At 51.8% G+C, this 57671-nt stretch carries 47 protein-coding genes and 3 pseudogenes (2 of these 50 only partly in view); 21 read left to right on the top strand and 29 right to left on the bottom strand.

What is annotated here, in order from left to right; genetic code table 11:
• From IPH59_14075 to IPH59_14065, 3 genes and pseudogenes are all read right to left on the bottom strand, one after another.
• Window positions 1–277: pseudogene (locus IPH59_14075) on the bottom strand (thrombospondin type 3 repeat-containing protein); it reaches 1042 nt to the left of the window's first position.
• 1564 nt (window positions 278–1841) lie between these two features.
• Window positions 1842–2540, bottom strand: a complete 699-nt coding sequence (locus tag IPH59_14070; protein ID MBK7092824.1) for a methyltransferase domain-containing protein — start codon at window positions 2538–2540, stop codon at window positions 1842–1844.
• Between the two features lie 520 nt (window positions 2541–3060).
• The gene (locus tag IPH59_14065) at window positions 3061–4491 is read right to left on the bottom strand and encodes a hypothetical protein (GenBank protein MBK7092823.1); all 1431 of its coding nucleotides are present in this window, start codon (window positions 4489–4491) and stop codon (window positions 3061–3063) included.
• 120 nt (window positions 4492–4611) lie between these two features.
• Here IPH59_14065 and IPH59_14060 point away from each other — a divergent pair, with 120 nt between their 5' ends.
• Complete coding sequence (locus IPH59_14060; protein MBK7092822.1) at window positions 4612–4887, top strand: hypothetical protein; 276 nt, start codon at window positions 4612–4614, stop codon at window positions 4885–4887.
• Window positions 4888–4907: 20 nt separating this feature from the next.
• On the opposite strand, the gene IPH59_14055 is transcribed toward IPH59_14060, so the two are convergent.
• The 4 genes from IPH59_14055 to IPH59_14040 form a co-directional block, all read right to left on the bottom strand.
• Entirely contained in the window at window positions 4908–5987 is a 1080-nt protein-coding gene (locus IPH59_14055; protein MBK7092821.1) for a class I fructose-bisphosphate aldolase, read from the bottom strand.
• Window positions 5988–6142: 155 nt separating this feature from the next.
• Window positions 6143–6523 carry a holo-ACP synthase gene (acpS, locus tag IPH59_14050; protein ID MBK7092820.1) on the bottom strand — a complete coding sequence of 127 codons (381 nt, stop codon included), beginning with the start codon at window positions 6521–6523 and terminating at the stop codon, window positions 6143–6145.
• A 416-nt stretch (window positions 6524–6939) separates the two neighbouring features.
• The gene (locus IPH59_14045) at window positions 6940–7683 is read right to left on the bottom strand and encodes a hypothetical protein (GenBank protein ID MBK7092819.1); all 744 of its coding nucleotides are present in this window, start codon (window positions 7681–7683) and stop codon (window positions 6940–6942) included.
• On the bottom strand, window positions 7680–8312 hold the full coding sequence (locus IPH59_14040) for a hypothetical protein (protein ID MBK7092818.1): 633 nt from the start codon (window positions 8310–8312) through the stop codon (window positions 7680–7682). The genes IPH59_14045 and IPH59_14040 overlap by 4 nt, the downstream gene beginning before the upstream one ends.
• A gap of 286 nt (window positions 8313–8598) precedes the next feature.
• On the opposite strand from IPH59_14040, the gene IPH59_14035 reads away from it, so the two are divergent.
• Window positions 8599–9237 carry a LysE family translocator gene (locus tag IPH59_14035; GenBank protein ID MBK7092817.1) on the top strand — a complete coding sequence of 213 codons (639 nt, stop codon included), beginning with the start codon at window positions 8599–8601 and terminating at the stop codon, window positions 9235–9237.
• A 57-nt stretch (window positions 9238–9294) separates the two neighbouring features.
• Entirely contained in the window at window positions 9295–11481 is a 2187-nt protein-coding gene (locus IPH59_14030) for a hypothetical protein (protein MBK7092816.1), read from the top strand.
• Between the two features lie 135 nt (window positions 11482–11616).
• On the opposite strand, the gene IPH59_14025 is transcribed toward IPH59_14030, so the two are convergent.
• The 3 genes and pseudogenes from IPH59_14025 to IPH59_14015 form a co-directional block, all read right to left on the bottom strand.
• Window positions 11617–12654: a hypothetical protein gene (locus IPH59_14025; GenBank protein MBK7092815.1), complete on the bottom strand. Its 1038-nt coding sequence runs from the start codon at window positions 12652–12654 to the stop codon at window positions 11617–11619.
• Window positions 12655–12853: 199 nt separating this feature from the next.
• The gene (locus tag IPH59_14020) at window positions 12854–13795 is read right to left on the bottom strand and encodes a tetratricopeptide repeat protein (protein MBK7092814.1); all 942 of its coding nucleotides are present in this window, start codon (window positions 13793–13795) and stop codon (window positions 12854–12856) included.
• A gap of 371 nt (window positions 13796–14166) precedes the next feature.
• Window positions 14167–16486, bottom strand: a pseudogene (locus IPH59_14015) (vitamin B12-dependent ribonucleotide reductase).
• 497 nt (window positions 16487–16983) lie between these two features.
• Here IPH59_14015 and IPH59_14010 point away from each other — a divergent pair.
• The 7 genes from IPH59_14010 (at window position 16984) to IPH59_13980 (ending at window position 22000) form a co-directional block, all read left to right on the top strand.
• The gene (locus IPH59_14010; GenBank protein ID MBK7092813.1) at window positions 16984–17667 is read left to right on the top strand and encodes a class II aldolase/adducin family protein; all 684 of its coding nucleotides are present in this window, start codon (window positions 16984–16986) and stop codon (window positions 17665–17667) included.
• Window positions 17664–18848 (top strand): aminotransferase class I/II-fold pyridoxal phosphate-dependent enzyme, encoded by a 1185-nt coding sequence (locus IPH59_14005; GenBank protein ID MBK7092812.1) that lies wholly within the window; start codon window positions 17664–17666, stop codon window positions 18846–18848. Before IPH59_14010 ends, IPH59_14005 begins: the two co-directional genes overlap by 4 nt.
• Window positions 18841–19203: a dihydroneopterin aldolase gene (gene folB, locus IPH59_14000; protein ID MBK7092811.1), complete on the top strand. Its 363-nt coding sequence runs from the start codon at window positions 18841–18843 to the stop codon at window positions 19201–19203. Before IPH59_14005 ends, folB begins: the two co-directional genes overlap by 8 nt.
• A gap of 32 nt (window positions 19204–19235) precedes the next feature.
• Entirely contained in the window at window positions 19236–19694 is a 459-nt protein-coding gene (gene folK, locus IPH59_13995) for a 2-amino-4-hydroxy-6-hydroxymethyldihydropteridine diphosphokinase (GenBank protein MBK7092810.1), read from the top strand.
• The gene (locus tag IPH59_13990) at window positions 19687–20349 is read left to right on the top strand and encodes a deoxynucleoside kinase (GenBank protein MBK7092809.1); all 663 of its coding nucleotides are present in this window, start codon (window positions 19687–19689) and stop codon (window positions 20347–20349) included. The genes folK and IPH59_13990 overlap by 8 nt, the downstream gene beginning before the upstream one ends.
• A complete protein-coding gene (gene panB / locus IPH59_13985) occupies window positions 20350–21162 on the top strand; it encodes a 3-methyl-2-oxobutanoate hydroxymethyltransferase (protein MBK7092808.1) in 813 nt (270 codons plus the stop codon).
• Between the two features lie 445 nt (window positions 21163–21607).
• On the top strand, window positions 21608–22000 hold the full coding sequence (locus IPH59_13980) for a DUF559 domain-containing protein (protein MBK7092807.1): 393 nt from the start codon (window positions 21608–21610) through the stop codon (window positions 21998–22000).
• Between the two features lie 229 nt (window positions 22001–22229).
• Here IPH59_13980 and IPH59_13975 read toward each other — a convergent pair whose 3' ends face one another.
• Together IPH59_13975 and IPH59_13970 are read right to left on the bottom strand one after the other, a co-directional pair.
• Window positions 22230–23525: an amidohydrolase family protein gene (locus IPH59_13975; protein ID MBK7092806.1), complete on the bottom strand. Its 1296-nt coding sequence runs from the start codon at window positions 23523–23525 to the stop codon at window positions 22230–22232.
• Window positions 23525–26662 (bottom strand): amidohydrolase family protein, encoded by a 3138-nt coding sequence (locus IPH59_13970; GenBank protein ID MBK7092805.1) that lies wholly within the window; start codon window positions 26660–26662, stop codon window positions 23525–23527. The genes IPH59_13975 and IPH59_13970 overlap by 1 nt, the downstream gene beginning before the upstream one ends.
• Before the next feature lie 407 nt (window positions 26663–27069).
• On the opposite strand from IPH59_13970, the pseudogene IPH59_13965 reads away from it, so the two are divergent.
• Window positions 27070–27174, top strand: a pseudogene (locus tag IPH59_13965) (hypothetical protein).
• A gap of 228 nt (window positions 27175–27402) precedes the next feature.
• Here IPH59_13965 and IPH59_13960 read toward each other — a convergent pair.
• The 5 genes from IPH59_13960 to IPH59_13940 all read right to left on the bottom strand — a co-directional run bounded on the left by IPH59_13960 (window position 27403) and on the right by IPH59_13940 (window position 34305).
• A complete protein-coding gene (locus tag IPH59_13960) occupies window positions 27403–27891 on the bottom strand; it encodes a hypothetical protein (protein MBK7092804.1) in 489 nt (162 codons plus the stop codon).
• A 1774-nt stretch (window positions 27892–29665) separates the two neighbouring features.
• Window positions 29666–30484: a ribosomal RNA small subunit methyltransferase A gene (gene rsmA / locus IPH59_13955; GenBank protein ID MBK7092803.1), complete on the bottom strand. Its 819-nt coding sequence runs from the start codon at window positions 30482–30484 to the stop codon at window positions 29666–29668.
• Complete coding sequence (locus tag IPH59_13950) at window positions 30481–31242, bottom strand: TatD family hydrolase (GenBank protein ID MBK7092802.1); 762 nt, start codon at window positions 31240–31242, stop codon at window positions 30481–30483. The genes rsmA and IPH59_13950 overlap by 4 nt, the downstream gene beginning before the upstream one ends.
• 277 nt (window positions 31243–31519) lie before the next feature.
• On the bottom strand, window positions 31520–33445 hold the full coding sequence (gene metG / locus IPH59_13945) for a methionine--tRNA ligase (protein ID MBK7092801.1): 1926 nt from the start codon (window positions 33443–33445) through the stop codon (window positions 31520–31522).
• The gene (locus tag IPH59_13940; GenBank protein MBK7092800.1) at window positions 33442–34305 is read right to left on the bottom strand and encodes a hypothetical protein; all 864 of its coding nucleotides are present in this window, start codon (window positions 34303–34305) and stop codon (window positions 33442–33444) included. The genes metG and IPH59_13940 overlap by 4 nt, the downstream gene beginning before the upstream one ends.
• A 207-nt stretch (window positions 34306–34512) precedes the next feature.
• Here IPH59_13940 and IPH59_13935 point away from each other — a divergent pair, with 207 nt between their 5' ends.
• Complete coding sequence (locus tag IPH59_13935) at window positions 34513–37503, top strand: protein kinase (GenBank protein ID MBK7092799.1); 2991 nt, start codon at window positions 34513–34515, stop codon at window positions 37501–37503.
• 18 nt (window positions 37504–37521) lie between these two features.
• On the opposite strand, the gene IPH59_13930 is transcribed toward IPH59_13935, so the two are convergent.
• The gene (locus IPH59_13930; GenBank protein MBK7092798.1) at window positions 37522–38562 is read right to left on the bottom strand and encodes a hypothetical protein; all 1041 of its coding nucleotides are present in this window, start codon (window positions 38560–38562) and stop codon (window positions 37522–37524) included.
• A 177-nt stretch (window positions 38563–38739) separates the two neighbouring features.
• Between IPH59_13930 and IPH59_13925 the strand changes: the two genes are divergently transcribed.
• The 3 genes from IPH59_13925 to IPH59_13915 all read left to right on the top strand — a co-directional run bounded on the left by IPH59_13925 (window position 38740) and on the right by IPH59_13915 (window position 40520).
• Window positions 38740–39165 carry a PspC domain-containing protein gene (locus tag IPH59_13925; protein MBK7092797.1) on the top strand — a complete coding sequence of 142 codons (426 nt, stop codon included), beginning with the start codon at window positions 38740–38742 and terminating at the stop codon, window positions 39163–39165.
• On the top strand, window positions 39146–40078 hold the full coding sequence (locus IPH59_13920; protein MBK7092796.1) for a hypothetical protein: 933 nt from the start codon (window positions 39146–39148) through the stop codon (window positions 40076–40078). The genes IPH59_13925 and IPH59_13920 overlap by 20 nt, the downstream gene beginning before the upstream one ends.
• 91 nt (window positions 40079–40169) lie before the next feature.
• Complete coding sequence (locus IPH59_13915; protein MBK7092795.1) at window positions 40170–40520, top strand: hypothetical protein; 351 nt, start codon at window positions 40170–40172, stop codon at window positions 40518–40520.
• Window positions 40521–40607: 87 nt separating this feature from the next.
• Here the strand turns inward: IPH59_13915 and IPH59_13910 are convergent, their stop codons facing one another.
• The 7 genes from IPH59_13910 to IPH59_13880 all read right to left on the bottom strand — a co-directional run bounded on the left by IPH59_13910 (window position 40608) and on the right by IPH59_13880 (window position 49183).
• Window positions 40608–41660, bottom strand: coding sequence for a hypothetical protein (locus IPH59_13910; GenBank protein ID MBK7092794.1), 1053 nt, complete (start codon window positions 41658–41660; stop codon window positions 40608–40610).
• Window positions 41661–41878: 218 nt separating this feature from the next.
• Complete coding sequence (locus IPH59_13905; GenBank protein ID MBK7092793.1) at window positions 41879–42112, bottom strand: hypothetical protein; 234 nt, start codon at window positions 42110–42112, stop codon at window positions 41879–41881.
• Between the two features lie 74 nt (window positions 42113–42186).
• Window positions 42187–42468 (bottom strand): hypothetical protein, encoded by a 282-nt coding sequence (locus IPH59_13900; GenBank protein MBK7092792.1) that lies wholly within the window; start codon window positions 42466–42468, stop codon window positions 42187–42189.
• A gap of 220 nt (window positions 42469–42688) precedes the next feature.
• The gene (locus tag IPH59_13895; protein MBK7092791.1) at window positions 42689–46723 is read right to left on the bottom strand and encodes a tetratricopeptide repeat protein; all 4035 of its coding nucleotides are present in this window, start codon (window positions 46721–46723) and stop codon (window positions 42689–42691) included.
• Window positions 46724–46735: 12 nt separating this feature from the next.
• Complete coding sequence (locus IPH59_13890; protein ID MBK7092790.1) at window positions 46736–47080, bottom strand: DUF3307 domain-containing protein; 345 nt, start codon at window positions 47078–47080, stop codon at window positions 46736–46738.
• A 10-nt stretch (window positions 47081–47090) separates the two neighbouring features.
• On the bottom strand, window positions 47091–48554 hold the full coding sequence (locus IPH59_13885) for a cyclic nucleotide-binding domain-containing protein (protein ID MBK7092789.1): 1464 nt from the start codon (window positions 48552–48554) through the stop codon (window positions 47091–47093).
• A 143-nt stretch (window positions 48555–48697) separates the two neighbouring features.
• Window positions 48698–49183, bottom strand: a complete 486-nt coding sequence (locus tag IPH59_13880; GenBank protein ID MBK7092788.1) for a hypothetical protein — start codon at window positions 49181–49183, stop codon at window positions 48698–48700.
• Between the two features lie 101 nt (window positions 49184–49284).
• Between IPH59_13880 and IPH59_13875 the strand changes: the two genes are divergently transcribed.
• The 6 genes from IPH59_13875 to pyrF are packed head-to-tail and all read left to right on the top strand — an operon-like array spanning window position 49285 to window position 55340.
• A complete protein-coding gene (locus IPH59_13875) occupies window positions 49285–50049 on the top strand; it encodes an NAD-dependent deacylase (GenBank protein ID MBK7092787.1) in 765 nt (254 codons plus the stop codon).
• Window positions 50050–50056: 7 nt separating this feature from the next.
• Complete coding sequence (locus IPH59_13870; protein MBK7092786.1) at window positions 50057–52804, top strand: tetratricopeptide repeat protein; 2748 nt, start codon at window positions 50057–50059, stop codon at window positions 52802–52804.
• Window positions 52805–52833: 29 nt separating this feature from the next.
• On the top strand, window positions 52834–53418 hold the full coding sequence (locus IPH59_13865; GenBank protein MBK7092785.1) for a hypothetical protein: 585 nt from the start codon (window positions 52834–52836) through the stop codon (window positions 53416–53418).
• A 4-nt stretch (window positions 53419–53422) separates the two neighbouring features.
• Window positions 53423–53608, top strand: a complete 186-nt coding sequence (locus tag IPH59_13860; GenBank protein MBK7092784.1) for a hypothetical protein — start codon at window positions 53423–53425, stop codon at window positions 53606–53608.
• Window positions 53605–54525 carry a dihydroorotate dehydrogenase gene (locus IPH59_13855; GenBank protein MBK7092783.1) on the top strand — a complete coding sequence of 307 codons (921 nt, stop codon included), beginning with the start codon at window positions 53605–53607 and terminating at the stop codon, window positions 54523–54525. Before IPH59_13860 ends, IPH59_13855 begins: the two co-directional genes overlap by 4 nt.
• Window positions 54522–55340 carry an orotidine-5'-phosphate decarboxylase gene (pyrF, locus tag IPH59_13850; protein MBK7092782.1) on the top strand — a complete coding sequence of 273 codons (819 nt, stop codon included), beginning with the start codon at window positions 54522–54524 and terminating at the stop codon, window positions 55338–55340. Before IPH59_13855 ends, pyrF begins: the two co-directional genes overlap by 4 nt.
• Before the next feature lie 62 nt (window positions 55341–55402).
• Here the strand turns inward: pyrF and arsM are convergent, their stop codons facing one another.
• The 4 genes from arsM to IPH59_13830 form a co-directional block, all read right to left on the bottom strand.
• Entirely contained in the window at window positions 55403–56167 is a 765-nt protein-coding gene (gene arsM / locus IPH59_13845) for an arsenite methyltransferase (GenBank protein MBK7092781.1), read from the bottom strand.
• 153 nt (window positions 56168–56320) lie between these two features.
• Window positions 56321–57034, bottom strand: a complete 714-nt coding sequence (bshB1, locus tag IPH59_13840; protein ID MBK7092780.1) for a bacillithiol biosynthesis deacetylase BshB1 — start codon at window positions 57032–57034, stop codon at window positions 56321–56323.
• Between the two features lie 52 nt (window positions 57035–57086).
• Window positions 57087–57359 carry a hypothetical protein gene (locus IPH59_13835; protein ID MBK7092779.1) on the bottom strand — a complete coding sequence of 91 codons (273 nt, stop codon included), beginning with the start codon at window positions 57357–57359 and terminating at the stop codon, window positions 57087–57089.
• Window positions 57317–57671, bottom strand: partial view of a hypothetical protein gene (locus IPH59_13830; GenBank protein ID MBK7092778.1) — the 3' portion only. Its footprint extends 596 nt past the window's final position; only the last 355 of its 951 coding nucleotides appear in the window; its start codon lies off the right edge, out of view; its stop codon occupies window positions 57317–57319. The genes IPH59_13835 and IPH59_13830 overlap by 43 nt, the downstream gene beginning before the upstream one ends.

Here is a 57671-nt window from a genome sequence, read left to right as displayed (position 1 = left end):
AGGCAAATCCGGCAAGTTCTCCCGCGAAATTGCCGCCTGAATTGCCGTAGACATCACTGCACTCTATCAAGATTGTATCGGGATTGATGATTTCGACTGTGACAGAGCTATAGTTGAAGGCAACAATACTCCGCCTCAAAAAGAACGAACTGTTATGATTTGCAATGGCTGCGGAATAAAAGCCCTTGTTTCTTGTCACCGTGCAGTTGTTCAGATAGACAACGGCGTCAGCCGCGATCTTGACGGCTCCGCCTGTTGGGCAACTATTGGAGTCCATGAGACAGTAGTTGAGATTCCCAATTGAATTGTCCAGACTAATGGCGCCGCCATAGCGATCCGCTTTGTTTCGCCTAAAACGTGATTGTGCGGCTGTGATCACTGATCCCTCTTCCGCACATATGGCGCCGCCAATCAGCGCTCTATTATCCTCGAGTTTACAGGCGGTTATGTTGCATACAGCGCCGCCACTGGTGAAAATAGCGCCGCCTAACACACCTTCATTGTTAATAAACGTGCAGTTTTGAATTGATACTTCGGAGCTATCAATAGAGATCGCTCCGCCGTAGTAACGGGAACAATCTCTGATTGTGATTCCGCTGATTCTTGTGCCAGAAGCGAGACTGCCGCTGATAGCGATCCAGGGATGATCTTCTGTACTCGTTCCGTTAACGTCAAATACTACATTAGCGCCAACTGCAGACTGGATATACAGCATCTTGCCGGAGAGAACGAGGTTGCGATTGCCGGGACCCGTATATGTTCCGGACGCAATACTAATCACATCATATGACGATGCTGCGGCGATAGCAGCCTCAACGGTGGGCGCCTGGCTTGGTACGTTTATCACTGCTGCTGGTGCCACTCCGTGTGCCAACATGAAAGCAATGAGGGTGCTGAGGACGAGAATTCGCATCGATTCCTCCCAGTTTAAACAAAGTCCGATTTTGCTATGGTCAAATATAGTCAAAAATGGCGATTTTGTCAACGCTGGATATAGGAGCGTGGCAGCAGAAATCTATCTGCGTGTCATTTCCGCGGAAGTTATAGCCTCTGGTTTGTCATTCCCGCCCCGCTAAAACGCGGGGTAGACTTCAGCGGGAATCCAGCTTAGCTTGAGTCTTGTTTCTTTTCTATCTCTTTCTTTCTATCGTTTCCATTCCTTGTGAATTCTCAATAATTCGGCGTAACCCGGGTTAATCGGGACAGCAAAAGCCATTCACCGAAACCGATGCCATGATAGCGATACACATTGCATCAGCAATAAGGGCTACCTATTGCTGACTCGCCCCGGCGAGTGTTGTCGACAAGGTCGTGACTAGTTTAACCGCAACGGCCGTTGCGAACTTGCCGAGTCACACTTACTGGGCGGCAACTGTACGTCGCCAACGCAACATCAGTGCCTCTACTATTAGGCGCTAAAAATAATCTCGACATAGTAGCTACAGATTATTTTATGGTGTGGTAGGGGGGAAATCGCCAGGCCCGCAGAAGATGTGTCTTCAATGCTGACATGGTTCATTTTCTGCGCGCGATAACTATCTGACTGGGTGTCAAACAACACAGTCCCAACGTTGCAGCGTGAATTGATACACTTGCAAGATAGACCACGCGAAGGAGCCTGCTTTTTATTGGATTGGAAGAGTCGGTAAACGGCGATGGGATGAATTTCACAGACTTGAATCCGAGCTCCTTTAGCTTACGCTTCAAGTATGAATGGCTGAAGACGTAAAGATGTTCTGGGTTCATCCCAACGATTCGATCCATCATCTTGGCGCTTGGCATATGCCTACGGAAAAACTGACGCAATTCAATCCACCAAATCTTGTTAGGAATTCGAAGGATCAATTCAGCGTCACTTGATGAGCAGGCAGAATGGACCGCCAAGCGCCGGGCAGATCTTGTACATAATACAGCACATCCACCATCAAAAGTGTATCGTAGCGCCTGCCTTCTTGCCACAAATTCTCAAGGGCACAACAGACAGAGTTGATTTCGAAGAACGAGCTAGCATGCTCGCAGGAGCGTTGTGAGATGTCGCTGAATGTGATCTCACAGTCAGGTCGCCTCGGTCGTATCAATGAAGCAAGATGACCCATGCCCCCGCCAATGTCAATCACTGAAGATCGATCTCTGCAGTTCTCTTCGACAATCTCGACGATGTGGTTGAAGATCGTACGCTGACGCCGCTGGAAATATGCTACGTCCTTGTATGCCGACTCAAAATGGTTTTGGATTACTGTGCTGTCGACCACGACGTCTGAGTAGATTAGTTTGCATTTTCTACATTTTCGCAACCGCGACAATTGGCTGTAGTAAACAAACTGGCCGAGAACTCGCGAACTCCGGCTGCCACACTCAGGGCACTCAAGTAGATGTCGCGCTTTTACAACCTTAAATCCATGCAATCGAGCATAGTCAATCCACTGTTGTGGATTGTCAAATCCCTTATTTGTCGATAAGATCTCTCGAATATCGTCGTCCCGCAAATTCAATGCAGTTGACAGAATCTCTGAAGTCCCCTTACTGACGCTGCCCTTCATGTATATTACTCCATCTATTTTGCAGTAAGATAATGGAAAAGGTAGTCGATTTGTCAAGCGCAATTATTGCGTACCACTTTTGTGTGGTATTGCGGTGATGCCACGGAGGCAATACGCCATTCCAGTTTGCGCCGAACTCTGATTTACTGTTGGGGCACTGTTTCCTCTTTTGGTTCCATTCGTGGCTCCCGAAAGCGATTAGCGCCGGACTACGCCGATTTATTGGAGTAGCAAGAGCTTGAAAGAGAAACGAAAGTGAGTCACAGAAAAGAAACAGAGCAACAACGAAGATTGAACCAAGCGTCGCGCATCACGGAAAAGAAAACCCGCCAGGCGTAGACGACTGGCGGGCACTGATTTCAGCTGAATTTCTGTCCCATTCAGCTTCTGGGGAATGGCATGGCGCTCAGATCGCTCCACTACGACACCAAAATCTCTTTGAATCCACGCTGAGTTGTGGACCCGATCAATGAGCGACAGGACCCGTCGAGTAGAGCACTACATCTCCTGTGGAGATTCGTTACTTTTCCTGCGTCGGTGCAGGCAGTTCCGATTGAGTAGAGCGTTTCTTTGCATTGGCTTTGGAGCGCTCGTCTTCGGCTTTGCGATCATCTTCGGCGGCCTTATTCATTTTATAGTGAAGCTGCTTTTCCGGCGCCTTGCCGAAAGCCACCGGATCGATATAGAGCCCGACCTCTTGCGGTTTCTTGTCGACTTCCACTTCAATCCGATGTGCGTTGGCATATGCGTCCTTCCGGATGCCGGTCAACTGCCATGATACTTCGATATTTGGCTTGTCGGTCTTGATAGAGAAGCGGTTGCCGTTCAACTTTTCAGAGACGATTGCCTGAGCAAACTGACCGATGACAGTCAGCTGGTAGCAAAAATCGCGATTAAGTGCCGAGAACCAATCGGGCATGGTGACGGTCGCGTCGCCGTTGGCATCAGTAACAACATTGCCATCGTAAATATTTTTCATGTCGGGCGACTCAACAAAACTATGTTGGAGAAACTTGTTTTCGGGGTCCAGTGGATGATCGATGCGAAACGACCCCGCGGGCTTGATGAGCGTGCCCATAACTTCGAGAGTGCCATTGCAGGTAGTCCAGCCGTTAAAGTATCCAGCCCAGGCGCCGAAACCATCAAAATAACCGGCACTACCATATACACCATAGGTATTCGCGCCGGGCGTGCCGTTATGATATCCGTAACCTTTGACGCCGTAGCTGAACAAACCACCGCCGGCCGTGCCGCTGACACCGTAATTCGAGTTGCTGCCGGCATAGCCTTCGGCAATGCCACGGACTCCCGTATGGCTCCACTCGCTATAAGAAGGAACGACACCTCGCGCATAGACACCGTACCAACCACCGGTAAATTCTCCGCCGATACCGTAGCCATCGCTGGCAACAGCTTCTCCGCTTACTCCCTTAGCATCATGCGGTCCAATACCGCCATAAAATCCTCGGAGCCCAACCGCATCCGTCGTTGGATCGGCCGCTTGAAAGTGTCCACCCTGAAGTCCGCCATACGCCTGGACCGCCGTCTGTCCACTCACCCAATTGGTGACATATACATTTCCGAGGATTGTACCGCCAGCCGCACGATCAATCGATCCGACGCGCATAGCAGAAAGAGCGCTTGTCAGTCTGCGTCGCGGAAACAACTCCGGGTCAGTCCCGACCGTGATGCCTAAGAATACGCCCGATTCGCCAATAACCCAGTAGGGGAATGCCGACGTTTTTCCCAAATCGACGGTGAAGAGTCCGTCAATGCAAGTCACTTCGTGTGTTTCCTGCCAGCTGGGACTCACGCTGAGTGAATCCACGTATAGGGCAAACGTCACCTGATAGTCCCCGTCTAATGGCATTCCGGCAGCATCAGTCAGCCGTCCCTGGTAAGTCGTGGTAGTTTGACTGGCGGCATAGGATGGTGGATTCAGTGCGGCCAATATTAGCAACGCCAGCAGTACATACCTGAGCAAGTTCCAAGTTCTGTGGAAGGGGCACATGGGTTCTCCTCGCAAGTCTAGTTTCTCGATGATTCAATCGCTAAATCGCAGTAGTCGATTATGGAATATAAACTAAGAGTATCTATATTATACGAATTCTTGCTCTACGAGCAAGCAGGGAATCTCCAGAACTCGCGGATGCTAGCCGGTTCCGGAATGCCGCAAGCCGAAACTGAACGATCTGTGGTTCCTGACAACTATTGGAATTCGGATTGTGGCGGGCAAAGCGCCGATTCACGGGACTTTCTTAGACAAATTGAAGAACCCGCCAAGCGTCTACGTCTGGCGGGCACTGAACTGAACTGGATTCCGGCTGAAGTCTACCCCGCGTTTTAACGGGGCCGGAATGACACGGCTTACGCGACGGTGATGTCCTCGCAGAGGTAGACGTCCTGAATTGCGTTGAGCAATTCGACGCCTTCCTTCATCGGGCGCTGGAACGCCTTGCGACCCGAGATCAATCCCATGCCGCCGGCGCGTTTGTTGACGACGGCTGTCTTGACGGCATCCGCCAAGTCATTCTTGCCCGAAGCGCCGCCGGAGTTGATCAATCCCGCACGACCCATATAGCAATTGGCGACCTGATAACGCACCCAATCAATCGGGTTGTCGGTGGTCAGCGTTTCGTAGACTTTCTTGCTCCACTTGGAGTATGGCTTTCCGGCAGCCTTTTCAACAGCCGGGAAACCGCCGTTGTTTTCCGACATCTTCTGTTTGATGATGTCAGCCTGAATCGTCACACCGAGATGATTTGCCTGCGACGACAAGTCGGCGGAGGTATGGTAATCGGTATCGCCGATCTTGAAAGCAGAATTACGAGTATAACACCACAGCACGGTGGCAAGGCCAAGTTCGTGCGCCATCGTGAATGCTTGGGAGACTTCGATAATTTGGCGGCGCGATTCCGGTGAGCCGAAATAGATGGTTGCGCCAACAGCGGCAGCGCCCATGTTCCAGGCTTCCTTGATTGTGCCGAACATCACCTGATCGAATGCATTGGGATAGGTGAGGAACTCGTTGTGATTGATCTTGACGATGAACGGAATCTTGTGGGCATATTTGCGCGACATGATTCCGAGCACGCCATAGGTTGAAGCGACAGCATTGCAGCCGCCTTCAATGGCGAGTTCGATAATCTTCTCCGGGTCGAAGTAATCCGGGTTCGGTGCAAATGATGCGCCGGCGGAATGTTCGATGCCTTGATCGACCGGGAGAATCGACATAAAGCCGGTACCGGAGAGACGGCCATGCGTGAGCATCGCGCTCAAATTGCGAATGACATTGTTATTGCGATCCGAGAGCGAAAGGACGCGATCGACAAAATCGGGACCGGGCAGATGGACGCGATTTTTGGGGATGCCTTTGCATTTGTGCGTCAGCAGGGTTTTGGCATCCGGGCCAAGCAGCGATTCAATTTGTTTTAGATTCAGCGGCATGAGTTACCTCCATGTATGAAAACAATCAATCTTCATCCGAACAATGTTGCCGTTGCCGGCGACATTAGCTTATACCCTTAATCTATCGGCTAAAGAACAAGCCGGTCAATGGTGAAAATAGTGAAAGCGACAAGGCGCTCCAAGATTAAATCGTATCAGCGATTGCGCTCAATAACGACAATCGCGGTCGCTAAGGTAGTCGTGTGGCTCATCGACAGGTGGTAAGAGTAATCCTCGGCGCCAATGACCGACAAAGCGGGGACGCCGTCGGTTGACTGGGTGACTTCGATATCCTGCCAGCGGACAATGCGGATTCCGACCTGCGAAAGTGCCTTGAAAACGGCCTCTTTGGCGGCAAAGCGGACGGCATAGGAGGGAAAGGGATTGAGCTTAGAGGAACAGAATTCGATCTCCTGCTTGGTGAAAACACGCTGGAAAAAGGCTTCGCCGTGGCGTTGATAGGCGAGTTTCATGCGGTCGATGTCGAGCAAGTCGATACCTACACCGGAAACCGATTGGGGGAGGTTTGGAGTCATGACATACATATATAATGGTTATCGATTAGGGGCAAGGAAATAACGACGCCCACAAGGGGTCAGGCGTCAGTTGATGGAAGGTGTTGATGTGACAACGGGTTGACGGGAATCGGAAAGTGATACAAATTGCATGCCTGCTTGAACAATAATCAGTTTCTAACCAAAAGGTTATTGTGCGAATCAAGAACGAGCGTATATTCTTGCAGGTGTTAGAGAGGGGTTTATTTGAAAAATCTCTAACAACTCAATTATGAAGGTCGCCCCCAATTATGGTTGCGCGTCCTGCCGTGACCTCTCCCCTCAAGGATGAGTAGCGGGAGCAAAAAACTGTGGTGGCTTTAAAAGTCCTTTACCGTAACTGGATGAGGAGTTTTTTCAAATCTAAGGCTGATTTAACCCGGCCGCCCCTCTGACACCTATTTAATCGCATGCCGCCTGGCTGATGCGAAGTAATTGTAGAATCCAATTTCCGACAGTGGTAGCTGTAATCCCAAAGTAATCTTCTCGATGTCGAAGCCGGTGATATTGGCTTTGAAGCTGACCATGTGTATGAACACCGCGATCAACTGCGCGGCTGCAGCAACGGCAGTCGAATCCATATTCTTTTCGGCGCCCTTGATGACGATAATGCCGCCGTTGGCGTCGACCGTGAAGTGCTTGAGCACGGGATAGTGGTCGAGAAGCTGGTCCTTTGCCATACGGAGGACATCAGCGATCTCAAAGCGCGAAATCTGCCCCTGAAAATGCCCCAGCGCCAGATTGATTGCACGCGCAATCGCTCCGACATGCTCGACTGTGAAGTTGATCTGCCGGAGGTTTGGATTGGGCGAAGGCCGGCGCAGACTCGAGTCAAGGGTCGACAGGGAAGATTTGAGCACGAGATTGAGCGTGGTTGTGTTCAGATCTGGTTTGGCGATGATCAGCAGGGCAAAAGAGTCGCCATTGTGCAACCAAAGCCAGCCCTTATTGAACTTGGCTTTGACCTCTTTACCGTGATGGTAGTGCCCGCAGAATTGCACCAAACGGGTACACATGGCGTCGCCCTCAGTGGCGGAGAAACGGGCCGGCAGCAATTTGTGGAAGACGTTGGTTTGCTTCTCCCACAGGATAACGCCGGAGACGCCCATAACGCCGCGGATGGTCTCCATAATCTTGTTCATGCCGCCCTCGCAATTTTCCAGAGTGCATCGAGAACTTCGCGCTTGCGAACCTTGGAGTCGATCAGCGCCGCGAGATAGCCGCCCTTGTACGGAAGCAGCAACAAATCATGAGTGCCGAGATTGAGGATGCAATCTTCGCACTCGCCCATGTTGGTAGTCCGTGCAATGTCGAAGAGCACTTCGGTGAGATTGCCGATCATCTCAGCAATGAGTTCGGCCTCTTTGGTGACTTTTTGCATCGACACGAGTTTGCCTTCAGCAGTGAGAATGAAGGCGGTTTGGATTTCGGTAATACTTTTGATTTTTTCGAGCACTTCAGGTGAGTGCATCTGACTCGACTTCTCAGCGTTGGTACTCGAGTGGGCAACGAGGGTGGCGGCGTGTTCGTGTACCAGCGCAGTAACCTCGTTATGCTGTTTGTTGATTATCTCCTCGACGGTGCGCATTTCCTCGATGGAGTCGATCGACTTACCCCACGATTTTTGAATCTTGTGGATGACCTGACCGGAAATGCTGACCGCAGTTGCTACACGCGGCTCGGGGTATTTTGAGAATTCCGTCTGAATCTCAATTCGCAAGTTGCCATGATTGACAGCCGAGAGTCGGCCATTGGGTATGTAGTTAGCCATAGACTACCCCAATGCGCTCCGGCTGCAATCGGCTACCTATCCGGTATGTACGATGCAGTACCACAGTTAGATATATCGGCAATTGGCGCAGGCTTTGCATAGTTTGCGATCAGTTTTCCGCACAAAATGTTTCATTTTAAAATATGTTAAATTCTGAACCATTTCGATTCGACCCCGTATCTCAAAGTATTCAGTCCATCAGTTTGCTCTAAGTGTCAGAGCGGACAACTAACGCCCCGGCATGACAGGTCGCTGCGGCAGATAGAAGAGCCCAGGAAGGAAGCACATGCTGGATCAACAGCTGGTCGCGTTTACGATCGCATCGGTGATCATGGCGATCACCCCCGGAAACGATACAATCCTGACAATGAAAAACTCGCTGGCTGGGGGTAAGACCGCCGGTTTGGCGACGACTGCGGGCATAATCTGCGGATGCCTGGTGCATGCTTCGTTTTCGGCACTGGGAATCTCGATCATACTGGTGAAGTCAGCAGAGCTGTTTAATGCCGTGAAGATGCTCGGGGCTGCGTATCTGATCTTTCTCGGTGTGAAAGGTCTCTGGTCACTGTGGCGGTCAAGAGGTGAAGTTGAAGACGCGACGACAACAGTTGCTCGCAGCGGCAAGAGTGCACGACGCGCCTTTGTCGAAGGGTTGATGACAAATGTCCTCAATCCCAAAGTGGCAGTGTTCTACCTGTCGTTTCTTCCGCAATTCATCAGCCCCGGTGATGATGTCGTTTCGCGTTCGTTCCTGCTGGCAGGCATTCATCAACTTGTCGGGGCGATTTGGCTCGCCAGCCTCGTGGTATTTGTCACGCGGATGCGAGGAATTGTCACTCGCATGAGCATCAAGAGAAAATTGGAAGCCGCAACGAGCACAGTGTTAATCGCGTTCGGATTGAAACTCGCTTTGGAGAAGCGGTAATCATATCTATCAGGAAAATTCACATAGGAGTAGAGAATGTTCGGGATGAATCGGAAAATGATAACGAGAGTCATCGCGCTGATTGCGGTGATGATCTTGAGTGCGTCAATAGTGAAGGCGCGTGAGCTGCCGCCCATGGATCAACTGATTGCGGACGCACACGCTGCACATGAAGCTTGCCGCGAAGGCAAGAACGCGCATCAACATCAGTCGCAGATCGATGTGGCCAAGTTGCCGCGCGGCGGCACTGTCGATCAGGAGAAGTATGATGTCAAGTACTACGACCTCGACTTCAAGTTTGACCGCGCCAACGCGCTGTTGATCGGCAATGTCGCAATGACGGCGAATGTTACAGCGCCGCTTTCGGTCTGCGAGATCGACTTGTTCGGGATGCTGGTCGTCGACTCGATCATGCTCAACGGCGCCCCGGCGACATACAGTCGCGATTTTCTGACTATTAGAGTCAATTTGGATCGGACGTATCAGGCGGGGGAAAAATTTACGGTAAGAACTTTCTACCGTGCGAACGAAGAGGAAATTAACTTCTGGGGATTGCACTATACGGAATTTGATAACAAACCGATTATCGGAAACCTGTCGGAACCTTTTTATGCTCGTTCGTGGTGGCCCGGCAAGGATCATCCCAATGACAAGGCGGACTCGCTTGATTTCCACATCACTTATCCTTCGGAGTTGTTCTGCGCCTCCAATGGCACGATGATCAGCGATGTCGATAATCTCGACGGCTTCCGCACGACGCATTGGTCGGTGCGCTATCCGATTGCGACCTATCTGGTCAGTGTGGCGATTGCGGAGTTCGATCACTGGCGCGATTGGGCGCTTAAGACGGAAACGGATTCACTGCCGATCGACTACTGGGTGTATCCAGCGGTGACCAATATCGCCCAACAGACTTACCCGTATTCGGTAATTGCGATGGACACCCTGTCGCGCATATTCGGCGAGTATCCTTTCAAGAACGAGAAGTATGCGATGTCGTGTTTCATGTGGGGCGGCGCGATGGAGCACCAGACGAATACCTCGATGTCGCCGGGTACTGTCGGCAATGTGCTGATTATCGTTCACGAACTCGCACACCAATGGTGGGGCGATATGATCACCACGCGCGACTGGCACCACATCTGGCTCAACGAGGGGTTTGCGACCTATACGGAGGGTCTCTTTATCGAATCGCTGTTGGGCAAAGAAGAGTTGACCAACTACATGACCGGAATAGAATTCTTCAACAATGGTTCGGTCTATGTTTATGACACCACGCAATCGGGTAACATTCTCGATCTGATCGTTTATGACAAAGGCGCTTGGGTGCTGCACATGTTGCGAAATATGATCGGCGACGAAGCGTTTTTCGCTGGACTGCGCAACTACGGCGACTCACCGCTCAAATACGGCACAGCGGTGACGGAAGATTTTCAGGGCTATATGGAAGCCGCATCCGGAATGGACTTGGATTGGTTCTTCCAGCAGTGGATTTACGGCCACGGCAATCCCAACTATGTGTACAGCTGGCAATGCGTGCCAAGCGGCGACGGTTATCGACTCGATTTGATTATCGAGCAGATTCAGAACAACGCAGGGACATTCACGATGCCGATTCCAATGCGCTTTGAGACGGCAAACGGAAGTATCGACGATACACTCTGGAATGATAAGAAGTTTACGTTATATCAAATCGAATTGGCCGACTCCGTGACGGCGATCGCGTTCGACCCGGGTAACGTGGTGCTGGAAAATTCGGGCGCTGTGCCGTTCGCTCTGACGATGGTGTCGCGCGATTTGCCGGAAGGCACCGAGAACACGCCATACTACGAGGTGCTGGATGTAATCGGCGGAACGCCGCCATACAACTGGGCGTTTCTTGGCGGTGATTTGCCGTTCGGCACAAACTTCTCAGGCGGTGAGCAGGGAATCATCTCCGGTACGCCGACCTATCCAGCGTCTTACTACTTCACTTTGCGCGTGACAGATTCGGCGGTGCCGCCCGACACTGATCGAGTTTCTTTTGAGTTGATAATCAATGAGAAGATCAACTATGGCGATTGCAACAATGACGGGATACTCAATGTAGTGGATGCCGTGTATCTGGTGAACTATGTGTTTGGCGGTGGTCCGGTACCGATTCCGGCAGTTGCGGGTGACGCCAATTGCAGCGGCGGTGTGACGATTTCGGATGCGGTGTATCTGATACAGTTCTTGTTTAGCGGCGGACCGGCGCCGTGTTGAGCGGCCACATAAGGAAACACTCTCGCGGCTAAATGCCCTCACCCCTTGCCCCTCTCCCTAAAGAGGGAGAGGGGTAGGGCTTCTAATTCGAGTTTGGTTGCGAAAGGCAGACGAGGACGTCTGCCGCGCACGGAATCAATCACCCATGAACTGGACGTCGGCATTCCAGAAAATGATTCTATCGACGATTTCGGTGGCATAACAATTGGAACGGTATCGCTCGCACCATCCTGAGAGCGACGCATCGTATGTCGAGTCACAATCAAAGCGTTGAATTCGATATTGGTCGAGAGGGTACGATCCGTCCCATTCGCTGGTCATAACGGCAGATCCAACAGTGAGAGTTTCAAAGTGATCACGACTGCCATGAACTGCATTGCTGGAACAGTCGATCCAGATGAACTGAAGGGGAGTTGATGTGCATTCCAGAGTCGAGTCGTTGGAGGTGTCAAACGTGACTCGAAACAGCTCTGAGCCGTCCTGCAATAATGCACACTCTGGATGGCTCGACCCATTATTGACATCACTTACGGCAGCAAGCACGATCATCGCTTCACATTGAGAATCACAATGCTCGCCGTTTTCAAAAATCCGATAGGTGAAGTATTCCCAGCCGCATTCAAGTGGCGCAATTCCAAGCGATGCCGATATCGGTGTTAAGACCGCCGGATCGTAAGTGAACATCAATTGTACGCTTCCAAAATCGATTTCGCCACTCACCTTCACAACGGACACGTCAACGCGAGAACCGGGGGACAAGGGCTGGCCTGACTGCAGCAGGCGCAGCACGAATGGTTCGGTTCCAGTCGCCTCCACGGAGAATTCCTGCACGTCCTGTTCTTTGTGGTCAAGAAGTACCCGCACGCGAAAGCCATACGTCAATCCAGAGTCAGCTTCCTCCGGAGTGAACTCAAAAGAACCGTGTTGGTCGATTCCGAATACGCCAGAGGGCAATTGATCAACTGCCCAAACTTGCCAGACGTAGGTGTTGGCGCTGTCAGCATTGACCAACGAAAACTGGTGGCGAAAAGTGTGTGCGGTAGGAACTTGATTGAGCAGCGGCGGCAGAGTGCCGATTTGCAATTGCGGTTGATTGTCTTCAGTTGGATTGTCGTTGCAAGAGCAGGCAAACGCGACAACCAACGCCAGTGCGATTAATGAAAAGTAACGCATGGGCTTTTCCCCCGGGGATTGAAAAGTTGTAATTACATAATACGAAAGAGGACAATTATGTCAAGTATTGAATTGGCCCTCACATCCCTCCCAGAACAGGGAGAGGGGAAGAGCGATTGACGAGAGTCGAGATGTGGTGGTGATATACGAACGAACGGAACAGCGGGACGTCCGAATGAAAGGCGCCGGACCTACTTAGCTAATCTGCAGCAGCATTCTCAGCCTCTTTGCGGACTTTTGCGGCCTCCGACGTTGAATCCAGTCCTTGCGCATGGAGCATCTCTTTGAGTTGCTCATAGAACTTCAGGGCTTGTTCCTTCTTCCCTAAAGCCCTTGATACATAGGCGAGATTTCTCAATATCTCCCTGTACTGTCTTGAAGTCGCGTTTTCACGTGTCCCAAATAGCATTGAGAATTCCCATAAGAGCTGGTCAGCCTCCTCGTACAAACCAAGTGCAACAAGGCAAGTGCTCCGCATACTGACTGCATCCGCGGTTGACAGATGCTGACTTCCGTATTTTCGAACTGACAAGTTCATTAAGCGCGTTGTTAACGGTAGAGCAGCCTCAAAATTGCCCTGCTTCATATAGCAAACGGACAAAAACAGAAGCCCGTTCTCCACTTCCATACTTCTGGGTGGATAGATTCGTTCTCGCAGTTCAAGCGATCTGAGATAGAAATTGCACGCGCTGGAAATACTATCGAGTTCGTCAAGAAGAATCGCCTTCTGGAGATAAACATCCGCCCTGAGTGAATCGGATATGCTCTTGTCCGAAATTAAGAAGAGTGCATCCGAAAATGATGAATCCGCTTCGCCCAAATTACCTCGAGCTTTTAGGATATGGCTGCGACCAAATAACAACTTAATCTTGAAGTAGTTCGACTGCATGCCTGAACTATTCATGAACGCAAGAGCGGAGTCCAGCTGTGCCTCTGCAAGATCAAGATTCCCCTTCTGGAAACTTGATTCTGACTCCATCATTAACACACTTATGCGTGAAAGCTTGTCGTCTTCTGCCGACTTCTGGCAACTTTGGAAGAGAGGAATCAACAGGACGCACATCAACATCAATGTAGTCGATTTTTGCGCCATTGAAATAGTGGTGCTTACTCGGAACTTACCCTGGTAGTGTGATAGCATCGATTCTCCTTCACAACTCTATGGCTCACCTTAAGCGAAGCGCCGAGTGCGATTGCTTATACCAGGTGCATTATCAATTTGAGAGATTCAAAGCTAAGATGCCAGCGCCAAATTAACCCGATCAGGAGATATCGTGCTGCGGACGGGTACACACCCCGTCTCGACCATCCTCATTCTTCGGGTGGTCGAGCCACCGCTCTTCCCGCAAGCGGGATCTTCGACAAGAGGGGAATTGGTGGTGCTGGTTTAAGAGGATCCCACCCTGCGCTTCGCTCCGGGTGGGCTACCGATTCGATCAACAGCTCGTTAAAATCAAAACGGCAGGTGTTTCCACCTGCCGTTGACAAAACAGAATTCTACTGATTAACTCACTAACACTTATTAAAGCCGCAGCTACGGCAGGTGACACAGCCTGAGTCGTGTTCGAGGCGGGTGCCGCAATCGGGACATGATTCATGATACTGCGTAGCTTTGCCTTCATCGACACCGGCGCCAAAGTGCTTCTTGAGCACCATGCTGATGGCATCAGGAATCGACTTGATCAAGCTTGCCGTTCTGGTACAACGGCGACTCGCCGCCGATACCGGCCAACTGCTCGATGATTGCCGAGACCGGAACACCGGACCGCAAAGCGAGCGAGATAACGCGGCAGATGGCTTCCGTGTCGGCCATGGTCGACCAACCCGATTTGCCGATCTGCGCGAAGACCTCGAACGGTCTGCCGTTGTGGGTATTGATCGTGATGTAGAGATTGCCGTAACCGGTGCGGATACGCTCGGTGATGCCAACGAGCACATCGGGGCGATCCTGAATTTCCTTGGCATCTGCCATCGGAACGGACGGAGTCGGCACAGTCATCAAGACCGGCTGGGCGATTTCGATTTTCGGTTCATCCTTCTTCGCAGTCGGGTCCTGCGTCTTGCCGGTGGAGAGCACCTGCTGAGGACGGGAACCGTCGCGATAGATGGTGACGCCCTTACAGCCGAGTTCGTAGGCGTACCAGTAGGCGTCGAAGACATCCTGCTGAGTAGCGGAGTGATCCATGTTGATGGTCTTGGAGACGGAAGAGTCACAGCTCTTCTGGAAGACCGCCTGCATACGAATGTGATGATTCGGGGAGACGTCAGCAGAGGTGATAAACAATTCGCGAACATCGGCAGGGATCTCATCGAAATTCTGCAGCGAATTGTCGTTGGCGATTTTCTCCATCAGCTCTTGCGAATAGAAGCCGCGCTTGCGGGCGATTTCTTCAAAGAGTGGATTGACATCGACAAGCTTGGTGTTGTCCATGACATTGCGGACGAAAGAAATGGCGTAGTAGGGTTCGATACCTGACGAACAGCCGGCGATGATGGAAATCGTGCCGGTCGGTGCGATGGTCGTGACCGTGGCATTGCGCATGATGACGCCGTCTTTTTCAAAACGCGAATGCTCCCAATTCGGGAATTTGCCGCGAACGCGCGCCAATTCGGAGGAGTAGAAGTGGCCTTCAGAATTGATGAAGTCCATGACTTGCTCGCCGAGTTCGAAAGCCTTTTCGCTGTTGTACGGTACGCGCAGTTTGACCAGCATATCCGCCCAACCCATGACGCCGAGACCGATGCGGCGATTGCGTTTGGTCTGTTCTTCGATTTCCGGAATCGGATATTTGTTGGCGTCGATGATGTTGTCGAGGAAGTGGACGCAGTCGCGAACGAGTTTTCTGAGGCGTTCCCAATCGACTCCGCGAGCCGGGTCTACCTTGGCATTGTAGTCGCGCGGGAGATCATCAAAGACCATCGTGCCGAGATTGATCGAGCCGAGATTGCAGGAATCGTACGGCGGCAACGGCTGTTCACCGCAGGGGTTGGTGGCTTCAATGACTTCGTAGCCGGGATTCGGCGAGAGGTCGTTCATACGATCGATATAGACAATTCCCGGTTCACCGGTTTGCCAGGCGTGTTCGATGATGGTACTGAATACTTTGGTCGCAGACTTTGTAACGATTTGGCCGTTGATGGTGTACGGTTCGCCGGTACGCGGATTAAGCAACGCGTAGTCGCGGTTCTCTTTGACGGCGCGCATAAACTCATCAGTGATGGCGACGGAGATATTGAAGTTGGTGATTTGGGAGAGATCATCCTTGCAAGAGACAAATTCCTCGATATCAGGATGGTCGACACGCAAGATGCCCATATTGGCGCCACGGCGAGTTCCGCCCTGCTTCACCGCTTCAGTAGCGGCATTGAAGACTTTCATGAACGAAACCGGCCCTGAAGCCACACCGGAAGTCGAGGCAACCATCGAATTGCGGGGTCTAAGTCGCGAGAAGGAGAAACCGGTACCACCTCCGGATTTGTGAATCAGGGCAGCGTGCTTGATAGTCTCGAAGATTTCTTCCATCGAGTCGCCAACAGGGAGAACGAAACATGCCGATAGCTGTCCGAGCGGACGGCCGGCATTCATCAGGGTGGGAGAGTTCGGCACATATTCGAGATTGGCGATCATCTGGTAAAAAACTTCGGCAGTCTCCAGGACCTGTTCGTCGGTAGCTCCATAGTTTTTGTCCGGAAGCGCAACGGCATTGGCGACACGCCGGAACAACTGGTCGGGCGATTCGATGATGATTCCGTTGTCATCCTTGGCGAGATAGCGGCGTTCGAGTACGCGAAGAGCGTTCTCGGTTAGCGCTTTCTTCTGAAATCCTTGCATAGTTCTTCTCCCTCGTAGAACATTTTAGACCCATTCGAATGGTGAGAACGCCACCCGAAGCATTTACATGTTTAAGCTCCAACCTGTCAGTTGGAAATCACTTTTGACTTAACCTCGCACCCGGAGAGTCCGTCGAAACGGTTTCGTGCACGGGATGAACAGGTTATCGCCGAGGGCAAAAAGTGTCAAATATAAAAATTAAAAAAACACAACAGGTAGTGGTATCAATGAGTTATGCTACACAATATATACGTATTTGGGAATTTGTTAGCTAAGCGGAAATTGTCGATATTTCTAACCGATTGCTAAGAAATATCTTACAAAATCAAAATGGACTTCCTAGTCAGTGCAATCTGATTTTTCCTTTGGGAATTATGACTATTTTGCTGATGATATCGATTTTGACACCGTAAATATTGAACGAAACCGCACAGAGGAAATTGCCTTGACAATTCGACGGTGTGAGGACTAACTTGTATTTTGCGAGGAACAAGAGCTTGAGCCAAGACGAAAAAGAGCAACGCGAGGCCATCTGCGAAATCGGTAAATTGCTGTATAGCAAGGGGTTAATTGCTGGGATGGAAGGCAACATCTCTTGTCGGCTATCTTCCGGCGAGATTTTGATAACACCGGCCGGGGTCTGCAAGGGATACCTGAAACCGCAGCAGATCGCTTTAATCAGATCCGACAACAAGAACGGCAATGGCTCACCTGCGCCATCTTCGGAGTATCGCATCCACTTGACAGCATACAAACTCAGAAAAGACATCAATGCCGTCGTGCATGCGCATCCGAGTTACGCAACCGCGTTTGCAATTGCAGGAATGGATATCGAGGGCGAGGTGCTGCCGGAGTTTGTGGCGACATTTGGCGAGATTCCGCTGGTGCCCTATGCAGAACCGGGTTCGGTGGAGCTGGCGGAGACATTTGGATCGTATCTCAGCTCGAATCACACCTATCTGCTTGAAAGACACGGTTTGGTTTCGCTCGCGGATGATTTGTGGAAAGCGTTTTATCGTCTTGAGATGGCGGAGCATTGCGCGAAGTCACTGTATCTTGCCGAGCAGTTGTGGACATTGCGTGATTTGAACGATCAGCGTGATGATGAAGATTTCGACGAACTCGATGCGGAGATTCAGAATATGCCGTTCCCACGCGAACGCCGACGGAGAGAAAATTGAGAATTTCGGGACGAGTCGTTTTGTCCTCGGCAGAACGAGTACAGCGACTGCCAGCGCCTTTCTTAAGCGAGTTGCGCGACTTGCAGGCGGCGCTCGGGCGACGCGGTCGCGATGTGGTCGATCTGGGGCGTTACTCAATCAAGGTGCCTCTTGCCGGTGAAGCGACCGCTTCCAAGACAACTACGGCACAAATCAAAGACGTTTTCTCAGAGTATCTTCAGAAAGAACACGGCGTCGATATTGATCCGACGCGCGAGATGCTGATTCTACCCGGAGCGCGGGTGGCGCTGTTAATCTTGGCGGCGTACCTCGCGGACCAGGATACTGTATTCTATCTTCCCGATCCCGGCTACGAAGCCTACCGGGTACCGGCGCTGTTGTTCGGCGCCAAGATAGCGACCTATCCGCTGTATCATCGATCGGACTATCTTCCCAATCTTGAATCACTGAAAGAGCGTCCCGGCAAAATTTCGCGGGTGATGGTAGTCAATTCTCCGCACAATCCGACCGGCGCCGTGTGCGACACGGCATTCTATGAGCGGCTGCGCAAGATGGCTGCGACTGAGAATCTGCTGATTGTAGCGGATTCTTCGTATGCTCTTTCCTCGGCTGGAAAACTGCGCCCGGAGTTGTTTTGCGAGAACACCAGACGCCTTCGGGTAGGACTGGAGTTACTTAGTTTCTCTACCGGGCTCTGTGCGCCGCATATCAAGTTGACGGCTCTCGTCGGGAAGAAGACGCTGATTCAGCCGCTGGCGACGTTATCAAAGCAACTGAGTCTGGAACCGTCGGAAGCGACGGTCAACTCGGTGGCAGGGTATTTTGCATCTGCCAAAGTCTTGGAAGACCATATCAACGTGTGTCGCGAGGAAATCGGCAAACGGACCGCTGTAATTGTTGAACGTTTGAAGAGCGAGGGAATCGAGTTCTATCCCGTGTGTCATGCTGGATTCGTTTGGATTAAGCTCCGGCATCGGAGAGTATCGCTGAGTTTCGCGCGTTCGCTATTGCGTTTGCGCGGGATCATGGTTGCGCCAGGGTCGGCGTTTGGCGAGCAGGGCGAGGGCTGGATTCGCATCAGCGCGAATGTCGACAGCAGTACGCTTGGCAAGTCGATGGACGCGATTGTCAGGCATTATCAACCGATCCGTTCGCAGATCAAGAGGATTCGCCATGAATGATGTAATTCGACTTCAGAACATGATATTCTACGGCTATCACGGCGTCAGCGCTGCCGAGAAGGAAACGGGCCGGCGCTACGAAGTCGACTGCGAGCTGTTCTTGGATTTGACGGTACCGGGCAAAAGCGACAGACTCTCTGATACTGTCAACTATGCGGCTGTATATCAGGCGGTCGAAGATATCATGAACAACAAGCGATATTCGCTGATTGAGGCTATCGCCGAGGATATCGCGCAACAGATCTTGACCGATGCGCGTATCGAACAAGTAGTCGTGCGCGTGAGGAAGATGATTCCGCCGATTCCGGGAAATCTGGATCACATCGAAGTCGAATTGGAAAGAACGCGAGGCTGAGCATTTCGATATTTCTTTCCTGCGGCTCGAATTTGGGAGACCGCGCGGCAAACATCGATGAAGCACTGGCTTCGCTGACGCAGGATGGCGCAATCGAACTGCTTGGCCGCTCGGCGCTCTACTCGACGTCGCCGGTAGATTTGACCGATCAGCCGGAGTTTCTGAATAATGTCGTCGAGATTCGAACTCTGCTCACCGCCGAGGAATTGTTGGAAAAAACCCGTGCGGTTGAGACAAGACTTAATACAATGAAGAAAATTCCGAAGGGTCCACGAGTGATTGATATCGACATTCTCACGTATCACCTTCAGACAAGCAAGTCGGAGAATCTGCGGTTGCCGCATCCGTCGATTTGTCAACGGCGATTTGTCTTGGTGCCGCTTCTGGACGTAGCGCCGGATGCATTCTGTATTGTCGATCACAAGCCCTATCGCGAGTGTCTCAAAGCCATAACCGACAAAACCCAGTTGGTGGAACTGTATCATGGATGATCGTTTTTCGCACCTGCACTATGTAGCCGTAGATGGACCGATCGGTGTCGGCAAGACCACGTTCTGCAAGATACTCGCTGATCGAATCGGCGGGCATCTTGTGCTGGAAGAAGCGACGGAGAATCCGTTTTTGAAGGATTTCTACAAGGATCGCAAACGTTATGCGCTGCAGACGCAATTCTATTTCCTGCTGTCGCGATATCAGCAGCAGCGGGAGTTGGTCGAGTTTGATTTGTTCAAAAAGCGAATAGTCGCGGACTATACTTTCGAGAAAGATCTGATGTTTGCTTCGGTGAATCTGACGGAAGAAGAACTTGCGCTATACAAGCAGGTTGCGGACCTCTTGAAGAAAACGCTTCCGAAACCTGATCTGGTGGTGTTCTTGACGGCATCGATTGAGGTGCTGATTCAGCGGATCAAGCGGCGCAACATTACTTACGAACGCAACTTTGATTTGGAATATCTGACACAGGTGAGCGAGGCTTACAACTATCATTTTTTCCACTACAATCGGACACCGCTATTGGTGATCAAGACTGATCAATTGGATTTCGTGGAGAATTCACATCATCTCGAAGAGATTTTCAACCAGATCGCGGAGATGCGGCAAGGCACGCGTTATTTCACCCGCGGGGACCAATCGTTAGGAATCTAAATGACAAGTGTTCGTTCAAAAATTACAGCCACATCGTTTGGCGCCATGAAGAAGAAGGGCGAGAAGATCGTCTGGCTAACGTCTTATGACTATTATACCGCACGTGCGCTTGACCATGCCGGTGTCGATGGGCTACTGGTTGGCGACTCGGTCAATATGGTGCTATACGGGAAAAGCGATACCTTGTCGGCGACGATGGATATGATGTTGCGTCACACCGATGCCGTGGCACGCGGCGCACAGCACGCTCTGGTGATCGGGGATATGCCGTTCGGCGCCTACCAAAGTTCGGACGCTGATGCTGTCGCCAATGCTTGCAGGTTTCTATCTGAGGCTGGTGCAGGCGGTGTGAAGCTCGAGGGCGGAATTGAGATGGCGGTGCGGATCAAGAAGATTACCGAGTGCGGAATTCCGGTGTTTGGACATATCGGATTGACGCCGCAGTCGATCAACAAATTCGGCGGCTACAAGGTGCAAGGGAAGACCGATGCCGGGAAGAACTACCTGCTCGAATCGGCGCAGGCGCTCGAAGAAGCGGGGTGTTTCAGTATTGTGCTCGAAGCGATGAAGAGCGACATCGCGCAGGAGATCAGCAAGACGTTGACGATTCCGACGATCGGTATCGGTGCGGGGATCAACTGCGACGGACAGATCATGGTAGTCAATGATATTCTGGGAATGAATGATGATTTTGTGCCGAAGTTTGTCCGGCAATATATGAAACAAGGGGAATTGATTCAGGGAGCGGCGGCGAAGTTTGTGGCTGAGGTGCGCGGGGGCAAGTATCCTTCGGAGTCGGAGAGTTACGGGTAGGGGGGACACACCCCGTCTCGACCGCCTTCTCCGCCGCGGCGGATCAGTCGTTCGAGCCACCCCTATTCCCGCAAGCGGGATCTTCGACAAGAGGGGAATCAACTGGGCCATTGGTGCCGATTTTGTATACACTCCAGGACGATTGCTGCGGGTAACGGCGAAAACACACCGTCTCGATGGGGGAGTGCAGTCGCGCGGTCGACTTCAAAGAATAAGATATCACGAATCAGCTAAACACGCAAAAAGGGATTGACGGATAAATCACAGATTCACTATGGTTCAAAACGTAGAGTTAAAATTCCCCTCTTGAGAGGGGTGGATCGAGCCCGTGCTGGGTACAGGTAGTGACACTATGCACGATTTCAGACGAAGATTCCTGAACTCCTGTTGTTAGAAAACGGGCTCGAGACGGGGTGTGTTGAACGCAAACCGCCGACGGTTGACAGTGCGAAACAAGTTTATACCATACAATCCTCATCTCAAGGCAAGAGCGAGACGCTTACGAAGTGCCGGAAACTTGGCCGAAGCGCTGCTGTGGTTACAGTTGAAGGGCCGTCAAATGAAGGGGTACGACTTTCATCGCCAGAAACCGCTGGGCAAACACATTGTCGATTTCTACTGTCCTAAGTTGCTGCTCGCGATTGAGATTGACGGAGTCACGCACAGTGGTGTTGAAGCAGAATCAGCGGATCGAGAGCGACAAGCAGAGTTGGAATCTTTGGGCGTACATGTCGTACGATTTCTTGATAGTGACGTGCGCGAAAACATGACCGGAGTGATAGCTGCGATTAGTGATTGGATAGAGCGATACGGTTTGCAACGCGGCGGGTCTCGATAATGAAATCAGGCGAGCTCGTCGCAGAAGTGATTACGCACCGGTGGCACCCCCCCCCCGTTCCCGGGCGAGCCACCCCTCTCAAGAGGGGAATTGACATTGCTGATGCAGGCGATATTGTAGTGGTCTTAGTATCACTTCAGAGGGGAGAGGGTAATCGCACCACATTCAAGAGCGGGAAGTTGAATGCAGGTCTCGGAGTGAGACCTGCATTCTCATTTGGTGAGCGAAACTATTGTTCCGGGTAGGCCTTGGCGCGATACTTTTCGTGGAGCTGTTTGTGTTTGTTGTTCAAGTCGACTTTGCGGCCGCCGATGAAGGCGTGGACAACATTCTGCGTGATCGGGTCGAAGATGTCGCCATCAGAGACGACAATCGTGGCCTTCTTGCCGACCTCAAGCGAGCCAAGGTCCTTCTCGACGCCAAGAATTTCCGCTGACGACAGAGTGAGCGAACGCAGTGCAGTTTCGCGGTCGAGTCCGAATGCAACTGCTTGTGCTGCCTGGAACGGCAGCGAGCGGCTCGCCCAGGTTGAATAGTTGTGTGACAGGCAGAAGCGGACGCCGGCTTCCTTGAGAAGTCTCGGAAGTTTGAATGCGAGATCGTAGTCGTCATCCTCGCGCGTAGGCTGAGCCTGAGTGCGGCCAAGAATGACGGGGATATTGTGTTGTTTGAGCAGCGGCGCAATGCGATATGCCTCGGCGCCGCCAACAATAACGATACGGATATCCTGCTCCAGTGCAAACTTGACGGCTTCCTGAATCTGGCGCATATCGTTGGCATTGATGAAGACAGTTAGCTGTTTGTCAAAGACCGGAGCCATGGCTTCCCAACGCAAATCGGTCTGTGTCAACGTGCCGGCTTTCTTTGCTTTGGCGTAGGCTCGGGCGCTCTCGAAGGCATCGCGGAGCTTGAGACGGTTTTCCACCATGTCCTTTTTCTGATCTTCTGCGCTTTTGTCATACCACCAAGCCGTGATGATCGCGGCACTGGGCCAGTTGACGTGAAGGCCGACATTCATCCTCTCCATAGCGTCTTCTTTGGTCCAACCATCGAGATTAATCAGCGACGAGCGACCGCTAATGGTGCCGCCTTCGGGAGCGATGAGCGCGGTTAGAATACCGTTGGAGCGAACTGTAGGAGTTAGTTCGGAATCGGGGTTATACGCAATGTGGCTCTGAACCTCAGGTGTTATGTTGCCAACCTCGTTCTTGTCTAGTGTAGCACGGGCTTGATCAATTTCGGCGAGGCCGAGTGTTGAGGCGGCATCAATCAGGCCGGGGTAAACGCGTTTGCCGCTAACGTCAATGACTTCCGTATTCGCCGGAGCGGGGATGTTCTTGGCGACTTGGGTAATACGTCCATTTTCGAAAAGCAGGTCGGTTTGTGTCAATACACCGCCTGAGACAGTGTAGAGGTCGCCGCCTTTGAGGAGAATCGGGTGATCTTGCTTCTTGCCGGGAACGTAGAAGTTTGCCAATGCCATCGAGGAGACAAACAGCGCTAGTAGAATTGTGAGCTTTTTCATTATTCGTTCCTCCAGACATCGTGGACATCTTCGCAGTGCCATTCTCGTTCAGGTTTCTTGAATCCACCGCCGTCGCCGCGGTCTTTTTCACCACCACCACTCTTGAGAACTTTTTGGGTAAGAGCGCTCTTCTCGGCGAGGATGGCGGCGCGCATAAGTGAGTCTTGCGCAAGGCTGAAGTAGTTGCATCCTTCGATCCAAGTTTGCTCGACCATGGAATAGGTCGAAAGGGGGTTGCCGTTCCAGATTACGAAGTCGGCGTCTTTACCGGCTTTGATACTACCGACAAAAGCATCGACCTTGAGTTGGATTGCCGGATTGATTGTGACAAGCTTGATAGCTTCCTCGGGGCTAAGTCCACCGTAAAGGATGGTTTTGCCTGCTTCTTGATTCAGGCGACGCGCCATTTCGCCGTCGTCGGAATTGATGCCGGTGACAACGCCCTTCTCGACCATGAGTGCAGCGTTGAAGGGGATGGCATCATAGACTTCGAACTTATATGCCCACCAGTCGGAAAAGCAGCCGGCGGTAGCGCCGTGTTCGCGCATTTCGTCAGCGACCTTGAACCCTTCGAGGATATGAGTGAAAGTCTGCACGCGAAAACCGAGTTCTTCGGCGAGGCGCATCAGCATTAGGATTTCCGTCTGATGATACGAATGACAGTGGATGAACATTTTGGAGTTCATGATGTCTGACAGCGCATCGAGTTGGATATCGCGACGCGGCGAGATTGTCTTGAGTTTGTCAGCGCCGCTAAGAGCGTTGTATTTTTTCCAGGCGTCGTCATATTCGCGAGCGGTAATGAAGGCGTCCTTCATGATTGTCTCGACGCCCATGCGAGTTTGCGGATAGCGGATAACTTGGCGGTCGCCCCAGTTGGACTGCTTGACGTTTTCGCCGAGTGCGAATTTGATCGATGGCGGTGCAGGTGTGTATTTCAGCCCGTCGGCATCGCTGCCCCAACGATGTTTGATGACCTGTGCCTGGCCGCCAATGGCATTGGCGGAACCGTGCAGGAGCTGGGACATTGTCACACCGCCGGCAAGGGTGCGGTAGATGCTGATATCTTCGGGGTTGAGGACATCGCCGATGCGAACCTCGGACGTGACAGAGTGACTGCCTTCGTTAACACCGCGGGCGATGGCGATATGCGAGTGCTCGTCGATTATTCCGGCGGTTACGTGTTTGCCGGTGCCGTCAATTACCAATGCGCCTGCTGGAGCAGTGAGGTTCTTGCCGACTGCAGAAAACTTGCCGTCGACTATCAACACATCGGTTGCTTCGAGGATTCCCGAATCTTCGGAAGTCCAGACGGTAGCATTGCGAATCAGCACATTTTGACGCGCCGGACGCTCGGACAAGCCATAAGAGCGATTCGGATAAGTGAGCTTCGATACGATAACAGTGTCGGGTTCGTCGGATTCTTTCTTGTCGCGTTTGCCTTTGCCGTTTTCGTCGGACTTGGCAGAGTCGGCTTCTTCGGAATACTCAGACTGAAACGATGCCGACCAAGATATGGTACGACCATCGGGCAAAGCGCAGTTTCCGGAGAAGCTGCGATCTGCGCGGAGTCCGGAGAAGCGCAATACGCCTTCGTATCCGGCAGTATCGAGTTCGACGGTGAATTGGAGTTGATCGCCGTCGGTGTCGAGATCGCCGAGTTTCTTCTTGGCACCGCCGATTACCAACGTTCCAGTTGGACTGGCGAGTTTTCCTGCGAGGCGCATTTCCCAGGAGTTGTTCTGCAATGATAGCTTGTAGTTGCCGCGAACATCGGATTTCGGCGGCGATTTGAGGCGGTTTTCCTTACCGGCAATCCAGACCGAGTAGATGGCGGCGTCCTCATCGAAGAGATCGTGACTGAGGATGATGAAGTTGGCAAGTTTGCCGGTTTCGAGCGTGCCGGTCTTGTCGGCCACGCCGCAAAGCTTCGCAGGAACTGTGGTCAATGCAGCAAGCGCGGTCTGTTTCGTCAGGCCATACTTGATTGCGGTGCGGAGATTCTTGAGCAGTTGACTGCGGTCTTTGAGCTTGGTGGTGGTAAAAGCGAATTCAATCTTGCCTTGTTCAAGAACTGCCGGATTGCGCGGTGCGCGCTCCCAATGGCGCAGATCGGCAAGGGAGACGTCGAGAGCGTCCTCGGCGGTTTTGACATAGGGTGCTTTCGGGAAGTTCAGCGGAAGGATGATTGATGCGCCGGTAGCTTTTACCTGCGGGAGAATTTGATACTCGAATCCGCTGCCGAGATAGATCTGATTGATGCCAAACTCTTTGGCGATTTTGTCGGCGCGCAGAAGCGAAAGTTCATCCTCGGGATCGAAGATTACGCCATCAGTTTTGATACCGGTCAATGCAGCAAGCGAGAGATTGGTTTCGATCGCAGTTTGCGTTGGATTGCGACGCAATGACTCCTGTGCCTTGGCGTACCAGTCGGCATCATAAAGGGTCTGACGAATCAGGGCGATACTGCCCATTTGCGAACTTGGATATTCCTGCCGCGAAGAACCCTTGTTAAATGACACGAACTGACGTGCGTATGGGACGAGCACTTGATCATTGGGGAGTCCGTCGTTGAGCAGTGCTACGTAGCCGCGACCGCGGAAGACACCATCAAGACGGCAAGCTTGAGCGACAGCGTAACCGGCTTCCATGAAGTCCTTGGCGTCGCCGGCGTTTGGCTGGAAGTCAGTAATCCAATTGAACTCAGAGAGAATAGCATCATTCCAGGAGTCGACACCGACGCGACGACCTTCATATTGAGGAGCGCCACCACGATCGGGGCGCGAAGGAGGAGCTTTTTCGAGTCCGTATTCGCTGTATGGTTCAATGAATGCCGGGTAGATGAAGTTGCCGTCGAGATCGACAATCTCTGCATCAGCGGGAATAGTCACATTGATGCCGACAGCCGCGACTTTGCCGTCGCGAATCAGAAGCGTTGCCTTTTCGTAGGTCAAGGTGGGCGAGACGACAATGGTAGCGTTTGTGAAGGCGACGAGAGCGGTGCCTTTGTCGCGAATGCCGTATTCGGGTGTTGATTTCTTGAATTGTGGCGCGCTGATCACTTGACTGAATGCGGCGATTGATAGGAAAGTGATTAGTGTAAGCGTCGCTCGTGCGGCGCGCTTAAGACGGTACATAAGGCAAAGCTCCTATGGTCACATGTGCGGCGCCCCGGCTATTAATTGAGTAATAAGTAACCTTTTAATAATCAAAAAGTTCGCTTCGGGCAATCATATTTTGGCCGGCTATTGGTTGAGACGGTCGTCCCAGACGACGATGCGGTAGAGGCTGTCAGCGGCAGAACGACGGAATTTGAATTCAGCGAGCCCTACGGCCTCGAAGAACTGATAGCCGAAGTCGCCGTCGAGGTCTTTGACGGAGAGGTTGAAATAGACGCGATAGACCTCCCAGACCTCGTCATTGGGGAACTCCTGTCGTTCAAAGACCGGTACCCACGTCTCGAGCTTGATTTCGTCGAAGAGCCGGAATAGTCGCTCGGTGCGAGCCAGGTCCCCTGAGGGACCATTGAGGGGGATTTCGACCTGTTCAATTTGGCCGGTGCGATCCTGATCGATGTAGCGGAAAACGAACTGCTCATCGAGACAGTTTTCATAGACATCAATGTCGCGGTGCTCGTAGGCATACTTGAGGTTGTGCAGTACCGAGTCAGGCGCGGTTTGGCGCACGATCGGAACCAGCCGCGAAGGTCCAACAACAGCCGGAGCAAAGGGGTTTTCGCAGGCGGCGATGAAGAGCATCACAATGAGAATTGCGGCAATTCTAACGATAGGCATTTTTGAACTCCGCCCACGAATTAGATTGAGCATCGGCGTGGAGGTCCTGCCAGCGCCGCAACGACCAGAAGTTGAAAGTGCTTTCAACGATATCGAAATCGGGCGATGCCGTGGAAGTTGTCTTTGACGGTGCCGAGAGTATCGGTGACGCTGAGAGTATAACTGCGGATGATGGTAGCTGTCGTATCGAGTAGAATGTCGGGTTGGTCCAATAGCAATCCGAATTGAATCGTGATGCGCTGGTTCGCCTTGTTGGCATTGAACTCGCTGAACATTTTCTGCGTCAAGGTGACTTCGCGGGAGAAGTCCCAGACGGTGTCACCGGGGGTGACTTCAATGAAATCAAAGGTGAAGACAAACGCTGAGTCGAGACATTGGATGAAATTACCAATGACCAATTCGGAGTAGGATAGGCGCAAGTTTTCAAGAACGATCTGTGGCGCAGTCGGAGGAATTAACGTGCCCGGTTTGGTGGTTGGAAGTTCATTGTCGCGAGTAGAGAAGGGATCCTTGGCGCATGAACCGATAGCGACAATTGCGAATAGCAAAATCAACACGTTGCGTAATTTCACAATTGCCTCTTGACGCTAATGGTGAACAAGTCGTAGTCCTGACTGCGTTGTTGGGTATAGTCCTGAACGCGGCGTTCAAGCTTGCATTCGACATACGAGTTGGAAGACAGCGTCCATTGTAGTTCAAAACCGATCAGCTTGCGGCTCAGCTCATCGCGTTTTTCACGTTGACCAAGAACGTCTTCGTCATCGAAAAGATGATCATAAGACGACTGAATCTCATAGGAAGCGTAGGGATAGAATCGGAAGAACTGCCAGGGACGGTACTCGACGCCGAAGCGAGGGCGATGGGTGCGACGATCCCAACTCACCTGCTGTTTCCATTGGTCTTCCCACAGAAGGCGGCCAAAGTCTTCGTAGCGATAGCTGTACTCGAAGATGAGGTCGGTGCGCGGAGAGATGCTGACCGTGACATTGTTAATGAAATTGGCGCGGCGATAGAGAGTATTGCGCTGGCTGATAGCGTCTTTTTCGTATTCGTAGTAAGAATAGTTGGCGTGCATTTGATAGTTCTGTTGAATTCGAATCGCTGGGTACGGCTGCCAGATGAGCGTCGGGTTGATGATGTAGACATTGTTGATATTGTTGTTCGCCGAAAGCTCGCCGGAAATGTAGATCGTGTGAAAGCCGCGATAGCTGCCGTCGATTGAGCCAGTGAAGAAGTCGTTGAACTTGTGGACGACTCGGGCTGAAGCGACCTTGGTTGAGCGGTCGCGGTCGGAAAAGAAGGATGAGGTCGAGGGCGCATAATAGGACGTGACGCCGATCTGACCGGAGATTTCAATCGTATCGGGGTCGAGATAGACAAGTTGGGCGCGTGCGTTGAGCTGGCCGGTTTCGGCAAGCTGGTTGGTCTGGCTTGAGCCGAAGTCCTCATCGGTGCGATTGAAGAGGTAGCCGGTCTCGAACATCAAGCGCCTGCTCAGTGGTTTGCTGAGAAGTAGTTTGTACTCGAAGACTGAAGTCAGGTTGTCGTTCTGGCGCAGCAGATCGTTGCCAGAACCTTCGTAGTCGTACTCGTAACGATTGTAGCGATAGGCGGCTGTGAACCTGAGACGACTTTGAAGGGGGAGTTGCTGAATGGCGTCCAGGTCCCAAAGTCGCTGTTGTGATGTTTGGCGTGCCGTCGTCTCGAAGTTACCGGAGGATGGGAAATAGTCGCGGCGAGAAAATGACTGCGACCCGATTATCGAAAGCGTGTCGTGGTGGTAGACGAGTTGCGGCAATTCGTAGCTGAGGGCGATTGAACGTCGGGGAGTGCTTTCGACGTTGGCGAGTTCGCCGGAGATTTTGCCCTCACCCCATCGACGTGAAGAACGCGGCAAGAGCCGGAGTTCGGCCTCATAAGCCAGGCCGTTTTCGCTGTTGGATGTTGGTTCGAATCGACGTTCTTCCCAGATGACGCCGGCGCCTTGTTTCCAGCGCAAATTCGGCAACTCCCAGTTTGATGTAATAAGAGCGCGCGTGCCGATGAAGCGTTTTTCTTCGAGGCGGTCGAAGTCCTGCGAAAGTGAAATGCCGGTTTTGAGACGCGGATGGAGTTGATACTCAAGAGCGCCTTTGGTTGACGCGGTCTTCTGCCAACGGTCACCGCCCTGTCCAAAGATCGATTCCTGGAAGAGGGTAGCAGTCGAACGATTGTGAAGGGCGAAAGTAGTCTTCTTGCCGATGGAGTGAGTCGTTGATAGGGAGTCGGCCCAATTGTATGTCTGGCGGTCAACCGAGAAATCGAGATTAAAATAAAGCGAATACGCCGAGGTAAGCGGCAGCAGTATCAGGAAAGCAAGTGCTCGGATTGCTGCAGTAGAGAAGAGAGACGACGAGCAAGAGTCACGAAACTCTCGACCGGCAATTGTTCCGGACGGATGGTCGGATCGATTTGCAGTTCTGTTAGGCACGATTCGAGTGACGATTGCTTGATAGGGTATTCATCCCGCAAAATACGAATTAACTGCTTGCGACGCCACCGGAAACAGGCGGAGGTCAGGCGGCGCAAACTGGGAAATTCGCCATCTTCGACCAGCGACTTGGTCCGGCGAGTGAGAATCAGCACCGAAGATGAGACCTTGGGGGGCGGCAGGAATGAGCCGGGTTTGACATCGAAGATCTTCTCGACTTGATAGAAGAGCTGAATAAAGATCGTTAATGAACCGAAATCCTTGTTTCCATGAGAGGCCGCGAGCCGTTCGGCGACTTCGCGCTGAATCATTATTGCGGCTTGCGGAAAGCGGTCGCGATTGTCAACGAGCCACTCCAGGATCGGCGAAGTGATATTATAGGGGAGATTACCGACGAGTTTGATTTCGCCGACAGGGAAGTGGTCATCAACCTTGAGTTCGAGAATGTCGGATTTGATGACGTGTAAGTTGGCAGCATCGGCAAAACGCTCTTGCAGGACAGCGACCATGTCGGGATCAAATTCGATGCAGGTGATGTCTGCACCGGTTGAAACGAGATGAACGGTGAGATCGCCGCGGCCGCCGCCGATTTCGAGAACACGGTCTCCCGGCTGGGGATTAAGCAAAGAAGCTATTCGTTTGGCGGCGTGAATATTGATGAGAAAGTGCTGGCCGAGACGTTTTTTCGGTCTCATTCGAACTCGAAGAATCTTTGCGCGTTCGCGTCGATGATGGTTTCGATCTCTTTTATGTCGCGATTCGACACGTCGGCGAGTTTGCGATACACCAGCGCCACCATGGCGGGCTGATTGCGAGTGCCGCGATGCGGGTGCGGTGTCAGGAAGGGTGCGTCGGTTTCGAGCAAAATTTGGTCGAGTGGAACATCACGGACGAGTTCTGGCAAGCGCGAATTGCTAAAGGTCAACACTCCACCAAAGCTTAAAAACATACCATAATCAAGCGCACGACGGGCTTCTTTGGGAGTGCCGGAGAAGCAGTGAAGGACGACGTTGTTCTCGTAGGCTTTTTCGGCGATCAGCATGTCGAGGGCTTCTTCGTAGGCATCGCGAATGTGAATAATCAATGGCAGTCCCAGTTCGCGGGCGAGATTCATCTGGCGGACAAAGACAGTCCGCTGAACATCCCGAGGCGAGCGGTCGCGATAGAAATCGAGGCCGACCTCGCCGATGGCGACGACTTTGAAGTTGTTTGCCATCTCGCGCAACTGCTGTTCCATGCGGTCGTCATAGTTTTTCGCATCGTGCGGATGAAAGCCGATAGCGGCATAGATTTCCGGATGCCGATTGGCAAGATCGACGGAGGCTTGGGACGATTTCAAGTCGCAGCCGATGTTGACCATCTTGGTGATACCGGCTTCGCGCGCGGCAGTAAGAACGGCGGCGCGGTCGTCGTTATAATCGGGAAAGTCGAGGTGGCAATGGGTGTCGATCATGGGGATGGCATTCCGAGTTCGAAAGAGGAATACAACCCCCTAACCCCCTTTGCTAAGAGGGAATAGCAAAGGGCGAATGCGACACTGTGACTCCCTTGAGGGAATGTTGAAAAACCACGCACGCCCGCCGCGCCCCCGCTGACGCGCGCACAATCTAATTGTTCAACAACTTAAGCAGATCCTTCGCTGCGCTCAGGATGACAGTATTGGGGGCTTTTTCGACAGTCTCTGCCAAGGGGGAATTTGAGACAGTCGAATGGTGATTCGGCATTGTTGTTTAGCCTACGGTAGCGCCGGAGGGGATATCGCCGTCGACGGTGACCAGTTTGAGCTCTTTGCCTTTCTTGGCGGCAAGGAGCATGCCGTTGGAGTCGATGCCGCGAATCTTCGTCGGCTTGAGATTAGCGACGACGACGATTTTCTTACCGACCATTTCTTCGGGCTTGTAGAATTCAGCAACGCCGGCGACAATCTGGCGTTTGTCTTCGCCGATAGCGATCTGCAGTTTTAGCAGCTTCGAAGTCTCGGGGACATTTTCGCAAGCGATGACTTCGGCAACAACAAGTTTGGTCTTGAAGAAGTCGTCGATAGTGACGATGCCTTCGGGAAGTTCGGTATCGGCAGGTTTGGCGGTTTCCACTTTTTCCTCTTTGGGCGCTTGCAGGCGCGGGAAGATGTTATCGAGCGGATTGAGTTTGGTGCCGGCTTTGAGCACATCCTGACGACCGGCGAGATCGATTGACGGCTGGTAGCCGGGCGCAAAGCCGAGCATGTTGAACACGACTTCAGATTTCTGCGGCATAATCGGCCAGGTGAGCGTCGCGGCAATGCGAATAGCCTCCAGCGACCGATGCAGGACATTAGCAAGTTTGGCGGTGTTGCCTTGCTTGGCGAGTTCCCACGGCTTGTTGTAATCGAAGTATCGATTGGCGGCGCGAATAAGCAACCAGATCGACTCGACGGCGCTAAGCACATCGATGTTGCGAATCTGTTCATTTACCTTTTGCGGCGTTGTTGCGATCAAGCCCGCGAGTTCGTCGCTGTGGTCATCGGCGGCGCCATCACTTGAGGGAATCTTGCCGTCGAAGTTGGCGATGGTCAATTTCACGACGCGACTGACGAGGTTGCCGTAATCATTGGCAAGGTCGGAGTTGTATTTTTCGTACAGACGCGGATAGCTGATGTCGCCGTCGAGATGGAACGGAAACTGCGATACAAGCAGATAGCGGGCGGCATCGCGGCCAAACTGTTCGGCGAGATGTTCATTGGAAATCACATTGCCGAGCGACTTGCTGATTTTCTGGCCGTTCAAGCTCAGATAGCCATGGATGAACATTATGTCGGGCAGGCGCAGTTCAGCTGCCATCAGAAGCGCGGGCCAGAAGATTGCATGAAATTTGAGGATGTCGCGGCCCATGAGATGGACGACCTGCGACTTGTTCCACCACTTATCGAACATTTCCGGATCATCGCCATAACCAATGGCAGTGATGTAGTTGGGTAATGCATCGACCCAGACATAAGTTTTCTGCGACGGGTCGAAGGGGATGTCGATGCCCCAATTCAAGCGTTCGCGTGAGATCGAAAAGTCGTTGAGTCCCTGCTTGAGCAAGCCGAGAACTTCGTTGCGGCGGCCCTCGGGCATGATGCGAATGCGACCGCTGCGGATGTGTTCTTCGACCTTGTCGAGATAGGATGTCAACCGGAAGAACCAGTTGTTCTCAGAGACAAGCTTGGGTTTGCTCAAGTGATTCGGACAGAGGCCTTCGGGAGTGAGCTCTTTTTCCGTGATGAACTTCTCACAGCCGATGCAATAGAGGCCCTCATACTTGCCCTGATAGATGGCGCTTTGGCCGTCGGGTGTTTTGGTGTTCCAGAGAGTTGTCAGTAGTTTCTGGACGCCTTTCTTGTGCCGATCGGATGTGGTGCGAATGAAATGGTTGTACGAAATGCCGAGCGTTTCGAGCGACTTGACAAATTTCTGATAATTGTCGTCACAATGCTGCTGGGGAGTCTTGCCTAGGGCAAGTGCGGCTTCTTCAACCTTGGCGCCGTGTTCGTCCATGCCGGTGAGGAAGAATGATTCCTCGCCGAAGAGAGAATGAAAGCGCTTGAGAACATCGGCAATGACAGAGGTGTAGCCGTGGCCAATATGCAATTCAGCATTGGCATAGTAAATCGGGGTCGTGATATAGAAGTTCATTTTTCGGGATTATTACGCGCCTTCAACGCGGCGACAAATTGCTTCTTTTTTAGGATTTGGTTGTAATCTTTCCAGCTAAGTTTTTCGGTCAGGCCGTCCTGATAGCGAACGGTCATGTATTGATGGAAAACGTTGACGCCTTCGACAACGGCGCGACCTTGTTTGCCGTCTATCTCAGAGCCAATGTCAGGGAATTTCCGCATGCTGTCGGTATAGTGATTCTGCTCGTATTGCAGGCAGCAGAGCAAACGACCGCAATTGCCGGAAATCTTGGCCGGATTCAGCGAGAGCCCCTGGTCGCGTGCAAGCTGTGTCGAGATTGGTTCGAATTCGCGAATGAATGTATTGCAGCACTGCTGGAGTCCGCAGATTCCGAAACCACCGATACGGCGAGCCTCGTCACGGACGCCAATTTGGCGCAGTTCGATTCGGGTGCGATAGCTCGAAGCGAGATCTTTCACCAGCGAGCGGAAATCGACCCGTTCGTCGGCGGTGAAATAGTAGGTCATTTTATTGAGATCAAACTGGTATTCGACATCGACCAATTTCATGCGCAGGCGGTGCTGTTCGATCAGATCCTTGCAGCGATCCAGCGATTCGGCCTCCATCTCACGATTCTTGGCAAGCTTGTCGCGGTCGTCATAGTTGGCTTGCCGCAAGATCGGGAACGCCTTGGATGGCCGCCCCTTGATGTTGGTGCTTTCGTCGATCTCCATATGAATGAAGCCCATATCCTCGCCGCGCTCAGCTTCGACAATCACCCACTCCTTTTCCGGCAGGACAAGTCCGAAGGGATTGGAGTAAAACTCGCGACGGTGGGCCTTAAATTCGACTTCGTATAGTAAATTCTGTGGTTCCAAACATATCTCCCAAAATGGTTTACCAAACCAATACGTTAAGAGTCCAATAAATTCGATGACAAGTTGACTGTCAAGATGTCTTCGTTGGCAACGGCCCGATAGTTTTGTAGGTAAACGGGCGCAAATAATCGATTTATGACTCAAATCTTGTTGAATTAAAGCGAATAAAAGGTGATACTTCCCTCAAATTTAGGAGAGTTCAATTCGATGTTATCCGGCGATGTTTTAGCTCAATTTAAGATTGTCAAGAAACTGGGCGAGGGTGGAATGGGCGAGGTATACCTTGCCGAAGACACCAAATTGAACCGCCAAGTGGCGTTGAAAACGCTGCGAGATGACTACTTCTCCGACCAGGACCGACGCGACCGGTTTGAGCGTGAAGCCAAGACGGCGGCGCAAATCCAGCAGGCGAACGTCATGGCGATTTATGACATCGGCGTGGCACAGCCATCGGGCGGCAAGAGCGAGATTCACTACATTGTAATGGAATATGTGAAGGGGCAATCGCTGGGCGATTTTTTGACCGTGCATTCCAATGATGTCGGAAAGCTGATTCGGGTATCGGAAAAAATAGCAACCGGCCTGGCAGCGGCGCATAAACTGAATATCGTCCATCGCGATATCAAGCCGGAAAACATTATCGTCGATGAGCAAGAAGAACCGAAGATCCTTGATTTCGGTCTTGCCAAGCCAATGGCACCACTGCAGACGCCAGAGCAGGCAGTCAGCGGCGAGACGGTCAAAGCTAACCTGACTAAGATCGGGACGGTTATCGGGACCGTGGCTTACATGTCACCAGAGCAGGCTCGCGGCGAGACAGTCGATACGCGGTCAGATATATTCTCCTTTGGTGTGCTCCTCTACAAGATGTTCACCGGCCAGATGCCGTTTACGGGGCAGTCGCAGGTTTCGATACTGGCGAAAATTCTTGAGACGAAGCAACCACCGCCGCGCGAACATCGCAGCGACATCGACCCGGAAATCGAGCGTATCATCGACAAGTGTCTGCAAAAGGACGCCAACGAACGATATCAGGACACGCGCGACCTGGTGATTGACCTGCGAAATCTGCGGAGGCAATACGACAGCGGTGTGTCATCAACGGTATCCGGGGTGAAGCATCAGGAGCAATTCCGCAAAGAGGTACAAAAAGAAGTCAGCCGCTCACGACGCAAACGCATCATGATAGCTTTGCCGATTGTTGTCATTCTGCTGGCATTAAACTGGTTGCTGTTCCACGACAAGGGACCGCTAGCAACAGCTACTGCGGACGCAAAAGAATACAGTCTTGCGATATTGGGATTTGAGAACAAGACGGGCGATCCGCAATTTGATTGGCTGGAAACGGGTCTGCCGGAAATCCTGATGACCGATCTGGCACAAGGACAGATGATGAACATCATCAGCCAGAGACGCTTGCTGGAAGCGATGGGCAGTTCCGAAAATTCGGCGAGCAGTGTCAGCTACGAGGATCAGGTCAATGCGGCAAAGAAGCTGGGCGCCGTAAACGTCATGTCGGGCACGATTTACAAACTTGGCGACAAGTTCCGCATCGACGCCAGACTTGAGGACGTCAAGACTGGTCGCGTGATTATGGGCGAGAAAGTTATCGGCGACGATGCATTTGCCATTGTCGACTCACTGACCTCGAAGATTGCGGCATCGCTGAATATGGAAGAGGTTCTGAGGATGGATCGCAACGTCTCGCAACTGACGACTTCAAATCCGGAAGCCTATCGTTATTACCACACCGGACTGAACGCGTTGTTGTCGTCGATTTGGGATGAGGCGACGGAGAACTTCGAAAAGGCAATTGCGGTAGATTCGACCTTTGCGCTGGCCTATATGCGACTGGGAATGGTCAAGATATTCCAAGGGCGGATGCCGGACGCAGCGCCATACTTCGCGCAAGCAAAGCAGCTTGAAGCGAATATGCCGATTCGCGACCGTAATTTGCTGGACGTATATTCAGACTTGTGGCTGAGGCAGCAGTTTGATGATGCGTTTGTCAAGATCAAGACGTTGGTAGATAATTATCCGGAAGATATTGAAGCGCGGTCGATCTATGCGCTTCTGGTTTGGTCTTTCGCCAAAGACACTACCGGTGCGTTTCAGCAACTTGAAGAGGTCTACAAGATTGATCCGAAGTTCCAACTCGCCCTTGGTTTCAGCGCTTACATTCATCTTGATCTAAAGGAATATGACAAAGCGATAGAGGTCTTTAATCGAATCAAGGAGTATCATCCCGATTCACCGACGCCAGACTTGAGCATAGCGAATATCTATACCAGAATGGGTCAACATGACAAGGCGAAGACTGCATACGAAGAATACTACAAGCGATTCCCGGATGATGCAGCGGCACTGACTAATCTCTGCAATAATGCCATTCGCAGGCGAGACTTCGCAAAAGCGGACTTCTATGCGGAAGAGTTGGCACGCAAGCACGGTCAAGATCCTTATGACATGAATGACTATTTCGAGATCAAAGCAAATCTCGCTAACTGGCAGGGCAAGTTCCGATCCGCAATGGGCTACAGGATTTCTGCTGCCAAGCAGATGGCGATGACCAATGACAGCAGTCAATTCTACAATTCCTGGGAAACAATTGCAGTGCACTATGAGTATCTGGGATTTCCTGACAGCGCCATACATTATCTGGCGGATAAGTACGAATTTGCAGGATCGACATTTCGAGTCAATCATTGGCTGGTCTTGATCGCGATTGACCCCACTATGGCTGATTCTCTCAGGCCTATGATGCAAGTCGACTTGAATAACATGCGCACTCGGTTGCCGGCGCAGCTCCAGCCGCTGGGTGATAAGGTTGGCGAGTTGTACGATGCACTCGGCGCCTCTGACACAGCAAAGATGATCAGTGTCTATGATGAGTTGGACAAGACCAGGCACTGCCGGGGGGATGCCGCAAGGACGATTGCGACACTGGCGGCGTTTTCCGGACAATACCAGAAGGCGTATGATCTCCTGACTAAGTACCTTGCTGAAGGTGGTGCAGTGACCTCTGGTCTGTTCTATCCCTACACTCTTTACATCTTTGGCATTGCCAACGAAGGACTGGGTAAAACAACCGAAGCAGTGAAGCTGTATCAGGAGGCGCTCAGCTATTGGAAGGCACCGGAGATAGAAATTCCCGCAATTAAGGATATGAAAAAGCGGCTGGCAAGACTTGGCGCGTAGGGCTGCACGCAAGCAGATCTAATAACCGAAAACCGTGATCTCGCGCGTCTCGAGTTCAGTGACGAAAATGTGGCGGCTGGCCGGTTCAATCGCCATTCCGGTCGGGCGATGAAGATTGCGTTCACGCGGATATACAAGCCGCAATTTTCCTTCCAAATCGTAGACCAACACCTTCCCGGCAACTTTGTCCAGAACGTGAATGCGAGCGTTAGCGGAATCTGTGATTGAGGGCTGAATCGCCATATCGCAAGGCATAGCGATGCGGTTGATTACCGGCTTCTCAGCGGCGATTTCGTAGCTAAGTTCTGATGTGCAGAGATAGACACCGCCCGGTTGGCCGTCGCCGATCCAGAGTTTACCATCGGGTGCGACTGTCGCGCAAAGTGGAAGAGTAACGGCGCTGGAAAGTTGTGAAGGGTAAATAGCAATCAACTCCAGAAAATCAAAAAAGGGCTCATCCTTGAAGAGCGATATCTTGGCGACGCGGTGGCGCGCCATGTCGGTGGCGTAGAGAAAACGGTCATGCACGACGAGATGCACCGGTTTGAGCCGGGTGTGTCGGTCGGGATACCACGAGGCGGAACTGCGATAGTAACCATCGCGGTCGAAAACTGCAATGGTACCAAGGACCGTATCGGAAACGATGAGGAGCGAATCAGTCAGTGCCATTGCCGTCGGTTGAAGTGCTGCCGGGTTGTCGAGGCGAATAGTGTTGAGAAGATGAAGCTTGGATGAGTAGACTTCGATGAACGACTTATCCGCGTACGACACGAAGAGCGAATCCCCCGACACTGCCAAGCGCAGTGGTGTCAAGTCTTCGCCGGCGGTGCGAATCTCGAAACTGGTCAGCTCGACAGGCGGAGTGTCAAGCGGAAGCGCTGTGTGTTCAGGGATTTCTTTCGCCAAAGCCGGGCGGATCAAGTAGAAGTAGAGACCGGAAAGAACAAAGAGAATCACCACGCCTAAGATGACGTAGCCGAGCCATTGTGATGGCTTCTGTTCAGCAAGCGCCACCGGCTGAAGATAGAAGTTAGTGTTTGAGACTTCCGGTTCAGTCATTGTTTGCTCGCCCGAACGGTGTCCTGAGATTGTCGAAGTTGTGTGCTCACTTTGATTTGTATCGGATTTCAGAACGAAACGCCCACCCAAAAAAGGCAGTAATCTTGAAACATTTTTGAGATTCGACGCGTCCAAGTAGGCAGAGCAAGGTCCCCCACCACTTGAAGGAGGTGTAAAATGGCCAAGCGAATGTATTTATCCAACCAGAACAAGGTGATTGCCGGAGTCGGCGGTGGTCTGGGAGAGTATTTCGATATTGATCCGGTGTTGATTCGGATTGGTTTCGTCGTGCTGGTATTCCTGCACGGATTCGGGCTGTTGGCCTATATCGCAGCGTGGATTGCTATGCCACGGGTGCCTGCCGATCATGTGGTAGTTGAGCCGGTTTCCAAACCGGAACCGTCGCCTACACGGAAATATCTCCCGGGGATTACATTGGTACTTATCGGATTGGTGTTTCTGCTCGAGCGGACATTTTACTGGTTCGAGTGGCACTATCTCTGGCCGGTTCTGATCATCGTTGCAGGTTTGGCGCTAATCTTGAGCGCGATTTTGAATCGCCCGAATCATTCAGGAGGTGTAAATGAATCCGTCGAGAGTTAGATGGGGATTGACGCTGATTGTCATCGGCGGTATATGCCTCGCAATAAATCTGAATCAGCTAAGCTGGTGGGTGTTTCTCGATTTCCTTTATCTGTGGCCGGTGATAATTATCGCCATCGGTTTGGAGATGATTCTCAAGAAGACGCGATTCGAGAGTTTTGCGTACTTATCAAGTTTGTTGCTGCTGGGCGCCTTCGGTTGGGCGATTTGGGCCGACGGCGGACTTTCCGATCGCAGTGCCTCGTATGATTCCCGCTATGACAACGAATCGAAATTGCCTTTCCAGAATGAGCAGGCAGTAAATGTGAAGGCGGATTTCAGCAACGGTCGATTCTATGTCAACTCGGGCGACAATGATCTGGTGCGCGTCACTGATGGGAGTTCAAAGACTCGCATAGAGATGAACAGCAATTGTTCAGGCGCCCGCTGTGAAATTGATTTGCACAGCAAGGAACGCGGGTTGTTTCGCCGGTCGAATTTTACTTCGAGCGACAATTATTGGAAGTGCTATGTCAATTCGGCGGTGGATGGTAGCTATGAACTGAAGCTTGATGAAGCGGACTTGCGTTTGTTTGCCGATGATCTGCGAATCAGCTCCTTGAACATCGATGCGATCCAGTCGAATCTGCTTCTTAAGCTCGGCGCAATTTTGCCGCGTATCGAGGTCGAGTTGACGGGGCGCAGCACTGACGTTGATCTGGTTCTGCCGGATTCGGTAGGGATTAGAATTGAAGGCGCTGACTTGCGCGAGTCGACAGTAGAAATCTTCAACCTCATCGACAGAGGCGGTTACTACACGAATGCACTGTATGAAACCGCACCGGTGAATATCAATGTCGTTTCGAAAATTGACAATGGACGGATCAGTTTGAGCACATACGAGCGGGAGAAACCGGTAACCGATTCGATATAGATTAAGCAATAATTTTTCGCGACGCATTATCCTCTTTGGACAATTTCTCCGTATCAATTGGACGATAGAAATTGACCACGGAGGATTTTTTTTGAAAGTTCACTATCTCATCATGGCGCTGGGCGCCTACATGCTGGCAATGGGGATACTCGGGTATGTGCGTACGGGTTCGCCGACAGCGCTGTACATCAACGGCAGTTTTGCGTTGGTGACAATTGCGTTGGGCTACTTCAACGGCGGCGGCAACGCAATGCTGTACAAAGTGACTCTGGGCTGGGTAGTTGTGTTGACTGTCATGCTCAGCTACCTTACGATCAAGCGCATAGCCGCGCATGCAGAAGCGCGAGCCGGATCGGAACTGATATTCGGTTCGATGGCGCTGTTTGCGTTGATAGTCGCGATTACGATGTTCATGAAGATGAATCGGGTGAGTTCGACGTAACGACTTAGATTCGGCCCACAGAAAAGCAACGGCGGACAATTCGCAATGAACTGTCCGCCGATTTCATTGATGGTGCTGTGGTGGTGGCTATTTCATCCAGGTCACGGTCATGTAGTCGGTGTTACCGCAGAATTTTCGCCAATAACCGCTGAGGGGAAGATGTAATTCCGCCGCGTCGAGCGACATATTGCCCATCTGGCCTTTGACCATGCCCAGGAGTTTGTTGTTCATATCGGAATAGAATCCAATAAACTGGCCGCGTCGTGAGCCGCACAATGGGCACATTGTCGGGTCATCATAGTACCACGTGCCATAGACGTGATAAACGACTCGGGCAGTGAGGCCCTCAGAAACCCAGCCCTCAAAGATTCTCTCGCCGTCAGGTTCGGTCCAGAAATTTCCGGCAAGCTGGCCGTATGGTTCGCTGTTTTGTTCCCACCAATCGGTGTGGAATGTCCCAGTTTGGCCACTGTTGTCGGACTTGATCCACTCGCCGGAGAGTATGCCGGTCGGGCAGGACGTCGAATAGATTCTGCGCGCGTGGATCGCCAGCGATGCAGTATTCGACACGAGATAAAAGGCGTTGAGATTGGCCAGCTCTTCGATGTAATAAGTTTTGGTGATCTGCGCCGTTGCAAGTGTGAAGACCGGCGCGGTGATGTAGGCGATGTCGCGGTCGACATAGATCAGCATGTTGATGCCGTCGAAATCATTGTTCGTGCTGGAAGCCCAGGCTACCGTCGAAGGGACATCGTACAAGATGATCGAGTCCTGACCGGGTTCAAAGTCGATAGTATGCGTGACGTCGATGGTGGCCACGCCGTTGATGCCGGCTGTTCCGCTCCAGTCGAGAGTCGGTCCCGGCGTTGGAGTTGTATTGGTGAGACTTCCCCAAAGCAAGGTAACGGCGTAAACGTCGTAGTTTGCGTACGGTGGCTCGGCAGGCGCGACGCCGGGCTGGGCAAGGTCAGTTTCGGATGTCGGAATCGCCAACGGGACGGCGTGTTTTGTCAGTAGATCCTGCACGGCGCCGGGGACTTGGTTTGAGTCTTTATCCGCGACACCGGTGGAGGTATCTTTGCTGCAGCCGGACAAGACCGCAAGAAGGAGCAATGAGAGGATAGTGATTGTTGTTTTCATAGCTTCCTCGATTGTTTGGATGCCCAAGTTAGAAGCAAATCAATATCGTCCACATCAAGACGAACGTTGTGGGAATTGTAACTAAAACAAATACGCTGGAACTATGAAAAAAGTCAAGGGTCGTAATATCACACAAAGGTAACGAACAAAAAAACGCCCCGAGCCGATTTCGGCCCGGGGCGCAACCCTGTGAGTAGCTACCTCCTGTTGAAGGCTAACTAGCTTATGCCGTACTTGGAGAAATGCTTGATTTTGAAGGTCGCAACGCCTTTGAGACCTTGACCTGTCTCTTGGAATTCCCATTCGCCCTTGGCTTCGTTGAAGTAATAGAGGAAGGCGTCAACGGTTGACCAGCCGGCATTGGCTGGGACAATTTGGCGGTGATCGCGAACGTGGTACCGTCTGGACCGCAATCGTATATGAAGATTGATCCGAGCTTGGGGTCGACTCATTAACGACCTCAAGAGAGATCTTGGTCGCGGGCTTCAGCGCACCTGCAGACCGGACTGGCAAACCGGTTGCGAGTTCAATCGCCAAAGATCCGCCCTTGCTCGTCGATCAGCTTCCGACTTCTTTCGAGCCTGGTAGCCCGGGTCAGAGCAGCTCGAAGGCATTTTCCCGGACCAGCAAAATTCTTGTCGGCTTCACCAGTCTCATAGAGGTAATTAACTTTTTCATCAACAGGATTCTGGTCTTCCGGCGTGACAGAGTTGCTGGAACAGCCGGTGAACATGAAAACTGAAAAACAGAAGGCAAGTAAAAGTCCCACTATCGAGACGTACCGCTTGGACTTACTTGAACGCTTCACTCTCTCCTCCTTACCGACACTGTTGCTGGTGCCGTCGTTGAGTTCACTTCTCTTCATCGGCATGGGTTAATGCAAAGGGGTTGCCATCCTGTTTCGCAGGCGAACAAATTCGCCCGAAAAAGTTAATGTATTATTTAGCAAGCAGTTTACGGTGCTTAATGAGTGTTTCATTATTGGACACTTTTTTGAACAGTGAAAATTCCGGGAAAAAGAGGGGGAATCAACCAATAGAGCGTTGGGTGGATTCGATAGAAATTGTGGCTTGCGCCTTCACCAAAGTGGACTGAAAATATCGATAATATCTGGAGCCGAGCAGATCCTTATATAAGGAAGGATCATTCCAAACGGCGAAATTGTTGAGCAACAACGCCAATTCCCTAAGATGAGATTCGGCGTTCACAGTGTCGGTCTCGGATAATCTTACCAGCGATTTCAAGAGCAGTTCGAATTGTTCCTGCGTACGGGCATAGTCACAGCAACGACGATATGACGCAACTGCCAGATCGATTGAACCGGCGATTCGATCGACTTCTCCCTGTAAGAATTCAGACTCATTCTGAGTACGCAATGACTTGGATTCGTCAGCGAAGGCGCGCAATTCGCCAATATGCGCTCGGGCTGAGTCAGCATCGCGAACACCAATAAGGTAGCGGCAGAGACCAACCGTCGCGCGCGTTTGATACTCAAGCGAACCGGCTTCCTGTGCCATCGTTATTGCTGAGCGATAGAGATTCTCGATCCCAACACTCTCTCCGCCGTAGAATGCGCATTCGGTCAGACGGACAGCAGTTTCGGCTTCGAGCTCTTTGTCGCCAGCGCTCCGGGCGAATTCGAGAACCGACTGAAACTTGGCTTTGGCTTCATCGAGCCGGCCGAGGATGAGATCGATATCGCCGAGATTGCCTATGGTATAGAAGTGGGGATGATTTTCGCCGAGATGGACAAAGATGCGATCAGCAGTCGTAAAAAGCTCGATGGCTTGGCGAATACGACCGGCGTGAACAAGCAAGTTGGCGAGATTGCCGGACGCATACGACTGGTTGCGGCGATCGCCATACTCGGCAAAAACTTCAAGTGCGCGATTGGCGAGTTGACGTGCGCGAACGTAGTTGCCGCGTTCTTCTGAGATGATTGCCAGGTTGTTGGCGATTCGCGCGCCGAGATAGCGAGAGTTCTTGGCTTCGTGCAGACTTAGGCATTTTTCGAAACATCTGGAGGCTTCATCGAGATTTCCGCCGGTCCAATATGCAAGCCCGAGATTGTTAAGCGAGTGCGCTTGCCTTTGAATGTCGCCAACAGACTCGGATAAGGTGACGGCTTGTTTACACGATTCTTGAGCTTCTTTGATCTTGCCGGTGCGCCGTTGGAGTTCACCGCGCAATGCGTAGGTGTCAATCAGCAATGATTTGTCCGTAGAAGGGAATTCACGTTCGACGTAATCCAATGCAATTCGGCAAAGGTGATAACGCGATTGTTTCCAGAGTAGTTGTGCAAGTCGGTTGATAGCCCCGTGTTGCTCTGTTTGAAGACCGGCCAGCTTTGCATGATGACGCCAGAGTTGCGCGATAGCGCGGACTTGCCGGTAGTTGCCTTCCGCGATGTAGAAATCAGCCGCCCGGTGGCAGAACTCGAAAAGCATTGTGGAGTCGATGGAATCTGAACCGGCATTCTTCAGGCATGATTCACATTGACGGAAATAGTTGTCAGCAGGTAATGACAAGTTGGCATCGATAGCGTAGACGGCTGCTTTAAGGCTGTAATGGAACGCCTCGGCGGGGCGGTTTGCCCGTGCGAGGTGGTATGCCAAGTCTTGAATTCGAGAGTCGCCCGGTTCACGCAGCAGCTTAGTGCTGATGGAAGAATGCCAATTCTGTAGTTGGAGTACGGGCGTACGATTATAAATGGTCTCGCGCAGAATGTTCCGGTAGAAGCGATATTGCGGCGTTGTTGATGCATACTGAAAATCAGCTGTTAATAAATCGGATTGACAGAGCAATCGAATCGTCGATTCGATTTGTTCCTTGGTCCAATTGCTCTTGAGAGAAGAGAGGTCCTCGGAGCAAAACGACTGTGGAAAGACCGATGCAGCTTTGAGTAGGTTGCGGTGCTCTTCGGGAAGTTGATCGAACCTCGCCAGTTGGAGTTCCTCGAGCCGACCACTCAGTGCGATCTCGCCGACGCCGGCAACGACATCATAGAGCTTCAAATCGGAGACGTTGGCAATTGCACGTGACTTGATTAAGTACTGCAGTGTCTCTTCGATAATCAACGGATTGCCGCTTGAAACGTTGATAAGGTGATTCTCAAGGTCAAGCTCGCGTTTGCCGCGAACAAAGACTGTACTGAGCCACTCGCGCTGTTCGGATTCGGAGAGTCCTGCCAGTGGAAGGGCAACGACGGCGGGGCTGGCGTCATCCCAGCGTGTTTCGTTATCAATCAATATCGCCAAGAATTGAGTCGTATTAGGCCGAGCGATCAAAAACCTGAGAATCGAAACAGACAGTGAATCGAGTGACTCGAGATTGTCGAGAACCAGCAATTTATCTCTAAGGGATTGTCCGATGATATCGGCGACGAGTTCGGCAGTCTTGCTGATGCGAAGTTCCGGAGTCAGGTCGGACAGGCTGTTGTCAACTTTTCGCGGCTGACCGGTCAAAACCGAAATCAAGGGCAGCCATTGCGGATCGAGCCGAGTTGATACTAGAGCCAGAAGCTCTTCGGAAGTTTCCAAGTTCAGCGAACGCCGCATGATTTCATAGATCAGCCAACCGCCGTAACGGAGGTGGCTGTCTGCGGCATCGAAATAGAGAATCTTGTCGGCAGAGACATCTTCGATGGCAACTGCGACAAGTGATGATTTTCCAATTCCCGCCGGACCTGAAAGTGATAGCCAGATTGGTCCGGAGGATACGGCGTGATCATGCGCACTACGAAGTTGCTCGAGTTCGGTGCTGCGTCCAAAGAGTTGGCGCGGACGCCGCAATTGCGATTGCTGTTCCTGAAGTGATTCAAAGGCATAGACCGTGACTGGAACATCGAATCCCTTCAAGTTCATTTGAAGGGGATGCGCTCTGCAAAAACCGGCGACAGCTTGATAGAACTGTTCATCGAGCAGAAGTCCGGCAGGATCAGCTTTCGTCATTAGGCGGGCAGCCATATTGACCGCATTGCCCATGACGGTGAATTCGCATCGGTGTTGCGAACCGACCTCGCCGCATAGCAATGGACCAGATGTCAAACCAACGCGCGTTTCGAAATGCTCAGATTCGATTTTGGATATCTCGACTGCGGCCTTAAGAGCACGCAACGAGTCATTGCCGGTAGCTACGATAGCGCCGAACAGCGCCAACACTTTGTGGCCGGAGCCGAAAGGGTCGATACGAGCAACTGTGCCGGAGGAGTCGTGGATCGCGTTCATGATTTTTGCAAGGTGCTGTTGAAGATGCTCCGGTTGGGCATCTCTGGAAACTGGCTGCACATTGACGAAGGCAACATGGACATTGCGATGTTCACTTTCGATGGTCGACTGGTTGGATGTCCCCATGATGCGATTTAGCAAAGAATCAGGGACATACTTGAGAAGTGAGTCGTCGCTGTAGCCAAGTTCGATCTGCTGCAACTCAAGTGTGTTGCGATTCACTGCGGGAGCAGGCGACGGTGTTACGATGACGAAGTCCTGCTCACGACGCGTGATTTCTGTCGTCGGCAATGAGTTAGCCAGTTCTGTCGAAAGGCATAGTTCGCCTGATTTCGCAAGATCGCAAGCTCGATATGCAGCGAGAATGGCTTCACCCGAGATTTCAAACTCGGCGCGACCATTGTCTGAGGATACGGTAAGCAAGTCGATGGTCCCTCTGGCAGCGCCGGCATGAAGCGACAGCGGGAACTGACGACATACGACCTGTTCACGATTGATCGTCTCGATAGTCGTCAACATCTCTGCGTAAACCTTGAGAATGTTAGTATTTTCGGGGAAACAGCACCAAACGGCATCGCCGGAGAACTTCAAGATATCGCCATTGTGGCGCGCAACATCAGCGGCGAGCGATGCAAAGAGGTTATTGAGCAGGTCAGTGAGATGTTCGAATCCAACGCGACCTTGCAATGATAAGTTCCTGGTTAGGACAGTGAAGCCGCTGGCATCGGCGAAGAGCAGGATGCGCGAATGTTGAGTGACGTTGTGGTTCGTTTCCCGATTATTGGATTTCCATTCGCGAAGAAGTCTGGGCAGGTAGCGAACGACCGCGGATTTCAAGTTCTTCGGCTCCTAATAGATGATGCGGATTATATAAAGCACGGCGAGATGAGCCGCTTGGTCGACAAAGAAAGCGTGTTTTCCACCATTGGTCTTGTTGGACTTGATATGATCCTGTAGCCAGTGCTGAACATATAGTGTGGCCAGAATTCCTCCAGCAAACAGCGTCGGGAATGGTCTTTGATCGAGCAGATACTCGCCGATCCACCAGAATGCTCCGATGGTGACAACGTAGACCAAAACGTGCAGTGACAGGATAGCCTTGTTTGAGCCTTTGTACTTTGCCATATGGTCGGTCTGTAAGGCGAAGTCGCCGAAGATGTGGCCAAGAATCAAAAAGAATAGGGTATCCGGCATTTCATTCACCTCAAGCAGGGATTGTTATCAGGAATGTGGTGCCTTGACCGGCGCCTGAGGTGACAGTGATTGTGCCGTTATGCAGGTCGATGATTTTCTTGATTGTTATCAGTCCGATGCCGTGTCCTTTTGCCTTGGTAGTGAACCTCCGGACAAACAGTTCGGGTAGGCGTTCCGGAGCAAGTCCGGGTCCGTTGTCGGAGACGCTGAGCAGTACGGATGCCGTTTTTGGATCGTAACGCAGCGTGATTACTATGCGCGGGGCGTCGTTTCCTTCCTGGCTGTTCAGCGCGTCAGCGGCGTTGATCAGAAGGTTGAGCAGGACTTGCTGCATTTGAATTTCGCAGAAGTTGACCAGTTTCGGGAAATCGAGCGCAACATTGGTGGCGACATCGATATTGTGGAAGCGCTTCTGCGGACGCAATACCCGCACCATCACACGTACAGTCTCTGCAAGGTTTTTGCGCGTGAAGACTGCCGAGTCATTACGCGTGCCCATGAGACCTTCGACATAGTTGGATATCGAGTCGACGCTGGAGCGCATAGTCTCCAAATGACGCATGCTCTTGTCGTCGCTGCCAGCACCGAGACGAAGTTGCAGAAGTTCGAGATTTCCACTGATAACAGTCAGATAGTTGTTGATGCTGTGGGCGAATTCGGATGCCATTTCTGATTCAGTTGCGAAACGATCAAGCTTGACGATCTGTTCGTTGAGCTCGATCAGCTCGGAAATGTCCTCGAAGTTGATCAGATATCGGTCATGACTGGAGGTTGCGCGTGTGTGCGAAATCGACATGAAGAACGTTCTGGCAACAGAACCAAGCTTGACAGTGTATTGTCCTGACCAGGTCGAAACCTTGCTGGTCCGGAGATCTTGGAGCGGATTGCTTTCGACGAAGAAGTTGAGCAACGGAACGGGCAGCGTGGCGTTTTCCAGTCCCAGCATCCGTCGACCGGCGGGATTGAGCAGTTCAACCTGTCCATCCTGATCGATGATCGCGATGCCTGCCGGCGAGCGGTCGATGACCTTCTCGAGGAAATCGTTGACGCGTGCCAGCTCTGAATTCTTGGATTGGAGTTGCTCGTTGTTTTCTTCGAGTTCAGCTACGCGAGTCGAATCGGAGTCGCGCAATTTGCGGCTGAGATTGCGCATTACAGCGATGGCAAACTCCGGCTCACTGCGGGCGAGTTTGGAAAATTCTTCGAGATTGTATTCGATGGCATCGCACTCGTCTTCAGCAATCACTGAAGCGAATCTGGGGGAGTTCTCCAAAAGGGACATTTCGCCGAAGAACTCTCCGCGGCCGCCAAGAGAGATATCGATGTCGTCCTTGACGATTCTGACGGTACCTGACAAGACAAAGAGCAGTGTGCAACCGGCGTCGCCTTGCCGGAAAATCACTTCACCGGCTGCAAAATGCCGTCGCACGCCGGCTACTGCCGGTACTGATAAGTTCGCCGTTTCTTTAGTCATTAATAATATGGGCGCCCCACCCCACTCCCTTTATATCGGCACCAGTCAACAGATTCCGCACGGGTTCAATGCGGGCACAAGTCGAAAAAGGTGGGGTCGAGATTGTACCAGGATGAAACAAACGAAGATGTGAAGCTTAGTGCTTAGAATGTGTAAGTGATTTTGAGTTGAGCGCCTGATTTGTCGCCTTCGAAATCGGGAGTAAGGTCGACATCAAAACCGGACAAGTGAGCATCAACATAGGCGTCGAACATGCTGATAAACACCGAGAGTCCAGTCAGCCAAAGATAGTCGTTGCGGCGATCGCGGTAGTTGAGATAAGTGGTAAAGTCACGCCCTGATTCAGTTTGCGTGACCAGATCATATTGGTCCTCAGTCTTCTTCCACCATTGAATCGACTTGACGATAAAGAATGACTCGGCGCCGAAGACAATCGCGCTCTTGACGTATTTGCGGTTATAGAATTGCCCCCAGCCTGGAACGGCGACCGAACGCAATAGTGCTCCCATCGGGGATCGGCGCGGTTTTTCGGGCTTAAGGACTGGTTTTGACTCGGTGATGATTAAACTGTCTGATTGCGCAGATACCGGAGCGGCACAGAACGCAAATGCAAGGAATAGTGGGAGCAAGAGGTATCGCATTGATGTATAATAATCGTGCCTTCAGCCATCAGCAACAGCTATTACCAGCGTTATCTTGACAGTCATCGGCGAATGGGTATATTTCTGCGATGATGCCTTCCGATAAACTGGTCAAGATTCTACGCGGCCGACCGCGTACGGTAGTTTTGACGGGTGCTGGTGTGTCGGCTGAATCAGGAGTGCCGACCTTTCGCGGCGGCAGTGATAGTCTGTGGTCGAAGTTCAACCCCGAGGAATTGGCGTCGATAGATGGCTTCATGGCGAACCCGAAACTGGTTTGGGAGTGGTATTCGTGGCGCCGAAAGCTGATCGGCGAATCAAAGCCAAATCCGGGGCATGAGGTTCTCGCGAAATTGGAAAAACACCTGCCGGAGTTTACTCTTATCACGCAGAATGTCGATAATTTACATCAACGCGCCGGTTCGGAACAAGTGATAGAGCTGCACGGTAACATACTTAGGGACAAGTGCATCCGATGTGAGCGACCGGCTCCGAATGCTGTTTTTTCGGAAGACAAGCTTCCGCTGTGTTCCTGCGGCGGAATGATCCGTCCCGACGTCGTCTGGTTCGGGGAGATGTTGCCGGAGGAGGCGATTTCTACGGCGATATCAGAGTCACGGGCGGCGGAGTTGTTTCTCAGTATCGGAACGTCGGCAGAGGTGTTTCCTGCGGCGGATCTACCGATCGTCGCCAAACGAAGCGGAGCATACCTGGTGGAGATAAACTTGGAAGAAACGAGAATAAGTCCTCACGCTGATGAAGTGTATCGCACGCCATCAGGAGTTATACTTTCCGCGCTCTGGGAGAAAATCGGAGCCTGTGGCGAATCGCGTACGAATACAGTAGCTCATTAGGACGGTTATGAAGATTACGATGCCATCTGGAAGATTCTTGATTTATATCGGCCTGCTATTGGCCTTGGCAGGGACGGTAAATAGTTGTGTTTATTACAACACCTTCTATCTGGCGCGCAAGAATTTCAATAGCGCAGAGTCGTCACGCAGGCAGGCCAATCGCGACGAGGCCTCGGGTGCGGAAATCAAGGGTTATGAAACCGCCATCAAGAAGGCATCAAAGGTATTGAGCGAACACCCCACTTCAAAATGGGTTGATGATGCGTTGTTCGTAATCGGCAAGTCTTTCTATTATCTTGGCGAGTTCGCCAAGGGCGAGCGCAAATTCCGCGAGCTGCTCTCAAATTTCCCGGATTCCAAGTACGCGGACGAGTCGCGGTTTTTCCTTGGCAAGTCGCGTTATCAGCTCGAAAACTATGTTCCAGCGCAGGAAGTCTTCGTTGAGTTTATCGAATCGAGCAAGAACGACGCGTGGCGTGCCGAGGCAATATTCCTGATGGCTGAAATGAATGCCAAGCAGGAATTGGACGCTGAAGCGATAGAATTCTACAAGCAGTTCGTGGATAAGTACTCATCCAATTTCCGAACCGCTGATGTCTACTTCAAGATGGGCGAACTGCAATTCAAACTTGAGCGTTATGAAGACGCGGCGGAGTCATTTGCCAAAGCGTCAACGACAACACAAGTCGACAAGACCAAGTTTGATGCGCGCTACCGGCAGGGGACCGCACTGTTTGAGATTGACAGCGTTCAAGCCGGTTTGGCTTTGTTTGAGAAATTGCGTGATGAACAACAGGACTCAGTACAACTCGGAAACATCCTTCTGCGCATAGCGGATGGCAACAAGCTGCTCGGAAATGAACGCGAGGCGATCCTGATGTATGATGACATCGGAGTCTATTTCGAAAAACGAGTCGAGTCCGCGGAAGCATACTATAGATTGGGTGAACTCGCCCAAGATGACTGGGGCGATCTGGCAGTCGCCAAGGACATGTATTCTCTTGCCGGCAAGGAACAACGCGGTGGCGAGTGGCGGGTCAAGGCGCAAGAAAAGGTCGCTGATATTCAACTAGTGGAAACGTATCTGGCCGCGGTCGGTTCGGATTCGCTTGAAACTGCATTGCAGAGCAGATACCTGTTAGCGGAGATGTATCGCACGGAACTCAATCGTCCCGACTCGGCAATGCAGGAGTATCGCAAGATTATAGAACTTGGTCCGGATAGCCCATTGGCGCCACGTTCGTTGTTGGCAATCGGTTGGATTCTCGAAAATCATTATTCTGACACCGTCGCCTCGCACGCGCAGTATCAGAAGGTTATTGACCAGTACCCTCAATCAGATGCGCTTCAGAAGGCGGTTGAATTGTTGGACTTGTCGGGAGCGGAACCGTACGACGTTTATCCTGACAAATTGTATGGAATGGCAGAGAATCAGTTGTTTGATGCCGAGAATCTCGATTCGGCCAAGTCGCTTTTCCAGCGGTTGATTGATGAATTCCCATCATCGCGATTGGTTCCGAAATCGGAGTTTGCATTGGCGAAGATACAGTTAATGCAGTTCGTGCCTTCAACGACGCCAATCATCCGGCCAAAGGAGACTCCCGTTGCTGTTGCTGCAGACAGCACCTCAAAGTTAGGTGATTCTACGATAGTGCTCGATTCTTCCAAATTGCCAATCGTACTCGATTCGCTGATGACTTCAGATAGTGACAGCACCGTGACTATCAAGGTCGGCGATTCGACAAAGGTTTCCAGCGGCGCAGATTCGGTGAAAAATCCGATGGTTATTGATAGCGCCAAAGGGTTGGTGACGGATAGCCTTGCCAAGCCAGCGGCGAAGGATAGCACTTCTCAGCCCAAAGCAGATTCGGCTAAGGGCGCTGTGTCTTCGAAGGACAGTGTTAAGGCTTCTGCGGGCGATAGCATTGTCAGGCTTGCGGATATGATTGGCCGAACCGACATCCCAATCGATACAATGGCTGCAGCAGCGAAGCGAGATTCGATTTTGGCAGCAAGAGCGCCAAGGCCTGATACGACCAAGGGCAAATTGGTGAATGATACGACGCAAATTGCTCAGGGTAAGGATTCGACCAGAACCTCTCTCGTCGGAAACGACTCTACCAAAGTTTCGTCCTCGGGATCGGACTCAACGGCAGTCAAAGCCAAGCCGGCTGAACCAGAGTACATTGACTCGACGATGATATTCGTTTTCAAGAAGTTGGCGGAAAAGTATGCGGGAACTGAGATTGGTGACGAAGCGCTGCGATTGGCGAGCGGCTCGGGAAAGACCAACAATCGACTCGCTCAGCAGCAGCAAGCGCTGCTTCAGCAACAGCAACAACAGCAGCGATTGGCTGCACAAGCGGATTCAGTCAAGAAAACCGACACAACAAAGACCGAAGTTATCGATACCCTGACGCAAGGGCAATTGGATGAAGAGATGTTACGGCAGGAAATTGACGCCTGGCCGCTAATTGATGACATTCCATCAGTTACTGGCGAGTTCGTCTATCCGGTCGAAGCCTCAACCAGCAAGTTTGAGGGTCGCGTTGTTCTGAAGATTAAGATCGAGTTTGACGGTAAAGTTAGTGAAGTAATCTTCCTGAAGGGTTCCAAAATAGTGGCCATCGACCGCGAGGTTGAAAAGGCATTATTGGATACTTATTTTGATACGCTGAAGATTGAGCCCTTGAAACTTAGCGGAAAGTACTTTATATATAACTACGAAATTAAGCTGCCAGAGGTGTATCGATAGATAAGCGTGACATAATTCGTAGTTGTGAGGTGGTGGAGAATCGGGCATTGGGGGCCGGCGCGTACCTTCTTTCCATTAAGCTAAAACTGAAATCATTTCCCCATCCGGGCGAGTTTCTTCATATCAAACCGACATCGGAAGGCAACGATCCGTTGCTCCGCCGGGCGTTTTCCATTTTTGATTACGACGAGCAAAGCGGCACGGTCGACGTGCTGTACAAGGTCTTCGGGCGTGGTTCGGCAATTCTGTCCAAAGTTGCGCCGGGACACGTTCTTGATCTATTGGGACCGCTTGGAAATGGATTTCCGATTCCGGATAAGTCGAAACAGCTGCTCCTCGTGGGCGGTGGCGTAGGAATCCCCCCAATTTATCTTCTCGCCAAGACGTGTCTGCGAAACGGGCATGATCCCAAGCTGATCAAGTTTTACATGGGATTTGGCAAAGCGGAAGACTGCGTGATGGGCGAAAGAGTCGAAGGCTTGTCGATTGACAAAGCGGTCTCGACCGACGACGGTTCGCGAGGACACAAGGGATTTGTCAGCGATTTGCTCAGAGCGGATCTTGCCGGTGGAATGGCAGGAGAAAAAAAGCGTTATCTGTGCTTGTGGGCCTGAAGGGATGCTCAAATCGATTCAGAGTCTGGCGAAGGAGTTTGCCACGCCATGCTATTTGTCGTTAGAGTCGATTATGCCGTGCGGTTTGGGGACGTGCCTCGGATGTGTAGTGAAGCAGGACGGCGAGGACAAGTACTTGCGGGTATGTCGCGAAGGACCGGTGTTTGAAGCGAACGAGGTGGAGCTGTGAGCACACCCAGTCTCAAAGTCAACATCGGCGGAGTCGAGTTTGCCAATCCGGTAATGACAGCTTCCGGCACATTTGGCTACGGCGAAGAATTCAATGAATACATCGACCTTTCGCGTTTGGGCGGGATCGTTACCAAATCAATAACCCGACACGAGCGTAAGGGGCACAAGCCGCCTCGGACTGCCGAAACGGCATCGGGAATGCTCAATGCCATTGGATTGGCCAATGTCGGCGTGGATGCATATGTGCGCGACAAATTGCAGTTCCTGCGAGGGCTCGGGACCAAGATCGTTGTCAATGTCGCTGGGTTTGATATTGAAGAGTTCATCTACGTGGTAGATAAGCTCAATGGGCACGACGAAATCGACATGGTTGAGTTAAATATTTCCTGTCCGAATGTCAAAGGCGACGGGATGGAGTTTTCCTCGAAGCCGGAAATCGCATATGAAGTGGTCAGCAAGGTTCGCAAGATCTGCGATTTTCCGTTAATGCCTAAATTGTCCCCCAATGTTGCGGATATCAAGCCAATCGCCAAAGCCTGCGAAGAGGCAGGTGCAGACGCCCTGGCATTGATTAATACCCTGTACGGGATGGCAATTGATCCGTATACTTGGAAGATAAAGCTGACCAATGTTACCGGCGGATTGTCTGGTCCGGCAATCAAACCGGTTGCAATTCAAGCCGTATGGAAGGTATATAATACCGTCAAGATCCCGATCGTGGGAATCGGCGGGATCATGGATTATCGTGATGTTGTGGAGTTTATGTTGGCAGGCGCCAAGGGTGTGCAATTTGGTACGGCGAATTTCATTCAGCCAGATTGCACGATCAAAGCCATCGACGGGCTAACAGAGTACCTGCGGCAGCGGAATATAGCGGATGTGAACGATCTAATTGGAAAGGCAGTGAAGATATGAACGCATTTATAGAGAAAGTAACCAACGCACAGGCAAAGAATGACTCTTTGGTGTGCGTCGGGCTGGATTCGGATTTTGAGAAGATGCCAAAGCACCTGATGAGCAGCGCTGATCCGGTATTCGAATTCAACAAAGCAATCATAGACGCTACCAAGGACAAGTGCTGTTGTTACAAGCCGAATCTGGCGTTTTACGAAGCGATGGGTCCGCGCGGTATGGAAACTCTCAAGCGGACGCTGATGTACATCCCGGAAGAGATGCCGGTTATTCTCGATGCCAAGCGCGGCGATATTGACAACACTGCCAAAAAGTACGCTGAAGCGATCTTTGACGATCTTGAAGGCGATGCCGTCACATTGTCGCCTTACATGGGCTGGGACTCGATTGCGCCGTTCCTTGAGTACGAAAATGCGTTCGCATTCATCCTCTGCCTGACTTCGAACGAAAGCGCCAAGGATTTCCAGTATCTGGAAAGCGGCGGCAAACCGCTGTATATGCACGTCGTTGACAAGGTCAACACGTGGAACCGGAACGAGAATCTCGGGTTGGTTGTCGGCGCATCAAAGCCGGAGCAGATCATGGAAATCAGAATGAAGGCGCCAAAACTGCCGTTCTTGATTCCCGGAGTCGGCGCCCAAGGCGGCGATCTTCACAAAGCAGTCGAATACGGTACACTTGGCGACGGCCTGGTGATCATCAATATCTCACGCGGCGTGATCTTTGCGTCCAAGGAGCAGGATTTTGCCTCACGCGCGGCAAGTGAACTTGATCGCTTCAATACCCGCATCAATCAGGTGCGCGCCGGAGCCGTTTAGGTTTTACTCGATAGCAAAAGAAGCAAGGGCGACCGGAAACGGTCGCCCTTTTCTATTGGGGGTTAGATTTTGGTGCCGACCAAACCGACAGAGAGCAGGGCAAACTCGTCACTGCGAGCAAAGTCGTACTCGTTGACGAACTTGGTAGAGACATCGGAGAAACCAACTTCGCGGATGGTTCTAAGATATCCCTCCAGGTCAAGCGCGCCGGCAACGCAACCAGCCCACGCTTCGGCAGACTTGCGCACGTCAGTGGGCATATCACCACGCGTGGCCATATCGGCGATGGCAAAATGGCCGCCGGGTTTGAGGACGCGGCGAATCTCGCGATAAGCCTGTGCCTTGTCGGGAACGAGATTGATGACGCAGTTTGAGATGACGAGATCGAAAGTGTTATCCTCGAACGGCATCGATTCAATTTCGCCTTTGACGAAGGAGACGTTCTTGAAGCCGCCGGTTTCGGCATTGGCGTTTGCACGAGCGAGCATCTCATCGGTCATGTCGAGACCGGTGACATGGCCGGTTTCACCGACGCGCTTGGCTGCCATGAAGACGTCGATACCAGCTCCGGAGCCGAGATCAAGGACTTTCCAGCCCTTCTGAAACTGGATCAATGAAAGCGGATTGCCGCAACCCAGGCCAAGATCGGCGCCTTCGGGAAGGGCGGCAAGTTCCTTGAGGTCGTAACCGTGCGCGAGATTGGTGACATCCCCGCAGTCGGGACCGCAGCAGGATGTTTCGCCGGTTGAGCAGCAGGAAGCGCCGGAGCGGGCGATATCGCCGTAGTGCTGTTTAACCGTTTCCTTGATTTGCTTGCTGGTATCCATATAGACTCCTTATTAGAGTTTTGATTCTTATTTCGTCATTTCGTCATTTAACGAAATGATTGTTTAGTATAGTTTACCGCAAGATTAAGTCAAGGGTTTCATTTTTTTCTGAAAAAAAATTCTGAAGGTCCAGAAGTACTAAGTTCGGTCGGTTCAGGGTATCAGATTGAAGATGTTATTGATTCTGAGCGGTTCGCCAATCTTGAAGCCCTGACCGTATTTGACACCAATCATGTTGCCGTAAGCGCGTGCCATGCTTTCGAGTGTCCAGATATAGTCGCGGGTTCGGGGTTTTTCGGGGTTAAGGAATTGCGACTCATGGGCTTTGAGGGCGGCGATGAAGCCGTCGAATTGATCGGTGATGTCTACCACGAATGTGGGGTGTTCCTCGACCGGTAGGAAGTAGTGGAACAGAGCCGGGACAGCGTAGGGTTCGCCGTTTATGGGGAGTTTCTTGAAAGTCGCGTAGTAGCAGGCGTTCATTACGATGTTGCCGGCTGCAAGGTGATCCGGATGGGAGCCGCGTTTGCCGTGACCGCCACGATTCCATGGGGCAAGGAGAACTCGAGGGCGATACTTGCGGATCAACTCTGCGACGATATTGCGATTCTCAGGGGTATCCATGACCTTGGTGTCGCCGAAGTCGAGTGTCTCGAGCAGATCGGCGCCGAGAATTTGGGCTGCCTTAAGGGCCTCGTCGGCGCGGATTGCCGGCGTTCCGCCGGTTCCCATTTCGCCTCTGGTCAGATAGATGATGCCGACCTTATTGCCCGCCTGCGACATTTTGAGCAGGACACCGCCGGTGCCGACTTCGACGTCGTCCGGATGAGCGCCAATAGAAATGAGATCGTAGATATGGTCGTTCATTTTTTGGCCTTAAACGACAATGCCGAGCCTGAAGCCCGGCATTGTGATTGCCTTAGAAGTTGCCGTTTTGGTCTTTCAAGTATCGATTATGAAACTTGAGAATATTGGCAAGGCGGTCATACAAGAAGGTGCGCGACTGGGCATCGTCACCAGGATACTTCGTGAATGAAGCATCTTGATGGTTGATGTTCAGGTCGTGAAGCTTCTCGACGAACGCTTCTGTCTGCAAGTTAAAGAAATTCTGGTCGTGGTCGGACGTTTCAAAGTAGAGGTTGTGTCCGCTCAGGTTTGCGCGATAGGTGGCGTTGTCGAGCCAGCTATACACGTCGTTTGCCAACCACTGATTCCATACCGGTTGATCGATATTGCCCTGATAATCGAAGGGAGGGCAATCTGCAAACGTCCAAATAGAGTGGTGTTATCGTAAGCCGCCGGCGAGAATGAAGCAGCCATGGAATAGACCAACATCTTGTACTGCTGGTTATCGCCCCGGAAACCGGTAGTGTCAGCATCGAAGAATTGGGCTTCCGTAGTGATGTTTGATTCCTGCAAGTAGCTTTGGAATAACTCGGTCATGTTTCCTTCGGAAAATGCCAGCGGGGCGTCAATTGCCGAGACTGAGTTGTAGACGTCGGGA

The organism is bacterium (genome assembly GCA_016708315.1).
In the GTDB taxonomy this organism is placed as follows: domain Bacteria; phylum Zixibacteria; class MSB-5A5; order CAIYYT01; family CAIYYT01; genus JADJGC01.
Note: the sequence above shows the minus strand (reverse complement) of the source record. Positions and strands in the feature narration are given on the sequence as shown.

Bases quoted from the DNA above. Each gene is read 5' to 3' on its own strand.
- IPH59_14070 (MBK7092824.1), bottom strand. From the start codon at position 2,540: ATGAAGGGCAGCGTCAGTAAGGGGACTTCAGAGATTCTGTCAACTGCA.
- IPH59_14060 (MBK7092822.1), top strand. From the start codon at position 4,612: ATGGAATATAAACTAAGAGTATCTATATTATACGAATTCTTGCTCTAC.
- IPH59_14055 (MBK7092821.1), bottom strand. From the start codon at position 5,987: ATGCCGCTGAATCTAAAACAAATTGAATCGCTGCTTGGCCCGGATGCC.
- acpS (MBK7092820.1), bottom strand. From the start codon at position 6,523: ATGACTCCAAACCTCCCCCAATCGGTTTCCGGTGTAGGTATCGACTTG.
- IPH59_14045 (MBK7092819.1), bottom strand. From the start codon at position 7,683: ATGAACAAGATTATGGAGACCATCCGCGGCGTTATGGGCGTCTCCGGC.
- IPH59_14040 (MBK7092818.1), bottom strand. From the start codon at position 8,312: ATGGCTAACTACATACCCAATGGCCGACTCTCGGCTGTCAATCATGGC.
- IPH59_14035 (MBK7092817.1), top strand. From the start codon at position 8,599: ATGCTGGATCAACAGCTGGTCGCGTTTACGATCGCATCGGTGATCATG.
- IPH59_14030 (MBK7092816.1), top strand. From the start codon at position 9,295: ATGATAACGAGAGTCATCGCGCTGATTGCGGTGATGATCTTGAGTGCG.
- IPH59_14025 (MBK7092815.1), bottom strand. From the start codon at position 12,654: ATGCGTTACTTTTCATTAATCGCACTGGCGTTGGTTGTCGCGTTTGCC.
- IPH59_14020 (MBK7092814.1), bottom strand. From the start codon at position 13,795: ATGCTATCACACTACCAGGGTAAGTTCCGAGTAAGCACCACTATTTCA.
- folB (MBK7092811.1), top strand. From the start codon at position 18,841: ATGAATGATGTAATTCGACTTCAGAACATGATATTCTACGGCTATCAC.
- IPH59_13990 (MBK7092809.1), top strand. From the start codon at position 19,687: ATGGATGATCGTTTTTCGCACCTGCACTATGTAGCCGTAGATGGACCG.
- panB (MBK7092808.1), top strand. From the start codon at position 20,350: ATGACAAGTGTTCGTTCAAAAATTACAGCCACATCGTTTGGCGCCATG.
- IPH59_13975 (MBK7092806.1), bottom strand. From the start codon at position 23,525: ATGAAAAAGCTCACAATTCTACTAGCGCTGTTTGTCTCCTCGATGGCA.
- IPH59_13970 (MBK7092805.1), bottom strand. From the start codon at position 26,662: ATGTACCGTCTTAAGCGCGCCGCACGAGCGACGCTTACACTAATCACT.
- rsmA (MBK7092803.1), bottom strand. From the start codon at position 30,484: ATGAGACCGAAAAAACGTCTCGGCCAGCACTTTCTCATCAATATTCAC.
- IPH59_13950 (MBK7092802.1), bottom strand. From the start codon at position 31,242: ATGATCGACACCCATTGCCACCTCGACTTTCCCGATTATAACGACGAC.
- metG (MBK7092801.1), bottom strand. From the start codon at position 33,445: ATGAACTTCTATATCACGACCCCGATTTACTATGCCAATGCTGAATTG.
- IPH59_13935 (MBK7092799.1), top strand. From the start codon at position 34,513: ATGTTATCCGGCGATGTTTTAGCTCAATTTAAGATTGTCAAGAAACTG.
- IPH59_13930 (MBK7092798.1), bottom strand. From the start codon at position 38,562: ATGACTGAACCGGAAGTCTCAAACACTAACTTCTATCTTCAGCCGGTG.
- IPH59_13925 (MBK7092797.1), top strand. From the start codon at position 38,740: ATGGCCAAGCGAATGTATTTATCCAACCAGAACAAGGTGATTGCCGGA.
- IPH59_13920 (MBK7092796.1), top strand. From the start codon at position 39,146: ATGAATCCGTCGAGAGTTAGATGGGGATTGACGCTGATTGTCATCGGC.
- IPH59_13910 (MBK7092794.1), bottom strand. From the start codon at position 41,660: ATGAAAACAACAATCACTATCCTCTCATTGCTCCTTCTTGCGGTCTTG.
- IPH59_13905 (MBK7092793.1), bottom strand. From the start codon at position 42,112: ATGAGTCGACCCCAAGCTCGGATCAATCTTCATATACGATTGCGGTCC.
- IPH59_13890 (MBK7092790.1), bottom strand. From the start codon at position 47,080: ATGCCGGATACCCTATTCTTTTTGATTCTTGGCCACATCTTCGGCGAC.
- IPH59_13885 (MBK7092789.1), bottom strand. From the start codon at position 48,554: ATGACTAAAGAAACGGCGAACTTATCAGTACCGGCAGTAGCCGGCGTG.
- IPH59_13875 (MBK7092787.1), top strand. From the start codon at position 49,285: ATGATGCCTTCCGATAAACTGGTCAAGATTCTACGCGGCCGACCGCGT.
- IPH59_13870 (MBK7092786.1), top strand. From the start codon at position 50,057: ATGAAGATTACGATGCCATCTGGAAGATTCTTGATTTATATCGGCCTG.
- IPH59_13860 (MBK7092784.1), top strand. From the start codon at position 53,423: ATGCTCAAATCGATTCAGAGTCTGGCGAAGGAGTTTGCCACGCCATGC.
- pyrF (MBK7092782.1), top strand. From the start codon at position 54,522: ATGAACGCATTTATAGAGAAAGTAACCAACGCACAGGCAAAGAATGAC.
- arsM (MBK7092781.1), bottom strand. From the start codon at position 56,167: ATGGATACCAGCAAGCAAATCAAGGAAACGGTTAAACAGCACTACGGC.
- bshB1 (MBK7092780.1), bottom strand. From the start codon at position 57,034: ATGAACGACCATATCTACGATCTCATTTCTATTGGCGCTCATCCGGAC.